This window comes from Paenibacillus sp. SSG-1 (assembly GCF_002224835.1).
Classification (GTDB): Bacteria; Bacillota; Bacilli; order Paenibacillales; family Paenibacillaceae; genus Paenibacillus_AQ; species Paenibacillus_AQ favisporus.
The window spans coordinates 4,239,554-4,297,224 of record NZ_MBRK01000001.1 but is presented as its reverse complement, the minus strand read 5'-3'; the positions used below and the strand labels follow the sequence as shown (position 1 = coordinate 4,297,224).

The window sequence follows — 57,671 nt, the reverse complement described above, 5'->3', positions numbered from 1 at the left end:
TTACAGCAATTCATGACGAAATACGGTGACAGCAGCGAGGAAGTACGTGTGTTTCATGCTCCGGGCCGGGTTAACCTGATCGGGGAGCATATCGATTATAACGGAGGTTACGTCCTTCCCGCAGCGCTGGAGTTTGGCACGACGCTGCTCATTCGGGAGCGCGGGGACGATGTGATTCAGCTGGCCTCCACAAATTTGCCTTATGAATACAAACTAGCCGTCAAGGAAATCGGCAGCCACAAAACGGGCGAGTGGGTGGACTATGCCGTCGGCGTCATGGTCGAGAACGCCAATATCGGCTGTCCGGTTACGAAAGGCTATGACATCCTCTATCACGGCGATATTCCGAACGGCGCCGGATTGTCTTCTTCCGCCTCGATCGAAGTGGTCACTTCGTATGCGCTGCAGTCGATGGAAGGGTGCCGTACGGATACGGTGCAGATTGCGCTCCTGTCGCAAAAGGCCGAAAACCAGTACGTCGGCGTCAACTGCGGCATCATGGACCAGTTTGCCGTCGCGAACGGAAAGAAGGACCACGCGATCCTGCTCATGTGCGACACGCTGGAATACAAGCATGTTCCGTTCCAGACCGGGGTCTACAAGCTGGTGATCAGCAATACGAACAAGCGCAGAGGCCTGGTGGATTCGGCTTACAACGAACGCCGCTCGCAGTGCGAAACCGCCTTGGCCCAGCTTCAGGCAAAGATGCCTTCGCTTCAGTATTTGGCCGGCCTGACGCCCGATCAGTTCGAATCGCTGAAGGATGCTATCGCCGATGAGACGGTCGTAAGACGTGCCCGGCACGTGGTCGAAGAAAACCAGCGCGTGCTGGATTCCGTGGAAGCGTTGAAGCAGAACGATTTGCATACCTTCGGACAGCTGATGAACGCTTCGCACGCATCGCTGCGTGACCTGTACGAGGTCAGCTGCGATGAGCTGGACGTTATGGTCGAAGAAGCGCAGCGGATCGAAGGCACGCTGGGCTCGCGGATGACCGGAGCTGGCTTTGGCGGCTGCACCGTGTCGCTCGTGCATGAAGATGCGGTGGAACGGTTCATTCAGCAGGTCGGCGAAGCGTATCAGGCGAGAACGGGCCTCAAGGCCGATTTCTATGTGTGCAGCGCAGGCGACGGAGTCAAAGAACTGAAGGGGGATCACTAACATGGCTATTCTCGTAACGGGTGGAGCAGGATATATCGGGTCGCATACGGTAGCGGCTCTTCTGGAGCGCGGCGAGGAAGTAGTCGTGCTGGACAATTTGCAAACGGGGCACCGCGGGGCGCTGCTCGGCGGCAAGCTGTACGAAGGAGATTTGCGGGACAAGGAGCTGCTGGCGAAGCTGTTCGCCGAGAACGAGATCGACGCGGTGATCCATTTCGCGGCGAATTCCCTCGTGGGCGAAAGTATGCAGAAGCCGGTGAAGTACTATGATAACAACGTCTACGGCACGCTCTGCCTGCTGGAAGCGATGGACGCGGCGAACGTGCGCCGGATCGTCTTTTCCTCCACAGCAGCGACTTACGGTGAACCTGAACGGGTGCCGATTGTCGAGAGCGACCGTACGCAGCCTACGAACGTGTACGGGGAGACCAAATTGATGATGGAGCGTATGATGTCCTGGTTCGACCAGGTGCTCGGCATCAAATACGTAGCCTTGCGTTATTTCAATGCGGCAGGGGCCCATGACAGCGGCAAAATCGGCGAGGACCACCGTCCCGAAAGCCATCTCATTCCGCTGGTGCTGCAAACCGCGCTGAAGCAGCGCGAGAGCATTGCCGTCTTCGGCGACGACTATCCGACGGCGGACGGATCCTGCGTCAGAGACTACATCCACGTGAGCGACCTGGCGGACGCGCACTTGCGGGCGGTCGATTATTTGCGCAAGGGCGAGGCCAGCAACGTGTTTAACCTGGGGATCGGGGAAGGCTTCTCCGTGAAGGAAGTCATTGAGACGGCCAAGAAAGTCACTGGGCTGGACATTCCGGTCGTCGTGCAGGCCCGCCGAGCCGGCGATCCCGCTGTGCTTGTTGCATCTTCTGAAAAAGCCCGAACCGTGCTCGGATGGAACCCTTCGCGCACCAAGCTGGAGGACATTATCGAGAGCGCCTGGAGCTGGCATCAAAGCCATCCTGACGGATACGGCAAAGAATAAGGGGGAAGCGCATTGAATTCACAAACCGACACCACGAATCCCTTGAAAGAGCAAGCCTTGCAGGCGATCGACCGCCTCGTGCGTTTCGCCTTGGATCACCGGCTCATTCAGGCTGAAGACGCCGACTACAGCCGCAACCTGCTGCTGGATATGTTCGGCGCAAGCGAGCCTTCGCTGAACGAAGCTGAGCAGGAGGCCGGGGACAGCCCGCAGCCGATGATCGACACGCTGCTGGATTACGCGTTTGAGATCGGACTGATGCCGGAAAACACCGACACCTACCGCGACCTGCTCGACGCCAAAATCATGGGCCTGCTCATGGCGCGGCCTTCGGAAGTGATTGCGGAGTTTGAGCGTACGGCACGGGAGCAGGGAATCGAAGCGGCGACCGACCGGTTTTACCGGCTGTCGATCGATTCGAACTACATCCGGATGGACCGGGTCAGCAAAAACGTATACTGGACGTACCCGTCGGAATACGGCGACATCGAAATGACCATCAACTTGTCCAAACCGGAGAAAAGTCCGAAGGAAATCGCCATGGCGAAGCTGCTGCCGCCGCCGATCTACCCCAAATGCCAGCTGTGCCGTGAGAATGTGGGTTATGCCGGCCGGGTCAACCATCCCGCACGCCAAAACCTGCGGATCATTCCGCTTGAGATGAACAACGAAAACTGGTTCTTCCAGTATTCGCCTTATGTGTACTACAACGAGCACTGCATCGTGTTCCACCATGATCACGTGCCGATGAAGCTGACGAAGGACAGCCTGCGTCGCCTGCTCGCTTTTGTAGACGTCTTCCCGCATTATTTTATCGGCTCGAATGCCGATCTGCCGATCGTGGGCGGGTCCATTCTAACCCACGATCACTTCCAGGGCGGGCGCCATACGTTCCCGATCCAGAACGCGCCGAAGGAAGCATCCTTCGCTCACCCGCAGTTCCCGGGCGTGACGGCCAGCATCGTCAAATGGCCGATGTCTGTGCTGCGGCTTGCGTCGGCGGACAGTGCCGTCCTGCTGGAATGCGCCGATTCCATCTACGAAGCCTGGAAGCAGTACAGCGATCCGGAAGCCGAGATTTATGCTTTTACAGAAGAAGGCGGGCAGCGGGTGCCGCATAACACGGTGACCCCGATCGTCCATCGGACGCCGGACGGGGCTTACGAAATGGACTTGGTGCTGCGCAACAACCGGACCAGCGAGGAGCATCCGGCGGGGATTTACCACCCGCATGCCGAAATGCACCATATCAAGAAGGAAAACATCGGCCTCATTGAGGTGATGGGCCTGGCGATTCTGCCGGGACGGCTGAAGGAAGAGCTGGATCAGGTCGCGGATATTCTGTCCGGAAACCGCGGGCTGTATGAAGCGCTGCTCCAGGACGACAACCATCCGCTCCAAGTCCACAAACCGTGGATCACCCGCCTGGTGGAAGAACAGGGCATGGAGCGGGACAAAGCTGCCGCCGAAGAATGGGTCCGCGAGGAGGTTGGACGCATTTTCGTGGAGATTTTGGGCCACGCTGGCGTCTACAAACGGACGGAGGCCGGGCAGCAGGCGTTCCGCCGCTTCCTTACTGCGATGGGTTATACCGAGGCGTAATTTCTTATATCCGGGGGATGCGCCCCCTTCCTTACAAACCGCTTATTCCCTGCACGGGAAGGGCGGTTTGTTTCTTCTGCGGCCGGAGGGTTATAATATTTAGGGCAACTCATTACATCATGGAGGCGAATCCGACAATGAAAGCATTTGAATTTCATAACCCGACCAAGCTTATTTTCGGCCAAGGTCAGCTGGATAAATTAAAAACCGAAGTTCCGAAATACGGGAAAAAGGTGCTGCTGGTATACGGCGGCGGAAGCATCAAGCGCTCCGGCCTGTACGACAACGTGCTTGCGCTGCTCAAGGAAATCGGCGCCGAGGTGACCGAACTGGCAGGCGTAGAGCCGAATCCGCGCTTATCAACTGTACATAAAGGGGTGGACCTGTGCCGGACAAAAGGCATTGAGTTGATTCTTGCGGTAGGCGGCGGCAGCGTCCTGGACTGCTCCAAGGCGATTGCGGTCGGCGCCAAATACGACGGCGATATGTGGGACTTTGTGGAACGCAAAGCCGCTCCGCAGGCTGCCCTTCCGCTCGGCACGGTGCTGACGATGGCGGCGACAGGCTCGGAAATGAACGGAGGCTCGGTCATTACGAACGAGCAAACGAAAGAAAAGATGGGCTGGGGCAGCCCGTTTGCCTTCCCGGCATTTTCCATCCTGGATCCGGTGAACACGTATTCCCTGCCGAAAGACCAAACCGTTTACGGCATGGTAGACATGATGTCACACGTGCTGGAGCATTACTTCCACCAGGAGACCAACACGCCGGTTCAGGATGGATTCTGCGAAACGGTCCTTCGTACCGTCATCGAAACCGCGCCGAAGCTGATTAACGATCTGGAAAACTACGAGTACCGTTCTACGATCATGTACTGCGGCACGATGGCGCTGAACGGTGTACTGAACATGGGCATGTCCGGCGACTGGGCGACCCACAACATCGAACACGCCGTATCGGCCGTGTATGACATTCCGCACGGCGGTGGTTTGGCCATCCTGTTCCCGAACTGGATGAAATATAACCTGAGCGTGGATCCAGGCCGCTTCAAGCGCCTTGCCGTCAACGTGTTTAACGTGGATCCGGCCGGCAAGAGCGACGAGCAGGTCGGGGAAGAGGGCATCCAGGCGCTTCGCGATTTCTGGAGCTCCATCGGTGCACCGGCCCGCCTGGCCGATTACGACATCGACGACAGCCAGATCGAAGTGATGGCCGAGAAGTCGGTCCGCTTCGGGCCGTTTGGCAACTTCCGCAAGTTGAACAAGGAAGACGTCATCGAAATTTACAAAATGTCGCTGTAAGCCGATAAGCGTTCCGTCAGCGACCGGAGAGCTGGAATATTCTTCCTTTCTCCGCCAATATAGCCAAGGGGCTTCCCATAAGGTCGATCCGACCCGGGAAAGCCCCTTTTTTCCGTTCCACATCTTTTCCGTGTCGAGGGTTCGGGTTGATGCTGCCCACCCCTAGGTCGCTGAATTCACGGCTTACTTTATACCTCCTGATCCGGCTTGGATCTCTCGGCCTTCCATAGGGTCGGCCTCATGATGGCCCAGTCTCTTTCGGGAGCGTGCCAGCATCACTAAGCCCAGGAGGGCTGTCAGAACGGCAATCATGACCATAGGGCTGTATCGGTTGACCTGATAGAGAGTAGTGCTTGCAATAGGGGCGATAATGGCGGAAATCCCCTGCATGGCTGCAACCATGCCGGCAACGCCTCCTTGCTGTTCATGACTTACCGACAGAGAAGCGCCTGCCATAAATCCGGTCATCATAAGCCCAGCTCCTAAACCAAACACCAAAAACGCCAAATAAAAAAAGGGAAGCTGAATGGCAAAAAGGAATAGGAGCATGCTTGCGACGAGAATCAAAGATCCGAGTGAGATCATCGCCCATGGTCCCCATTTCAGCCATTTGGACTGAACGACTTGTGAGATGAGCATAGCCAGACCCGTAAACATGAGCCCGAAGGAAACGACCCCTGCCAACCGGTCGGACGGGAGACCGAGCTGATCCTGCAAATAAAAACCACCGACGACCTGAATCGTGACGAGCCCGATCATTGTCACCAACGCTGCAAGTAGATAGAGCCGTAAACCGGGTTGGAACGGGCTGACTTTGACGGCCCCACCCCGCAGCGCTGGTTTCGTTGCAGGCATTAGCAGCAGAGTGACGACACAGGCGACAGCTGCCATCGTGATGCCAAAATATAAAGGCCACAATAAACCAATGATGGTGAAGATGCCGGCAACGGCCGGCCCCAAAACAAGCCCAAGCCCATTCGCAGCGCTGATGATCGCCATACCGCTTCCTCTATTTTTCCCCTCCGTTACATCGCCGATATAAGCCTGTGAGGAGGACAGGATGGCCGGAATGAAGAAACCGACCAGGCTGCGGGCACCAATCATAAGAGACAGCAGCAGCCCGCCGCTAAGCCAGTGTTGGAGACCGGCATAAAACACGGCCGTCAACAATAAAGTACTGATGCACATGCCGATAAACCCGATCAGTATAACCGGTTTCCGTCCTTTCGCGTCACTGATATTCCCCCATACCGGAGCCATGACGGCCATCATGACCGATCCGCTGGAAATCAGGATTCCGGAGTAAATTTCCTTGAGCCCTAATTCCCGTATTAGTGAGGGTGTGATTGGAGCAAGAAGCATAAGCCCTAACATCGCTACAAAAACGCTGAAAAAGACGCTTCCCTTTATTTTATTCATTCGCTGCACTCCTTTTCTCAAATGGATCATTTGAGTAGGAGTATAAGCAAAGCGGGCTGTGTGTTCTCCCTCGTTACGGATGGAACTGCGGTCAAACGGATTAAAATTGTTTTTTTACCTCGGAAGGCTTCATGCCGTATCTCCGAAAAAACTGCTCGGAAAATGCGCTAACGTTGCTGTACCCTACGGTCATCGCAGCCTTGGTCACATTGGCGGCCCGGTTTCGCAAAAGGCTCATCGCATGGTCGAGGCGGATCTGTCTTACATATTCGAACACGGTCAAGCCGAAGCATGCCTTGAATCCCATCTTCAGTTTAAAGTCGTTTAACTCGACCATCTTTGCCAATGCCAACAGCGAAGGAGGGTCTGCCATACACGATTCAAGGATTTGCTTTGCCTGGTGCAATTTTTGGACATCCCCTTTAGACAAACCGCTCGGAATAGGCGTCACAACAAATAGTTGATGCATATGCCGGTTCAGCAGCTCCAGTGCAACTGCTTCCATCATTAGCGGGGATCTGTCGGCATTTTTTAAATCCGAGATTAATTGCTCTATCAATATCATGCTTCTCGCATCGGGTTCAACATCAAAAGACCGGAATGTTTGCCCTTGCAGGAGCCGGTTAAAATCCAAATGGTTGTTTGGCGACGCTGCCGAGGGACTAGCCGCATAATCGAATAGAGCTACCGGGATAGCCAGTGATAATGAAGTATACGGCTCTTCAGCCGATGGATAAAACTGGGCTTGAAAGTCCTGAACGAAGGCAAGCGTACCCCGCCCGACCGGAGTTTCGTGTTCCCGGCCCGATACCACCACCTGCCGTTGACCGGACAGAGTGAACTGAAGTTCAACCATACGCCCTTTTGAGGCAAAACGAAAAGGATACGGCTTGTGATAGTGAACCTCATGGTATACGATTTCGATCCCGCTGTAAGTCGTGACCTTGTATGCTATGCCGGTGCCGACTTCGGGTCGAAGCTTATAAGAGATTCCGTTGTTTTGGCCGAATAAGGTTTCACCGAAATATCGCTGACAAATGGAAGTCAACGGTTCCACAATCATCACCTCTGACGACGATTATACCGGACGTTTGATTGCGTTTCGAGGGGGTCATTCGAATCACGCAATCAGACAGGAATGAACGAGAGCTCTCAATGGTTCACCGGGCGGCTTCGCCGCACCCAATAATGAAGCCGGACCAACCAAATCGTCTTCATCATTCCCTTCAGTGCCAGAAGAACGGCCATCATCTTCAGCCAAAGGATGACGTCCGGCTGATAAATTTCTGCAATATGCCATACCGGCACGACCTGAGTCATGCTCAATATGAGCACAATAAACAACCCTGTGAACTCCAGAATGATGATGTTGGCTATCAATTTGAAAGATTTTGCGGACGAGGCGGAAGGGTCAGGTCTCCATGGCCCAAGGCAGCGCCTGGCGGTTCGAGCGAATGTGTATAATAACCACGCACTGAGTATGATTATAATTCCGTTAACAAGCAGATATTTCTGCGTAATGCTTAGAAATGATCCACCTATCGGCTGCCCATTCAGGATGCTGATGCCCCCGGTTGCGATGTGGGTCGTCGTGTTATTCCCGTCTCATAATCATTGTGCCCGTGCGGCATACTCGTTTTTGTAAATGCCCTGAACAAGTTCCAGCACTGGTCTGCCGGCTTCGGCATACTTCAACTCCGTGGGCTCGTTGTTCGACAGATATACCCCATTCAGCATCTTGTGCTTGCCGAAAGCCGCTTCATATAGAAGCGAAGCGCCCTTTGAAGGAGGACTCATGACCAGCTTCATCGCTATTTTTATATACCAGGGCAGCCCGGAATTTTTTCCTTTCCGCATCGTATTGTTACCCCCGGGGTCGGCGCTGCGGATCGTCAAGCCTTCGGCGGCTGCCAAGGGGGCGATTTCGCGGGTCCACAGCGACAACGCCAGCTTCGTAGAGGCGTAAGGGCCGAACAGCTTCTTGAACGTCGGTGGAGATGCGAGCTCTGCAGGCTCGAAGCGGCGGACCATTTTCATCGTCGAGGACGAGGTGTTAATGATCGTTTTGAAGGAACCTTGCTTTAGCAAATCTTTCAGCTCCATGAAGATGATATAGGGAACTACGGTTTGCAGTTCGAAGTGCATCTCCCGTCCCTGCTTGGAATACGCAAGCTCAGGGAAGCTGCCTCCGGCGTTGTTAAACAGCACGTCGATTTTGTCTTCCTTGCTCTTGATCTCATCCAGCGCCCGTTGTAAGGCGGAGAAATCGGCGAGATCGGCCTTATATTGTCGAAGCTGCCGGTTGGCGAGAGCTTTCTGAATCAAGGCGTCGTCGCTGGGGAAAGCGGAACGGACCAAGGCAAGAACGGTCCAGCCTTCACCCAGCAGTCTGCGGGTCAGCTCCAGGCCGATGCCGTTGTTTGCCCCGGTAATCAGTGCAAGCGAGTTGGTTTTCATATGTGCCTCCTAGCAGATGAATAGGTTTTTGTATTTGCGGTAAAGCCACTCTACAACTTGTAGTCGGCTACAAGTCAATCCCTATTTTCGAAAAACCTACCGGACTTGACCTGGAGTCAGCTCCAAGTTGTATGATGGTATGAACATTTCAGAAACGAAAGGGAAGAAAGCCATGACTGATGCATATACGATCAAAGAAGCCGCGGAGCATACCGGCATCCCCGAAGAAACGATTCGCTATTACGAACGGATCGGGATTCTGCCGCGCGCAGAGCGCAAACCAAACCGCCACCGGGTGTACCGGCCAAAGGATTTGGAGACGATGAAGCTGGTCACCTGCCTGAAGAAGACGGGGATGCCGCTGGAGGAGATGAAGCCGTTTTTGAAACTGTCGGTCGGCGATGACATCAGCGAGTATCCGGAGCTGCACGGTTTGATTTTGGAGCACCGGGCAAAAATCAGGGAACAGATGGACTCTCTTCAGCAGATCCTGGATTTCATTGATTCTCAGGTGATTGGAACAGCGTCTGAAGCGGAGTGTGGTTTGGCTGACCAGCCGAAACGATTCGGCTTCCTGAGCTTGAAACCGTGAGCCAGCCGGAAGGAAAAGGAGGATTTTGACGGAAAATTCCCGGAATCTTAACGAAAAAGGAAAATTTTGAAACAATTTAGGCACTTCTAACGTATACCCTTATATAGACAGTCAGGAATACGCGCAGGGGGGAACGGTGGATGGAAACGCTTTATTGGAGCTGCCTGGCAGGCGGAGTTATTTTTGCGGTGGTCAGCGTGGTGCTCGGCGATATTTTGAGCCATGCGCTGGATGGGTTTCTCGATTTTTTGTCCGTTGACGTGCTGAAGCCGATGGTGATTGCGACGGCGGTGACTGTATTCGGTGGCGCAGGGATTCTGCTGCTGCGTTACACCAATTTGCACCAGGGCTTAAGCGCACTCATTGCTGGAATCGGCGCCGTTGCTATGGCGGGTGTCGTCTATGTGGCGTATGTCAGGCCGATGGAGAACAGCGAAAATTCCACGGGATATTCCATCCGCGAGCTCGAAGGCCGCATTGGTGAAGTGACGATTCCCATTCCGCCGGAAGGGTTCGGTGAGGTGATGGTGAGGCTGGGGGCAGGCAACACGCTGCACATCGCCTCCAGTCTGGAGCGCCTTCCGCTGCCCGCCGGAACCCGCGTCGTCGTCGTGGATGTGCTGGACGGCGTCCTGCGCGTGACCGGACTTGAAGAGAGAAAAGGAGATGTGGTTTGATGACAGTGCCTGAATACCTGGTAATACCGCTGATCGTCATAGGGGTAATCGTCGTGCTAGGCTTGGCTTTCTGGGCCCGTTACAAAACGGTGGGACCGGATGAAGCCATGATCGTGACGGGATCGTTTCTGGGAAGCAAAAACATATCGGAGGATGAATCCGGGCGCAAAATCAAAATCGTTCGGGGCGGAGGGGCTTTTATTCTGCCCGTCTTCCAGCAGTCGGAATTCATATCACTGCTCTCCCACAAGCTGGATGTGTCTACGCCGGAGGTATACACGGAGCAGGGCGTGCCCGTCATCGCTGACGGCGTGGCCATTATCAAAGTAGGCGGCTCGATTGAGGACGTCGCGACCGCAGCCGAGCAGTTCATTGGCAAGCCGATCGAAGCCCTGAAGGGCGAGGCGCAGGAAGTGCTGGAAGGGCATCTGCGGGCCATTCTCGGTTCGATGACCGTGGAAGAGGTGTACCGGAACCGCGACAAGTTTGCTCAGGAGGTTCAGGGTGTAGCGGCGAGAGATTTGAAAAAAATGGGCCTGCAGATCGTCTCCTTTACGATCAAGGACGTACGCGACAAGCAGGGGTACCTCGATGCGCTCGGCAAGCCGCGGATCGCAGCGGTGAAACGGGACGCGGAGATCGCCGAGGCGGAAGCGATGCGCGATGCGCGGATCCAGAAGGCGAACGCCGAGGAGCAGGGGCAGAAGGCCGAGCTGCTGCGCGATACGAATATCGCCGAAGCGACGAAGGCGAAGGAATTGAAGGTAGCTTCCTTTAAGAAGGAACAGGACACTGCCAAGGCGGAAGCCGACCAGGCGTACCACATCCAGGAAGCCCGCGCCAAGCAGACGATGGTAGAGGAGCAGATGAAGGTAGAGCTCGTTCGCAAGGAGCGGGAGATCGACCTGCAGGAGAAGGAAATTCTGGTGCGGCAGAAGCAGTATGATGCCGAAGTGAAGAAAAAAGCGGACGCCGACCGGTATGCAGTCGAAGTCGCGGCCGAAGCAGACAAGGCCAGAAAAATGCTGGAGGCCGAGGCGCTGCAGTACTCCATCGAAACCCAGGCGAAGGCATCGGCCGAGCAAAAGCGGCTGGACGGCCAGGCCATTGCCGATGCAGAACGTGCCAAAGGTACCGCCGAGGCGGAAGTCATCCGCCTGCGTGGTCTTGCGGAAGCCGATGCGAAAGAGAAGCTGGCTGAAGCCTTCCAGAAGTTCGGCGAAGCGGCCATCCTCGATATTATCGTGAAAATGCTGCCGGACCTGGCGGGCAAAATCGCCGAGCCGATCGCTTCCATCGACAAGCTGACGGTGGTGGACACCGGCAAGGGAGAGGGCGCGGCACGCGTGAGCAATTACGTTACGGAGTTGATGTCGACGGCTCCGGAAATGCTCAAAAACGTGTCCGGCATCGACGTGGAGAGCCTTATCCAAGGCTTGACCGGACGGAAAACGCCTCCGGCTGCATCCGCGGCGCCTGCGGCCGCGCAGCAGGATTTGGTTACCCTGGAAGCGGGGGCAACGAAGGAATCATAGAACTCTACGCGGGATAACCGGCGCTTCGCGAGCCGAATGATCGGCATGCGAAGCAGACGACGGGGATCCCGATCCTCGATCAAACAGTAAAAGAAAGATAGTTTAAACGGCGGCTTTGGCTTTGGGTGTTTTTCCAAAGAAAAGCCGCCGTTTTTGTTTGAGGGATTTATCATAAGCATGGATTTACATTACAGCAGCAGTATCGCCGCACCCATCATCGGGGTGATGACCATGCATGTTTTCAGCCAACGGGCGGGAACACGCTTCGTAAATTTCGCCCCGACGTAAGAGCCGACCATCGTTCCGCACACCACCGCAATGAGCAGCCGGAAATCCAGGTACCCGATCGTAAAATAGCCTGCTCCGCCAGCCAGCGCGATCGGAATGATGACCATCATCGTCGTTCCTGCCGCATAGCGCATCGGCATGCCAAGCAGCAGCATGAGCCCCAGCTGGATGAACGGCGTGGAACCGATGCCGAACAGGCCGGACAGCATGCCGGTAACGACGCCGATCAGCAGCGCGAATGACCAATACCGCAGTCCCTTGGCGACAGGCGGAGCCTGGTTAACGGTCGCACCCGGCCGACGCGAAACGACGGCCATCCGCAGCCACAAGGCGAGCCCCGAGGCGAACAGCATGCCGGAAGTCATCCAGCCCAGTTTATCCTCCGGAATGAGCGTTGACCAGCTGGAGCTGACCCACGCCCCCGCCGCTCCGGCCAACCCGACGACCGCGCCCGACTTCAGCAGCATATTTCCTTCGCGGTAATGGCTGACCGAACCGGAAAGGGACGAGAAGAACATCGCCGCCAGCGCGGTCCCCAGCGCGATATGAATCGGATATCCGAACACAACGGTCAAGATCGAGATGATAAAACCCGAGCCGCCCGCGCCCACGAAGCCCAGGAGCAGACCGAGCAGAATCATAACGGCAGAGATATCGATCAGCTTCATCGGTCCACCCTCCACACCTGATGGGGAACGCCGAATCCAGCCGGTTCCGGCAGGTCATCAGCAACGCGGCTGGCTGTGTCCAGCACCATGATGGCTGGTTTTGTCCCATAGACCGGCCATGCAGGCAGCGCATCGACATTGGGATCCCCGCTTCGTATGAACGCGAACCAGGCTTCCCGCATACTTCTTGCGAGCGGGTATTGCTCGGCAGGTACTGCGTACGGGTCGCCGGCTGCAAGGGCAGCTGGAGGCTGCGCTTCCGGATCCCAATGAATTAGGCTGCCCTCATAGCCGTGCGTCGCTCCGAGAGCGCCGCCAGCGCGAAGCCGGTACATCCATACCGGCGTTCCTGAGGAAGCGAGGGCCTGTGCAAACTGCACAGCTCCAATCGTGTACAGATGCTCGGTTAACGTTGTACACCATGCGTCGGCTGGGGACATCCCCTCGGCATAATGCTGATAGGCATCCCATACGGCGGGAGCATGGCTTCCAAAAAATCTGTCGAGCGGTTCCATGCCAGGGGAGTGGAGCATGGAATCGTCCCGGATGAACATCGACGCTTCGTTTTCGTTCGTGCCGATCAGGAGCGGCGGCAGGCCGGAACTTGCGGCAATGCCGGCCAAAGGGTCCAAGGGAATGACCCGGCCGTCTGCCACCGGGCCGAACATGTGCAGGCTGCGCGACGTATCCGATCCGACGGCGGACTGCGCTGCGATGAGCTGCTCGAACGGAAGCTCCAGCAGTTGGCTTGGATCTGCACCGGACAAGCCCAGCTCCTCGAGAATCCGGAGGGTGGTGACGTTGGCGGTGCGCCTATCCCGGATTGCTTGGGTGGCGCCGCTCTGTGCCACGGCCCGGTGGAATAACCCGCGTGCCGCTTCCATGGCATAAAGCGAAGCGGTGCACTTGGCACCGGCGGAATTCCCGATCACAGTCACACGGGCCGGATCGCCCCCAAAAGCGGAAATGTTACGCTGAACCCACTGCAGCGCGGCCGCAATATCGAGCAGACCGTTGTTTCCCGAGGCTGCATATTCCTCGCCCAGCACCTCGCCCAAGTAGAGGAAGCCTAACGCGCCAAGGCGGTAATTGACCGATACGTAGACGATGCCATCCTCCGCCGCATGCCGCAAACCGTCGCAGTCCGCGCCGGTGCCCGATACGAATCCGCCGCCATGAATATACACCAATACGGGCATCGATTCTTTTTCGCATCCCCGGGTCCACACGTTCAAATACAAACAATCTTCGGACTGTATACGCGCAGCCCCTACTGAAGGATCGGTTTGCTGGGGGGCGAGCGGACCGAAGTGATCGCAATTTCTTACGCCGGGCCATGGTTGCGGAGGCGCCGGGGGCTGGAATCTCCGTTTGCCCGTCGGCGGCGCTGCATAGGGAATGCCCCGAAATACATAGGCCCCTTGTAAAGGTACTCCTGAAACTTTGCCTGATGCGGTTTGTACGATCAAGGTGCTCGACTCCTATTCCTGTTGATTTGTGAACTATTATAACTTGTTTATGCCATGAACTATAATATATATTGAATTATATTTATCATAACTTAAAGGTTATTATCGAGATCGAAAGAGGGATATGGAATGGAACTGCTGCAGCTAAAATATTTTCAGGTTGCCGCCCGGATGCAGCATATGACCCAGGCGGCCCGCAGCCTGCATATTTCGCAGCCGGCGCTCAGCAAAATGATCGCCTCGCTGGAAGCCGAGCTGGGGACGAAGCTGTTTGAGCGGGAGCCCAAAAGCATACGGCTGAACGAGCACGGCAAGTTATTTTTGCGCCAGGTGGATATCGCCCTGCAGGCCCTTGAGGACGGCAAGCTGCAGCTGCAGGACCTCGGCGGCACTGCTTCTCCCGCCGTCTCGCTCGACGTCCGTGTTTCCTCGCATCTACTGCCGGATCTGCTGGCCGATTTCCGCAAAGAATGCCCGGCCGCCGAGTTCCATTTGCTGCAGCATTCGACGTTCGAAGGGGCGGCGAGCTTCGATCTTTGCCTTTCCGACGGGGCCGAACTGCCGCCGGGAACAACGTCATTTTCTTTGCTGGAAGAGGAAATTTTCGTTGCGGTTCCCGCGGACCATCCGCTCGCTGACCGTACGCAAATCGGCTTGAAGGAGCTGAGGGAGGAGAGCTTCATATCGCTGCCCCCGGGCAAATCGCTGCGCGAAACGACGGATGCTTTTTGCCGCCTAGCCGGTTTTACTCCGCGTATCCGGTTTGAGAGCGACGACCCGGCCATGGTTCGCGGTTTGATCCGCGCGGGTCAAGGCGTCGCGTTTCTGCCGGCTATTACTTGGGGCGGCTCAACCGGGCCGGACGTCGTTCTGCTGCGGCTCGAAGAAAGCTGGTGCAGACGCTCGATTGCCTTGTCCTGGCCGCAGGAACGGTATTTGACGCATACCGCTGCGCTATTTCGCGATTTTGCCGTGAACTATTTTGCCAGGCTGGCTGCATCGCATCATCAAGATGGTGGCCGAGGCGATTAAAACAGGGAATGCACGGTTTCATGTCCGTCCGGTTTGACGAATCGGCCGATTTCTGATATTTTTTCTGTCTGTCAGAGATGATAAACTTATCAGGCGTCAGCAAACGAGGTGCATAGTGTGAGCAGTCTGCAAGTGAGCAAGGTGTTAAACAACAATGTCATCATTGCCGAGCATCCCCAGCACGGCGAGGTGGTGGTCATCGGCAAAGGGATCGGCTTTAATCGGAAGTCCGAGCAGGCCATTCCGCTGGCTGAGGTCGAGAAGATGTTTATTTTGACCAAGCCGGAGGAGCAGGAGCAGTACAAGCAGCTGCTGCCCCAGGTCGACGAGAAACTGATTGAAGCGGTCAACGAAATATTGCTGCATGCCGACCAGACAAGCTCAGGGGCTTTGAACGAGCATGTCCATATCGCCCTGACGGATCACATCGCATTTGCGATCAAGCGCATGCAGCAGGGCATTCATATCCATAATCCCTTTTTGTACGAGACCAAAGAAATGTACCCCGAGGAGTTTCGAATGGCGGAGTTCGCCGTCCGGCTGATTCATCAGAAGCTTGGCGTGGATCTGGGTGAAGAGGAAGCCGGATTTATCGCGCTGCACATCCACGGCGCGCTGACCAACCAGCATATTTCCGAAGTGCGCAAGCATTCCGAGCTGATCAGCGATCTGGTACACATCGTGGAGACGGAGATGGACTTCCGGGTCCCGCGGGATTCGCTGGACTACTCGCGCCTGATTACGCACCTCCGCTTTGCTTTGGAGCGAATCCGCAGAGGCGAGGCCGTAGAGGAAACAGACACGCTCGACGCCTTGATGCAGCGTGAATATCCGGATACGTACCGGCTCGCTCAAAAGCTGACCGGAGTGATGGAGGAGCGCCTCGGCCGGCCCGTATATCCGGCGGAAGTGGGATATCTGACGATCCATCTCCAGCGTCTGGTTCACAAAAAGCAGGGGCGCGTGGATTGATCGCGTGCGGGTGTGGCGCCTTTGATTGTGTATGGTCCCGCCGCTTTCACTTTGGAAGAAGCGCAGGCGCCTTTTTCGAATATCAAGCGCTTGCAACTTGGCGGGATGGGTGCTACAATACTGACTGTAATGAACCCAATTGAACATGCATACGTGTTACTGATACGATCAGGCATGAGTAAACCTGTAGATCTTGGTTGTTTTGCCCATTACTGGGGCAATCTAACGCTTAGCGGTAGAGACCAGGATCCCGAGCGGATACTCATGCCTTTTTGGTATTTACAAAATCTCAGCAGAAAGCAGGATGATCCTCATGCAGCAAACGTTTAAAATTATCGATGAAGACGGAATTCATGCGCGTCCGGCGACAGCGCTTGTCAATACAGCTACCAAATTCAAGGATACGGAGTGCTTTGCCGAGTCCGGCGGGAAGAAGGTTACTTTAAAATCGATTTTGGGCGTTCTGTCTCTGGATCTGGAGCAGGGCGACATCATTTCGCTGATCGCGGAAGGCGGCGATGAGCGCGCAGCGCTGGAAGCGCTTGAGCAGGTTATGGTTGGCGAGGGGCTGGGCGAGATTCATGAATAAGATCAAGGGAATCGCGGCATCGGCGGGAATTGCGATCGCCCGCGCATTCATCTTGGAGCATCCGGATTACGCGGTAAGCCGCAAGCAGGCGGATGACGTTCAGTCCGAGCTTGCGAAGCTGGATGATGCGCTGGCCAAGTCGCGGGTGGAGCTTGAGGCCATCAAGGCGCGGACGCTGGCGGAATTGGGCGAGAAAAAAGCGGAAATTTTCGAGTCGCATCTGCTTATTTTAAGCGATCCGGAGCTCATTGACCCGGTGAAGGACAAAATCCGGAGCGAAGCGGTCAATGCGGAATATGCCCTGGATGAGACGGCAGCGCAGTTCATCCGGATGTTCGAAAATATGAAAAGCGCTTATCTCCAGGAACGCGCCGCGGATATGCGGGACGTGACCAAGCGCATTCTGAAGCATCTGCTCGGCCTTCAATACGTGAGCCCGTCGGAGATCGATGAGGAAGTGATCGTGATCGCCGAGGACCTGACTCCATCGGACACGGCAGGCTTAAACCGCAAGTTCGTGAAGGGCTTTACGACGAATATCGGCGGTCGAACGTCGCACTCGGCCATCATGGCCCGTTCGCTCGAAATTCCGGCAGTGGTCGGCACGAAAAGCGTTCTAAGCTCCGTGCAGAGCGGGGAGCTGGTGATCGTGGACGGGATGGAAGGTGATGTCATCATCCATCCGACCGAAGAGGTGATCGCCGAGTACACGGCAAAGCAGCAGGCCTATGCGAAGCAGATGGAGGAATGGAAGCAGCTCCGTACGGAACCGACCGTCTCGAAGGACGGGATTCATGTGGAGCTGGCGGCCAACATCGGTACGCCAAACGACGTGGCGGGCGTTCTTGACAACGGCGGCGAAGCGGTCGGATTGTACCGGACCGAATTCCTCTACATGGGCCGCGACAAGCTGCCTTCGGAGAATGTGCAGTACAACGCCTACAAGACCGTGCTGGAGCAGATGGAAGGCAAGCCGGTGGTCGTGCGCACGCTGGACATCGGCGGCGACAAGGAGCTGCCTTACTTGGACCTGCCGAAGGAGATGAATCCGTTTCTCGGATTCCGCGCGATTCGCCTCTGCCTGGACCGGCAGGACATTTTCCGGATCCAGCTGCGGGCTCTGCTGCGGGCCAGCGTGCACGGCAATCTTCGCATCATGTTCCCGATGATCGCCACGCTTGCCGAGTTCCGGGCAGCCAAGGCCGTTCTTCTGGAAGAGAAGGACAAGCTGGCGGCGGAAGGCATCGCCGTCGCAGACGACATCCAGATCGGAATCATGGTTGAAATTCCGTCGACAGCCGTCCTGGCGGACGTATTCGCCAAGGAAGTGGATTTCTTCAGCATCGGCACCAATGACCTGATCCAGTACACGATGGCGGCCGACCGGATGAACGAACAGGTATCGTACCTGTATCAGCCCTATAATCCGGCGATCCTTCGTCTGGTCAAAATGGTCATTGATGCCGCGCACCGTGAGGGCAAATGGGTCGGCATGTGCGGTGAAATGGCAGGGGACGCCGTGGCCATCCCGATTCTGCTCGGCCTCGGGCTTGACGAGTTCAGCATGAGCGCCTCGTCCATTCTTCCGGCGCGCAGTCAGATCTCCAAGCTGTCCCGGGCGGACATGGAGCGGCTCGCCGAACAGGCGCTGCAGCTCGGCACGGCGGAGGAAGTGACGCAGCTGGTGCAGAGCCTTCAGTAGTGGATGGTTCTGATGTTGACCCGCGGGATTTAGAAGAGGCATCACGATTGATAACCCTTAGTTATCAACCTGAGCTTAGCTAAGCTCTGCACGCATAACGCATATCTTTATCCGAGCTTGGCCGGTATTCTTAGGAATGCCGGCCTTTTTTTCATGCGGGTATGTCTCCGGTTTACAGAAAGTATATAAAAAAGAACACCCTCAAAAGGGTGTTCTTAGGTATTCTCTCCAATATTTGAATCCGCATTGAATCCGAATTAAAGCGAATCCGAATCCAAATCCGAAAATCAGCTGCAGGCGCAGTTCAGCACCGGCTTGCGTGCCGCGGTCGTTTCGTCCAGCCGCGTCACTGGCGTATCGTATGGCGCGTTCAGCAGCAGCTCCGGCTGCTCCTCCGCTTCCTTCGCGATGCGGATCATCGTATCGATAAAGGCGTCGAGCGTGTCCTTGCTCTCCGTTTCTGTCGGCTCGATCATAATGCACTCCTCCACGTTCAGCGGGAAGTAAATGGTCGGCGGGTGATAGCCGAAATCGAGCAGACGTTTCGCCACGTCCAGCGTCCGGATGCCGTACTGCTTGAGCGGGGAGCCCGACATGACGAATTCGTGCTTGCAGACGCCCGGATACGGAATGTCGAAGTATGGCGCGAGCCGGCTCATCATATAGTTAGCGTTCAGCACGGCGCACTCCGATACGCGGCGCAGACCTTCCGGGCCGTAGCTGCGGATGTAGGTGTAAGCGCGGACGAGAATGCCGAAGTTGCCGTAGTACGCCTTGACCCGCCCGATGGACTGGTCGCTGCCGCCTTCGAGCGTATATTTACCGTCAGCCGTTTTCGACACGAGCGGGCGGGGCAGGAACGGAATCAGGCGGCTCTTTACGCCGACCGGACCGGCTCCCGGACCGCCGCCGCCGTGCGGCGTGCTCATCGTTTTATGCAAATTCAGGTGCACGACGTCAAAGCCCATGTCTCCCGGGCGGGTGATGCCCATGATCGCGTTGGAGTTGGCTCCGTCGTAGTACAGCAGGCCCCCTGCCTCGTGGACGATGGCGGCAATTTCCTGGATCTGCTCCTCGAACAGGCCGAGCGTGTTCGGATTGGTGAGCATCAGCGCCGCGGTGTCGCTGCCGACGGCGGCACGCAGGGCGTCAAGGTCGACGAGGCCTTTGTCGGTCGACGGGATCGTGATCGTCTTCAGCCCCGCGACGGTGGCGCTGGCCGGATTGGTGCCGTGCGAGGAATCCGGCACGATGACCTTGTCGCGCTGCTCGCCGCGGCTTTCATGGTAGGCGCGGATCATCATGAGACCGGTCCATTCGCCATGCGCGCCGGCGGCCGGCTGCAGGGTCACGGCGTCCATGCCGGTCAGACCGGCCAAATCGTCCTGCAGGCGGTATAGCAGCTCAAGCGCGCCCTGAATGCTGTCCTCCGGCTGATACGGATGGATTTTGGCAAAGCCCGGATAACGGGCGACATCTTCGTTCACTTTCGGATTATATTTCATCGTGCAGGAGCCGAGCGGATAGAAGCCGTTGTCCACCCCGAAATTGCGGCGGGACAGCTCGGTATAGTGACGGATGACGTCCACTTCATACACTTCAGGCAGCGTGGCCGGCTCCGACCGCAGCATCGAGCTTGGGATCAGCTCTTCGGTTTCCTCAACAGGGACGTCAAACTCCGGTAAAGAGTAGGCAATCCGTCCGGGATGGCTCAACTCGAAAATCAACGCTTTTTCCTGAATCATATGCAGTCCTCCAGCGCTTGAGCGAATTGGTCGATCTGTTCTTTGGTGCGGCGTTCCGTGACGGCAATCAGCATATGTCCTTCCAGTTCGGAATAAGCTCTGCCGAGGTCGTAGCCGCCGAGGATGCCTTTCCGCAGCAGCTTCGCATTGACTTCGGCCACGCGGGTTCCTTCCGGCAGCTTAATGACAAACTCGTTAAAATACGGGGACGTGAACGGCATGCTTACCCTTGAAATGCTGCCCAGCCGGCGTGCGGCGTAATGGCTCTTCTGCAGATTCAGCTGGCCGACCTCGATCATGCCTTGCTTGCCCATGACCGACAGGTACACGGATGCGCAGAGGGCGAGCAGCGCCTGGTTGGAGCAGATGTTGGACGTCGCTTTCTCGCGGCGGATATGCTGCTCGCGGGCCTGCAGCGTCAGAACGAAGCCGCGCTTGCCGTTCCGGTCGACCGTCTGGCCTACGATCCGTCCAGGCATGCGGCGCATATGGTCCTGCGACACGGCAAAGAATCCGCAGGTTGGCCCGCCCAAGGAAGATGAGATGCCGAGCGGCTGCGCGTCGCCGACGACGATGTCGGCTCCGAGCTTGCCCGGCGCTTCGAGAATGCCGAGGGAGATCGGGTTGGTGCTGACGACCATCAGCCCTTTGCTGGCATGGATGAGGTCGCCGATGGCGGCCAAATCCTCGATCGCTCCGAAGAAGTTCGGGCTCTGCACGAGTACGGCGGCCGTTTGGTCGGACACGGCTTCAGCCAGCTCGGCCAGGTTGGTGACGCCGTTTGCGGAAGGGACCTCCACGACGTCGAGACCGAGCCCTTTGGCATACGTGCGGACAACCTGACGGGCTTCCGGATGCACCGTGCTGGACACGAGCAGCTGCTTGCGCTTTGTGGCGGCGCTGGCCAGGGAGCCGGCTTCAGCGAGGGCGGTGGCCCCGTCATACATACTCGCATTGGCAACGGCCATGCCGGTCAGCTCGCAAATGTAAGACTGAAACTCGAAGATCGCCTGCAGCTCGCCTTGGCTGATTTCCGGCTGATACGGCGTGTAGGCCGTGTAAAATTCGGAACGGGACACGACATGGTTGATGACCGAAGGGATGTGGTGATCATAAATTCCCGCGCCCAGAAAGCTGGCATATTGGTCCGTATTGGCATTTTTCGCGGCAAGCTCCGACAGGTGCGTCGTCAGCGCGTATTCATTCAGTCCCGGGGATACGGGCAGGTCCCCTTTGAAACGGATTTCTTCAGGAATGTCCTTGAACAGGTCCTCCAGAGAGGAGACGCCGATCGTATCCAGCATTTCCTGCTGGTCCTGTTCGGTCATAGGCAGATAACGGTGTTTCAAGTGGAGTCAGCTCCTTTAGGTTAGGTTGAAAATCGTATCATGCTGTTAGCCTGCTATTTATTTGCGCTCGCGTCTGTAGAAAGGGGTACTTACGACCTTGGCTTTGAGCCGCTTGCCCCGGACGTCGACTTCCACTTCGGTTCCAAGGGCGGAATAGCCGCTTTGCACGAGCGCGAGACCGAGATTACGCTTCAGCGTCGGGGACTGGGTTCCCGTCGTCACTTCGCCGATCTGCTCATCTCCCGCATATACGGGATAATGGGAGCGGGGGATGCCCCGGTCGATCATTTCGATGCCGACCAGTTTGCGCGGCACGCCGGCGTCTTTCTGCTGCTGCAGGGCCGCCTTGCCGATAAAATCGGCCGCTTTGCCCAGCTTGACGAAGAAGCCGATGCCGCCTTCGAGCGGGGAAATGTCCTTGGACAGCTCCTGTCCGTACAGCGGCAGCTTCGCTTCAAAGCGAAGCGTGTCGCGGGCGCCGAGCCCTGCCGGAATCAGGCCTGAGCTTTCGCCTTGCTCGAGCAATCCGCTCCAGACCGCAGGAGCATCCTGTGCGGCAAGGTAGATCTCAAAGCCGTCTTCCCCCGTATAGCCGGTGCGGGAAATCAACGTACTAGCGCCGAACAGCTTCACATTTTGGATAAAATGAAACGGGGAAAGCTGCCCCAGATCGGCATCGACGAGCGGCTGCAGCACCGCTTCAGCTTTCGGCCCCTGAAGAGCCAGCAGTGCAGTTCCATCGGACTCGTTCACCATGTTTACGCCGTCCGGCCGATGCTCCTGAAGCCAGGCCCAATCCTTGTCGATATTGGAGGCGTTCACAACCAGCATGTAGGACTCCACGCCCAGCTTGTAGACGAGCAGGTCGTCGACAACGCCCCCGTCCGGATAGCACAAAGCGCTGTACTGCGCCTGACCCGGTTCGAGAACCGATACGTCATTGACGGTCACGAGCTGGAGAAAATCTTCCGATCCCGGGCCGTCCACCTTGAACTCGCCCATGTGGGAAACGTCGAAGAGCCCGGCGGCCTCGCGGACCGCCTCATGCTCTTTGTGGATGCCGCTGAACTGGACGGGAAGCTCCCAGCCGCCAAAATCGATGCAGCGGACGCCGGGAACCTGTGCATAGAGAGGAAAAAGCGGTGTTCTTTTCAATTCGGACATGAGTCACCTCGGTTTTCACGTGTTACCACGGATTGTTTAGGCTTTTCATCATAAAAGTTCTTCCAAGCAGCACAAAAAGGACAGGGCGAAAGAATAAGCATGCGTGCTCGCATACTTTCTTTCAAGCTCTGTCCTTGGTACCTGAGAGTTACCTTACGGATGCCGGTGAATGGAGCGGCCCGGGACTTCACAGGCGAAATTCGGGCTCCACATCAACCCCGGGCAACAAGCAAGTTTCCCCTTGGGTGATTCTTACGTTCAGAATTCTCTCCAGAGATGCGTCCGGTAATCGTCCTTTTGCCTGAGAGATTCACCCGGGTCCGGGCTTACTCCTTCGGCGTTACTGCTTGCAGTAATCTCTCCCATTACCATCATCCGCTATACGATTGTTTGTTCACGACATCATAAAGCTCGAATCAAATGTTCGAGTTCGTTCTATATATTATTAATACTCAAAGTACAAACCGGTGTCAACAACATTATCATAATGCCTATTTACGAATATTACAATCAATTTATGTTCATAATGTTCGATTTTAGGTAATTTGGTCCAAGCGGCACTCCGGGGGAGACTGTATCGTCCCAGAGCTGTCCGCCGAAGGTGAAGCGAATCAGAAGATTTGGGAGGAGCCGTGATGATGAAGAACGTAGTAGGCGTCGATATGGGATGTACGAAAATGCTGATGGTTGCCGAGGTGGACGGACAGCTTGTCGAGCACAAGGTCCCCACCGGGCTGGATTGTTCGCTGGAATATCTGGCGGGGGAGATTGACCGTTTTATAGCAGGGCTCCCGTATGAGCCGGAAGGGCTGGGAATCGCGCTTCCGGGACTCGTAGAGGGAGACCGCCGCCTGCAGTTTTCCGATATCCGCGCGCTGTGCGGGGTGACGGCTGACGATTTTGCCAAAGGGCGCTTTCGCTGCCGTCTGATCAATGACGTGAAAGCGGCGACAGTTGCCGAGGCGGTCAATTATCCGGAAAAGGATACGGTTGCGGTGATGATGGCCGGCTCGGGGCTGGCGCTCGGGGTCTACTCCAAACAGCGGATGTATACCGGTGCAGGCGGGTTTGCCGGGGAGCTGGGCTACACCGTTATTGCGACTGAAGCCGGGCCGCGCAAGGTGGACGAATTGGCAGGCGGCATCGGAATTCTCGCTAGGGCGGGCTGCGATATCGACGCCTTCCTCGCCAAGATCCGGGATGGAGACGGCGATTCGTTGGCCTTGCTGGAACGTGCCGGCTTTTACTGCGGGCTGGCCATCACCAACGTGCTGCACCTGTTTAACCCGGACGTTCTGGTGATTGGCGGCAGCACCTCCACTTACCCGGGATATATGGACACCGCTTTGCGGACGGCCGAGAAGCATACGCTGCCGGACATGTTCCATGCGTGCTCCTTCGCATCCCCAAAAGACGGCAAGCGGATCGCGGCGCTCGGAGCGATGCAATTTTTGCGCACGGGAATGGAGTTTTAGACGAGGCCGCATATGTTATATTGACACCCGTATTCGGTCTGCTTTATTCTTAGTTCAGAGTTTAGAAAAGTAGAGCGGATGCCTGCAAAGTAATTGAATATTCAGCGGATGAACGCGCGCGGGAGAGACCGCCCATCGTATAAGGGCGGCACCGAAGGAGCAAGCTGCAGGTAGGCACATGCAGGCAGCTAATCTCTCAGGTACAAGGAACCGCCGCGGGACGCGGCTCTGGAGAGAGCTATACGGCCACCCAAGGGGAACGCGGCGCACGATGCCGCACAAACTCTCAGGTACAAGGGACAGAGAAAAGGTGCTGACGCCTTTTTTGCTGTCCTTTTTTTCTGTCTAATTCATCGCAAAGCGCGTCGAAAATAGCTAACGGGGAGCGTAGAACGAAGTGAGATTTAAAAATGTGTTTTCCATCATCGGTCCCTCCATGGTGGGGCCTTCCAGCTCGCACACCGCTGGAGCGGTACGCATCGGCAGAGTGGCGCGTCAGCTGCTGGGCAGCCAGCCGGAGACGGCCAAGATGACGCTGTTCGGTTCTTTTGCAGAGACGTATTGGGGACATGGAACCGATTTGGCGCTGACCGCCGGGCTGATGGATTATGAAACGGATGATCAGCGGATTCCGCAGGCGGACGTGCTGGCTGAAGAAGCAGGCATGACCCTGGAATGGGTTCAGGGCCGGGGCAACGGACCGCATCCGAACTCGGTCAAAATCCAGCTGACCGGGGGCGGCCGTACCGCTGAAATCGTAGCCGCCTCGATTGGCGGCGGGACGATCGCGGTATATTCGCTGAACGGTTTTGACGTCCAGATCACGGGCGAATACCCGACCCTGGCGGTGAAGCATTCCGACAGCCAGGGCGTTCTGGCCAACATGACCGCGCTGCTCAGCCGGGACGGATATAATATCGGATATATGGATGTGGACCGCAAGGGACGCAGCGGGGATGCGATGACCGTGTTCGAACTGGATTCCGCTCCGGAGGAGACCACGATTCAGGCCATCCGCAAGCTTCCCCACATCAAGGAAGTAACGATGATCGATTTGACCAAAAGGAGCTAACCATCATATGAGATTCGAGACCCTCGAACAGCTGGCGGACATTTGCCGCCAGGAGAACAAGACGATTGCCGAGGTTATGCTTGAGGATCAGGCGCGCGAAACGGGCGTCTCCCGCGAGGAAGTATTCCGGCAAATGGCCGAATATTACGGTGTGATGAAGGAAGCGGTGCGTCAGGGCCTCACCGGCAACACCAAGTCGCGGAGCGGGCTCACCGGCGGCGACGCCAAAAAGGTGTCCGATTATATGCAGCAGGGCGAAACATCGCTTGGCGGCCCTGCGGCTGAGGCGATGGCCTACGCGCTGGCGGTGTCGGAAGTGAACGCCTCGATGGGACGTATTATCGCGACGCCGACAGCGGGCTCGTGCGGAATCATCCCCGGCGTATTCGTCAGCGCCCAGGAACGCTTCAGCTGGGAAGACGAACATTTGGTCAAGGGCTTGTTCTGTGCCGGCGCCATAGGTTATGTTATAGCCAACAACGCCTCGATCTCGGGGGCGGAAGGCGGCTGCCAGGCAGAAGTCGGTTCGGCGATCGGCATGGCCGCGGGCGCGATGGTCGAGCTGCGCGGCGGCACGCCCCAGCAGGCCGTTCATGCTGTTGGCCTGGCGCTGAAGAACTGCCTCGGCCTGATCTGCGATCCGGTCGCCGGGCTGGTGGAGATTCCCTGCATCGTCCGGAACGGGCTGGGGGCCGTCACCGCCCTGGCGGCTTCGGACATGGCTCTTGCCGGCGTTGGCAGCGTTATCCCGGCCGATGAGGTGATCGGCGTCATGCTGGAGGTCGGAAGCGCCATGCCGGCCAAGCACCGCGAGACCGGGAAGGGCGGACTCGCCCAGACGCCAACTGGCCGCAAGCTGACCAAGGAACTGGTGGAACAGCGCCGCAGAAAGGCCAAAGAAGCCAAAGCGCCTGCCAAGGAAGATTAACTTATTAACGGCAGCCCCAAAATTGAAATCAAAGGAGACGCGAAATCGATGAGCAATGTGAAGGAGAACCGTTGGTACAGCAAGGATCATGAATGGGTGGAAAAGGCAGGCGGATCTGTGGTCCGCATCGGGATCAGCGACTTCGCCCAGCACCAGCTGGGGGACATCGTGTTTGTGGAGCTGCCGGAAGCCGGCGCCGACGTAGCGGCCGAAGAGAGCATCGGAACGATCGAGTCGGTCAAAACCGTGTCGGATCTGTTCAGTCCGGTGAGCGGCAAAGTGACCAAAATCAACGATGCGCTGGAAAGCGAGCCGGAGCTCGTCAACAGCGAGCCGTACGACGGAGGCTGGATGATCGAGGTAGAGGTTGAAGGAGATTTGGACGAGCAGCTGCAATCGCTGCTGACGGCAGAGCAGTATGAGCAATTTTTGAACGAATAATAACGATATCGAGACAGGGGCTGGGGCACATCGTGCCGCAGCCTCTTTGATTTTATACGACGATTTTATACGATGGCCCGATATCCCGGCGCAGCTTATTCCACCTGCAGCGCGGGTTATTTATGACCAAGGTTCGGTTTGTCGATAACAAGAACAAGAGGAGGGTACATACGCCGCTAAATGGAAGCTGCTCTGCATCTATTATTCTATGATTTGAAAGAACCGTGCAACTATGGGGTAAATGCTAGCGTACAAGCATATAATGATTTAACCATGCAGTCACAGCTGTCCCGTAAATTTGGGCAGGGAAAAGCTTATAGAACCCCTTACAAATGGCAAGAAAGTAACATAGGATGTAGTGAAAGCGATTTTTTGAGGCATTTATTCAGGTAAACCATGGTGGTGAGATGAATGATGATGAATAACGTGGAAATATATGAAGGCGGCGACCTGGGATGTCATTATACGCATCTTAAAAGTATATTCAAAGTTTGGGCGCCGACGGCGGCGAAGGTAACCCTCGCCTTGTATGACGATGCCGGAACTTATGACGGCGGAGCGCTTACCGATCACGCCGGAGGGTTCGAAATCGGCATGAGACGCGGGGAAGGCGGCGTATGGTCACTTCATTTCAGAGGCGATTTGGCCGGAAAATATTATATGTACAAGGTGGAGCACCCGGACGGACGGGAAGTTTATGCGGCCGATCCTTACGCCCGGGCGGTCAGTGCCAACGGGCAGCGGACGGCGATCGTCGACGTGAAGGCCGCAAGCCCGGAGGGCTGGGAAGAGGATGAAACTCCCGGTCTTCTGGGGGTGGAAGACTCGGTACTCTATGAACTGCATGTCAGGGATTTTTCGATCAGCCCGGATTCCGGGCTCCAGTATAAAGGCAAGTTCAAAGCGTTTACGGAGACAGGCGTGCGGGACGCAGCCGGCAGCCGGCTCGGCATTGATCATTTGGCCGAACTCGGCGTGACACATGTCCATCTGCTGCCAATTTTTGATTATGCGACGGTGAACGAGCTGACGGTCGATGATCCGGACTCGGCAGAACCGAAATTCAACTGGGGCTATGATCCCCAGCATTACAACGTGCCGGAAGGCTCCTACGCGACCGACCCGTCAAGCCCCGAAGTCCGGATCCGGGAATGCAAGGAGATGATCATGGCGCTGCACCGCAAAGGAATCCGGGTCGTGATGGATGTGGTGTACAATCATACCTACTCTGCGGGGGACGGCCTGTTTGAGAAGGTTGTGCCGGGTTATTTTTACCGGACCGATGCGTCAGGGCGGTTCAGCAACGGCTCCGGCGTCGGGAATGAGCTGGCAACCGAGCGCCCGATGGTCCGCAAATACATCAAGGATTCCCTGCACTATTGGGCGGAAGAATACCATATCGACGGATTCCGTTTTGACCTGATGGGTCTGATCGACACGGACACGATCGCGCAGATCACCGAGGAGCTCCGCCGCGAGCATCCGGGACTGCTGATTTACGGGGAGCCTTGGACAGGCGGTGAAACGCCGCTGAAGCAGCAAACCTTGAAAGGATCCCAAAGGGGCAAAGGCTTTGCCGTTTTCAACGACAATTTCCGGGGGGCCATCAAGGGAGACAGCGACGGTGCGGGAAAGGGCTTCGCCACGGGGCAGCCCGGCAAGGAAGCGGCGGTATTGGCCGGCGTTCAGGGGGCAATCGACGATTTCACCGGATCACCTACAGAGACGATCAACTATGTGACGGTTCACGACAACCTTAACCTGTGGGATAAAGTACTGATTACGCAGGGACTGGAAGGTGATCTGATCCGGGGTATCGATAACGGCCAACTTGCCGGAGGTGGAAGCCTCGAAGAAGCTGTCGCAGCTACCGATCCTTACCGGAGCATCGACCAGGACCTGCTGCTGGAGAACGAAAGCGTTCGGAGAGCGCTGCTGGCCAACGGCATCGTGCTGACTTCTCAGGGGATTCCGCTCATTCATGCGGGTGACGAGATGCTCCGCAGCAAATTCGGCGACCACAACAGCTACCGGAGCGGGGATGCGATCAACGCCATCCGCTGGGGCAACAAGTCCCGGTTCCTGCCGGTATTCGAGTACTACCAGGGGCTGATCGCGCTGCGCCGCGCCCACCGGGCGTTCCGTATGACGGACAAGGAGCAGATCAAACGGAGCATGGAGGTCATGCGCTGCGACGGCAATGTCGTCGCTTACCGGCTGAAGGATCATGCCAACGGCGATACGTGGAAAAATATCATCGTCATCTACAACGCAAACGTTCGGGAGGCGCAGGTCGACATTCCCTTTTCCATTACCGGCTGGAAGGTAGCCGTCAAAAACCTTCAGGCCCGGAACGGGGCGCTGGAGATGATCGTCGACGAAACGGTGAGCGTCCCAGGCCTGTCGGTCATGGTTCTGTATGAGGAAGAAGGCGGCCGTCCGCGCCCGCTCAAGACGGTGGAGCTGCATTATGAGCGCCAGGACCGCAAATATGACGGCTGGAACTTATGGGTATGGGGCAGCGGCATGCGGGAACGCCGGGTCGATTTTGACCGGATGGAGGACGGACGCGCTGTGGCGACGATATATGTCCCGCTGAACGTGCAGGAAATCGGATATATCGTGCGGCTGAACGAGTGGGAGGCGAAGGACTGCGACCAGGACCGGTTTATCAAGCTCGGATGGCATCACAGCAAGCTGAAGGTGCTTGTCCGGAGCGGATCGGACGACTGGAAGAAGATCAGCTGACGCCCGGGTGCCGGGAGGAGTGCGGCCGGCTGTGTAAGGGGGGCTGGCTGGAGCGTACGGCAACCTGGGAATGGAGCTGCTTAACAGGTTGGAAGGTTTGGCCGCTTTAGAAGCTTGCAAGCTGAGAAGCCTAGAAGCTTGGAGCGACGGTATGACGGAAATATGGAGCTTTCTTTTCTGTATCCGGGGATAGGGATGCATGCATTTTACAAAAACGGGTGATTCCTATAAAGTAAAGTGAGATTCCCTTGGATAGGGTGATATATAACAGAGAAAGAAGGCTTACGATGACCGAGAAACTGCTGTCGCCTCTGGTGAAAACCTTTGACATGCTGCCCCATCCCGAGGGCGGGTGGTACAAGGAGTTATGGAAAGCGTCCTTTGAAATCCCGAAAGACGTGCTGGATCCCAAGTATTCGGGTTCGCGCCCTTCGGCGACTTCGATTTATTTCCTGCTGCATCCGGAGGAATCCTCCGCGTGGCACCGCGTTTATTCCGATGAATTGTGGCTGTGGCATTCCGGCAGTCCGCTCGAGCTGCTGCTCGGAGGCGATGGGGAACAGCCGGGCGGGGAGACCAAAATCATTTTGGGAATGGACGTTGAGAACGGCCAGGTGCCGCAGGCGCTCGTTCCGGCCAATGTCTGGCAGGCGGCCAAGCCGCTGGGCGACGAGCCGGTGTTCGTCTCCTGCGTCGTTTCCCCAGGCTTTCATTTTGACGATTTTACGATGATATCCGGAAAATAAAACCTTCGGCAGCGGCATGTCCCGCTTCGCCGGGCCAGCCTAAATCCCGCACGGTTGCAATGACCGATGCGGGATTTTTTGTGATATTGGAAAGGACCGCTGTTAGACGTTTTTATTTAAATATACTGCTCCTTCCTTCAGTGTACTCCAGGCTAAGCAGCGTACTCCGTTTGCCTCAAAAGCAGCCGGCTGTTTTGCGCTGCAAGGTTTTGATTTCGCCAAAAATGGGTAATACATAGATATGCCTGTGTACTGCAGGGGACAGATTAAATATCAGAGGAGGTTGTAAAAGATGACATCTCATTCTCTTACAGCAGAACGAAGAACCGACACGAAGCATTCGAGCCTGCGCAGCTTGAGACAAAGCGGACGCATTCCGGCGGTGGTCTACGGGACACAGACCGAGAGCATGCCGGTCAGCGTCGATGCGAAGGAGCTGGCGAAAGTTGCCAGAACAGGCCGGTCCGAAGTGTTCAAGCTGAAGGTGGAAGGCTCGTCGGATCTGGACGTGATCATCAAGGATTACCAGCGCAAAGCCGGTGAGTGGATGCATGTGGACTTCATGCACATCTCCGCCAACAAGCCGATCAAGGTTCGCGTTCCGATCGACTTCCAAGGTACGGCTGCCGGCACCAAGGTGGGCGGCGTGCTTCAGCATCAGGAGACCGAGCTTGAAGTCGAGGCGCTTCCTGCAAATCTGCCATCCGCGATCACCGTGGACGTATCGAATATGGAAATCGGCGACAAGCTGGTAGCCGGAGACATCCAGCTGCCATCCGGCGTAACGCTCGTAGCCTCACCGGAAGAGCTGGTTGCTTCCGTAACGGCATCCCGCATGGCGACGGAGGCCCAGGCTGCGGACGAATCCGTGGCAGCGGAGGGCGAAGAAGCGGCGGAAACGGCTGCAGAAGACAACAACGAATAAAACGTCTTATCATATACATGCTTGTACAGGAAAACCCCTGGTCGTTCACGACCAGGGGTTTTCTTTGCATGAGGCATGTGTGAGATGCACTGCCCGTATACCCACTTGGCGAAGTGGGTGTACGTATGCTTGTGCACTGCGAATCGCCTGTGTACGTTTCGCCCGCATAAGCATCACCCGCTTACGCGTCCTGCAGCTCGAGCCACTGCTCATACGCCGCGTCCAGCTGTGCCTGCAGCTGCTCCCGCTCCGCATGAAGCTGCTGCAGGCGCCCCAGATCCGTGGCGGCGCTTTCCTCGAGCATGTCGGCGTCGATCTGCCTCAAACGGGCCTCAAGCTCCTTGATCGACTGCTCGAGTGAAATGGAAGCAGAAGCGTCGCTTTTCCGGGAACGCCGCTCGCCGGTATCGGGGCGCGCAGCAGCCAGCTTGGATACCGGCTCCTTGCCCTGGCTGCCGGCTTCCGCGCCCTTTGAGCCAGCCGCCTCAGCCTTCCGTGCCTGCGCCGCCGTTTCGGCTTCGCTCAGCTTGCGGATTTCCTGTTTGTAATCCTCGAAGTTACCGATGAAGGAACGGACCTGCCCGTGATCCAGGCTCCAAATTCTGGCCGCCAGCCTGTTGATAAAATACCGGTCGTGGGATACGCCGAAGATGGTGCCGGGGAACTCCTCGAGCGCCTCTTCCAGCGCTTCCCTCGCGTCAATGTCCAAATGGTTGGTCGGTTCGTCCAGAATCAGCAGATTCGGCTTCTGCTCCATCAGGATGGCGAAGCGCAGCCGCGTCCATTCCCCGCCGGAGAGGCTGCGGATGTCTTTGAATACATCGGCGCCGTAGAACAGGAATCGCGCCAGCCGGCCGCGGGCTTCACCTTCCTCGATGCCGGCCTGCTCCCGGTAGTACTGAAGCACGTTCTGCTTGACGGATTTCGGCGTTTCCTCCTGCGCGAGGTAACCGATGCTGACGCGCGAGCCGACGGCCACGCTCCCCTCCGTCGGTTCGAGCTCGCCCAGGGCCAGCTTGATCAGCGTACTCTTGCCGCTTCCGTTGCCGCCGAGCAGCATGACGGTTTCCCCGTACCGGAGCGTTTCGTTGACGCCTTTGAACAAGGTGCGCGTGCCGTACGATTTGCCCAGCTCCTCGAACACGAGCACCTGCTTGCCGGAGCGGTCTTCCTGCTGCAGCGACAAATCCATCGTCTTTCGTTCAAGTACCGGCCGCTTCAGCTTGACCATACGGTCAAGCGCCTTCTGCATGGAGGCGGCACGGCGGTGGAAACCAGCGTTCGGCGGGTTGGACCGGTTGCCCCACTCGATCAGCTGTTTGATGCTTTCCTGCATCTTTTTGATTTTTTTCTGCTGCTCCTGGTAATCGGCAAACTGCTGCAGGAGCCGCGCTTCCTTTTCCTTCTGATAACCGCTGTAGTCGGTGTGGTAGGTAAAAGCTTCTCCGTCTTCAATCTCAACCACCTTGGTCACGAGCTTGTCGAGGAAGTAACGGTCATGCGATATCGTAAGCACGGTGCCGCGGTATTCCTTCAGGAACTGCTCCAGCCATTCGATCGCCGCCATGTCCAAGTGGTTGGTCGGTTCGTCCAGCAGCAGCACATCAGGCTGCTCAAGCAGCAGGGAGGCGAGCCCGATTTTGGTCTTCTCTCCCCCGGAGAGGGAGGCGAAGGGGCGGGTGTACTGGCCCGCGGGGATGCCAAGGCCGCCGGCGATGCGGTCAATGGTCGCTTCCATTTCATAACCGCCGGCTGCTTCAAAGCGTTCCTGCAGCCTGCCGTATTCGGCGAGCCACTGCTCCGGCTCTTTGGCGCCGGAAGCGGAGGGGCCGGACATCAGCGCCTCCAGCTCGCGCATCCGCCGCTGCCATTCAAGCGGCGCCGTAAAAGCGCGCAGCAGGATGTCATACACCGTTTCGCCGTCTCCGGCTTGGGGAATTTGGGCGAGGAAGCCAAGCTTGGCGCCCCGCGAAATGGAGATTTCGCCTTGATCCGGCTTGTCTCCGCCGTTCAGCAAGTGGAGCATCGTCGTTTTTCCGCAGCCGTTGCGGCCGATCAGGGCCGCTTTTTCCCCTTCGCGGATTTCAAAGGATACATCGGACAAAACGAGCTGGGCACCATGGTATTTTTGTATGTTTTTGCATTGAATCATCATTGTATTTTCCTCCATAGATGCCGCATCTACAGAAAAAAACCGCAGGGAAATGTCCCTGCGGCTTGAACGTTCAACGCTTATCCGTTGAAGTTAAGGTAGGAGCGGCATTTCGCAATTTTGTAAAACAACCGGATTGTTAAAAATGGACAGACGGATCCCGTTAACGGGAACTCTGTAAAAAATGCCGGACAAAATCATCGGCAGTTGATTGATCCGGTCGTTTCCAAAATTGCGTACCACTTCTACCTCACCTCCCTGTTAAAAAAAGTTAGCTTTATTGTATCCACAACGAGTGCTAAAAGCAAGCAATGGATGAAACATTTTATGAAAATGGCCATATCACCCGGATCAGAACCCTCAACAGGCTTTGGATGTGTGGTCCCAATTCGGCTTCGGGCTGTCGAAGGGGTGTCGGTGTGTACGGCTGATTTGTAATAGCGGGACGGGCATTTATCTCCAGACCGGCATTATAATACAATAAGATGCAGTGGTTGAAACGAGTGGAGGGCCTCATGAAGAAAAAAATAATGTTTACCGGCGGAGGGTCCGCCGGACATGTCACGGTCAACCTGGCGCTGATCCCGCTGTTTCGGCAGGAAGGCTGGGCGGTGGAATACATAGGCTCGGTCAATGGGATCGAGCGGGAGCTGGTGTCGCCGCTGCCGGACGTGGCGTATTTTCCGATATCGACAGGGAAGCTGCGCCGGTATTTGGACTGGCAAAACGCCAAGGATCCGTTCCGGATCGCCAAGGGTGTCTATCAGGCGTACCGTCTCATCCGCCGCCGGAAGCCGGATATTGTATTTTCCAAAGGCGGGTTCGTATCGGTGCCCGTCGTCATCGGCGCCTGGCTGAACCGGGTGCCGGTTATCATTCACGAGTCGGACATCACGCCGGGGCTAGCCAACCGGATTGCCATCCCGATGGCTGAAGCGGTGTGCACGACGTTCCCGGAAGCGGCTGCGCATATCGGCAAGGGCAAGGGTCGCCATGTCGGCGCCGTCATCCGGAATGAGCTGAAACAGGGCAGCGCTGCCGCCGGACGGAAGCTGTGCGGGTTCACCCCGGGGAGGCCCGTTCTGCTGGTGATGGGCGGCAGTCTTGGCGCGCAGAGCATTAACCGGGCGGTGCGCCAGGCGCTGCCTGAGCTGACGGAAGCTTTTCAAGTCGTGCACTTATGCGGGAAAGGGCAGCTCGATCCGGCGCTGACGGTTCCCGGCTATTGTCAATTCGAATACATTCGCGATGAACTGCCGGATGTGCTGGCGATGTCGGACTTGGTGATCACCCGTGCCGGCTCCAATTCGATCTTTGAGTTCCTTTCCTTGCGCAAGCCGATGCTTCTCATCCCATTGACCCGGCAGCAAAGCCGGGGCGATCAAATCCTTAACGCGCATTCGTTCGAAAAAGCGGGTTATGCCGAAGTGCTGGAAGAGGAAGGTCTGTCTCCGCAAACGCTGCTCGAGCGGATCCGGGTTTTGCATGCCCATCGGGATGCCTATGTATCGGCCATGGCGAGCGGCCAAAAGACGGACGCGCTTGTGGAAGTATTCAAGCTGATCAAAGAAACCGCAAAAAGCCGTTAAAGGTCGTCTGCGCCAAGAAAAGGAACCTTATTTTACCTGAACGGATAGAGAACAAGAGTTCCTAATTTTTCGCTTTCCTGAGCCGAACTATGGTATATTGAGTACACGAGATTTTAGGACAGGAGACCGGAAAGGACGGAAGACATGCTGGCTTTTACTTCGCAAAGAATCAGATCATTATGCGGCGCATCCGCCTTTAAACGGGGTGAGGAATACTGCGCCTACGGTCAAGTCATGATCGTGGAACGCGATGACGACAACCGTTACATTGAGGCGGTAGTGCAGGACGAGGATATATACCGGGTGGAGGTCGATATCGACGGAGCGGATTTCAGCGCAACCTGCCACTGTGCGGGCTTCGGCGGATATTATCCTTACTGCAAGCATATCGCCGGCGTCTTGATCTATCTGCTGGAAGAAGAAAAGGGCGGGGCGGACCGGCTGCAGCCGCGGGGGGAGGTCGTCCCGATTCCGACGCCCGCGGTTTCCTCCAGGGACGTGCGGCTCACCAGCGGACTGATCGAGCTGTTTGAGCAGATGGCGGACAGCGAACGGCTGAAGACCGGCCAGAAAGCGGCGAGCGTGCTTAAGGAAACGCTGGCTGTGGAATGGACCTGCAAAGTGACGGACGAGTATCAGCCGGAACCGAAGTTCCAGATCGAGATGAAGGTCGGACCGAACCGGCTGTACGTCGTGCAAAATATCAGGCAGTTTCTGCTTCACATCGAGGAAGGAAGAAGCCTGCCCTTTACCAAGCTGTTCACTTACAGCCCGAAGCAGCACACGTTCCGGCCCGAGGACTGGGCGGTCATCGACATGCTGATCCGGATTTGCGGCAGCGAGTTCGCGTATGATGAAGCAGGACGATCCATTCCTGGCTTCGCTGCCTCGGGCAGCCAGCGGATGCTGACGATCCCGCCGCTGGGCTGGAACGAGCTGCTGCCTTTGCTGGTCAAGGCCGGGGCTGCGATGGAGCGCGAGTATGCTTCACCTCAGCCGATTCAGCTGGGTGAAGGCCAGATCCCGCTGTCTTTCCATGTGGGAAGCATCGATAGCGGCGACGCCTATCATCTGGAAATCAACGGGCTGAAGCGGGTCGTTGTGATGACCGCGTACGGCTGCGCAGCTGTTGACGGCACGATATACCGGCTGCCGGTGCGCGACCTGCTCCTGCTGTCAGAGATGAAAACCTTGATATACCGCTATGACCATAAGCGGATTAACATATCACCGCACCAGATGGACGCACTGATGGAGAAGGTGGTTCCCGGCTTGCGGCGCATCGGGAAGGTCGGCATGGACGCCAGCGTCCGGGATCAGCTGGTGCAGCCGGACCTCGTGGCCAAGCTGTATTTGGACCGGGACGAAACCGAGCTGACCGCAAGGCTGGAATTCGTGTACGACGGGATTGTGATCGACGCATTTGCCGATACGGATGCCCGGAAAGACGGCGACTTTATTCTGGTCCGGGATACGGACAAGGAGCGGCGGATGATCGAGGCGTTGAAAGGAACGGACTTTGTGCAGAACGGACACGAAATGGTGCTGGACCTGTCAGAAGAAGACAGCGTATACGACGTCCTGTTTCATTTGCTGCCCAAGCTGGAGAAATGGGTCCAAGTATACGCCACTCCCGCTGTCAAGCAGCTGATGCACAATCCGAACAAGCCTCCGAAAATCAAGGCGGACACGGACCATACGACCAACTGGCTCGAGATCAACTTTGAGCTGGACCATGTGAGCGACAAAGAAATCCGCAAGCTGCTGCTGAGCGTGATTGAGAAGCGGAAGTATTACCGTCTTCCCGGCGGTGCGTATGTGTCCCTGGAAAAGGAAGCCTTCCAAACCTTCGGCGAGCTGTATGACGAGCTCGGGATGAAAAAAGGCGATATTACCGGCAGCCGTATCCATCTTCCTCTGGTCAAGGGTCTGCAGCTCCGTGACAAGGAAGGCCGGGCTTATGGGGTTCAGATGGGGAAATCGCTGCGGCAGCTGATTGATCATATGACGCATCCCGAGCAGATGGACTTCAATGTGCCCGAGGAGCTTGCCTCCGTGCTCCGGGATTACCAGCGGGACGGCTTCCAGTGGCTGAAGACGCTTGGCCATTACCGGTTCGGCGGGATTCTGGCCGACGACATGGGGCTGGGCAAAACGCTGCAAAGCATTGCCTACATTGTGTCCGAACGCAGGGAGAAGAAAGACGGGCACCTTCCGGTCCTGATCGTATCCCCCGCATCGCTCGTATATAACTGGGAGAGCGAGTTCCAGAAATTCGCTCCGTCCGTTCAGGTTCATGTGGCTCTGGGCGCGCGGAAGGAGCGCAGCGATTCCCTGCTTCGCATAGCGGCTGCGGGCGCAGAAACCGAATCTTCTGACAGCCTTGCTGCGCAGCAGGCGGACGTAATTATCACATCTTATCCGTCCCTGCGCAAGGATATCCGGCTGTACCGGGAGATGGGCTTCAGCACTCTGTTTCTTGACGAAGCCCAGATGATCAAAAATTACGCGACGCAGACCGCTCAAGCGGTGCGGGAAATCCGTGCGGAGCGGCGGTTTGCGCTGACGGGCACGCCGATCGAAAACGCGGTGGATGAGCTGTGGTCGATTTTCGAGGCGGTATTCCCGGGTCTTTTTACGGGTCAGAAAGCTTTCCGCGGCCTGACCCGCGGCCAGATCTCCCGGATTGTGCAGCCGTTCATTTTACGCCGGTTAAGGGCTGATGTGCTGGACGAGCTGCCGGAACGGATCGAGACGGTTCAGCGCTCGGAGCTCAGCCTTGAGCAGAAGAAGCTGTACGCCACTTATCTCGAGGAATTCAAGGAGGAGACGATCCGTGACCTGGAGATGGAGGGGTTCCAGAAGAGCCGGATGAAAATATTGGCCGGCATCACAAGGCTCCGTCAGCTGTGCTGCCATCCCTCGCTGTTTGTGGACGGGTACGAAGGCCCGGCCGGCAAGCTCTCCCAGCTGCTGGACGTGGTCGACGAATGCCTCAGCAGCGGGCGGCGGATCCTGATCTTTTCCCAGTTTACGAGCATGCTCCGGATCATCCGCAGCGAGCTGGGTCAGCGGGGGATTCCGGTCTTTTATCTGGACGGGCAGACTCCGGCCAAGGAGAGGGTAGACACGTGCTCGCGGTTTAACCAGGGAGAGAACGACGTATTCCTGATCTCGCTCAAAGCGGGCGGGACAGGGCTGAACTTGACCGGAGCGGACACGGTCATCCTGTACGATTTGTGGTGGAATCCGGCGGTGGAAGAGCAGGCCGCGGGACGCGCCCACCGGATGGGGCAGAAAAACGTGGTCCAGGTGATTCGCCTGGTGACGAAGGGCACCGTGGAGGAAAAGATGCTGGAGCTGCAGCAGCGGAAGAAGGATTTGATCCGCGAAGTGATGGAGTCGGCGGATGACGCGGTCACGACCTTGACTGAGCAGGAAATCCGCGAGCTGCTTGCCTTATAGAGAGTCATTTTTATTCATGGAAGTACCATGAACCGGACCTGGGAGGGGCCGGTTTTTTTCTTGTCCAGCTGTGAGAACCGGCTGAGCTCCTTTTGATCCCGATAAATTTTCATGAAAAAGATGCAGGAATATGAACGGCAATGGCGAAATTTACCTCTATACTTTAGTATAAATGACCTATTACTTGTGATCCATTCACGGACTTGGGAATGAGGAGAAGAATGTATGCGAAATCGATACAATTACGGTATCCTAACCAATTCAGGGCCTCATCTGTACAGCATGGATACAGGGGGAAGCCGCGAACAGGGCGCAGATTCGCCGCCTGTCAGCGGATATATGCCTCGTGACGAACATGCGGCTGCGTCAGCGGCAGCTGGCTCTATAGCCTCTCTTTTTTCGACCACACCGACATACAGCAGCGCTTATCTTAAGCGCCGTGAACTTATAAACCGGCAGCAGGGGCAGACCGCCTGGAACGAGGCGGAAAAATTAGCGTTTGAGGCCGATTGGTACGACAATCAGCTGGAGTGGATCGCGACGATCGATCAAACTTACGGGGAGCCGGTATTCTGGGATGTTCTTGCCGCCATGGCTCCTCCGTTCCCGAGAGGGGAACAGGGACCGAAAGAGAAGCTGGCTGAGGGGAATTTGGCTGCGTTCCAGCCGACCCGTATCCAGAAGCTCCTCAAGCAGGACGCCATGATCCGGGAGGAGCTCGAAAGGCAGGTTCAGCTGGCCCGGGAAGAGGATCGTAAAGACTATCTGGCATGGAAAGCAGCCAACGATTTTGCACACGACATCCTGGACGGCAACCGTACCGCCTATTTGCGGGTTCTGGAAGAGATGGCCCCGCTGCAGGAATTGACGATGCTTGGGAGCGGCCTCGAGTTCAGCGTCCGAAGCAGCTCCGAGGTGGAAGTGGAACTGGATGTCAATTCCCAGCAGGTGATCCCGCGCGAGGCGAAAGTCCGCACCGAAGCAGGGGTAGCTTCGCCTGAACTGACCGTTCCCGAACGCAATGAACTGGAGCTGAAATACATCTGCGGCTCCGTCCTCCGGATTGCAGGCGAGCTGTTTGCCCTGCTCCCGCTGGAGTCGGTCGTCGTGCAGGCGAGGGACACCAAACTGAACGGAAAGACCGGGCAGGAGGAATACATTACGGTGCTGTCGATCCGCATCGAGCGGAAATTTTTTGCCGGCTATCATGCAGGACGTGAACGCTGCCTGGAAGCACTGATGCACTGCGCTCACCGGATGGAGTACGATCCCGGTACCGGTTTTGAAGCGGTTGACGACCTTCTGTAATCAGCATGTTCATTTACTGTAGGCTGCCTTTGGGTGACTGACCTTTTGTGTCGGTTGATCATCCGGGGCAGTTTTTTTAGGTTATAACGCATAAAATGAGCAATCTGTCCTCCAATGAACACATACCGAAAGACGCTGACAGTATGCGACGGAAGACGTATATTCCAACAATAAATGGCGAAAAAACTCATATTTTGGTACCATATGCACTTGTTTTCCACTAGGGGGCATTTGTTAATATAATAGCAAACGTCTATGGCAGCCGCTGTAACCCGGAGAATACAGCTCTTTGAATGACAGGGAAGCGGCATTTTGAATCTGTGCATAGTCAGTAGAGAGAGCAAGAAGTATGGAGATGGGAGTGAGCGCATGAGGAGATGGTGGCTACTGCTGGGCAGCCTAGTCCTGGTCCTTGGGATAACCGGCTGCGGAGACAAGAAGAGCTACTCAATGGACCGCGTGGAATCCAGGGCTTACCTCGGGCCGGATGGAGACTTGTATGTCGAAGAACTGTTTACGTATACCTTTAAGGGCAGTTTTAACGGAATGACGCGTGCGATTGATCGGGCGGATCAGAAGGGGGTTGAATTTTTTGAAGCCTATGTACCCCCGGAACATCCGAAGCTAGGCAGTTTCTCCTACGAAAACTTGCAGCGGCTGGATGTCCAATGGGACGACGACGATGATACGTATTACATATACGATGCCGCGCAGAACGAAACGAAACAGGTTTATTACCGCTACCGGATTGACCATGCGGCGGTCAGGTATGGCGAAACGGGCAAGCTGGAATGGAGCTTCTTCAAAAATAACCAAGAGGATCTTCACCAGGTGTCCGTCGACTTGTTTATGCCCGGCGATTATAAGGACGGAGACGTTCATGCTTTTTTGCATGACCGTTCGGGCGGGAAGATTACAAGCGAAGGGCCGCCGGCGGTTCACTATGAAACCGATGATTTGAAGAGTGACGGCACGGCGCATATGGTGGTCTATTTTCCACCGGATCAGCTATCCCAAATGACGGCTTCCGAGGAACAGGTTTCTTTGCAAAAGCAGCTGTCTGCCGAGCAGAAATACCAGGAACGGCTTGCCGCCCGTGACGATCGAATGAACGCCATCCGTCCGGTTGTGCAAGCCGGCATGGCTGTTTTCATTGTAGGTGCGCTGCTGTACGCTTTGTCGTGGAGAAAAATTTCGGCCTGGCTGCGGCGCGGGGATGTCACCCGGCAGGACATCGATGAAGCGGATCCGCTGCTTCTCATGTATATGCTGCGCAAAGGCCGGTTAAAAAGGGAAGACTTCATGGCCGGATTGTTATCGCTGCGCCAGAAGGGTTACGTGACCGTGAAGCAGGTCCCGGCTTCCAAACGCTTCCAGGAAGAGCCGACGGCTCCCGAATTCACGCTGCAGTTCACCTTTACGGGCAGGATGGACCAGCTCAACCCGGCGGAGAAGCATCTTGTCGGCTGGCTGTTCGAAGAAATCAACGGCAGTCTGATCTTCAAGCTGGATTCCTTGGCGGGACCAACGTTTAAGGAGCGGCAGAGCGCAAGGATCGTCAAGCAGTACCGGGCAAAGTCGGTTAAGCATGCCGACCGGCTGATGAAGTGGATCAGGCTGCTGTCGCGTACCCAGCCTTATTCGGGGCAGGTCCGGCCTAATCCGCTGCTGAAGCTGTTCATTCCGCTGACGGCTGCGGTGAATTACGGCCTGCTGCTGTATCTGCTGTTCACCGACGCGGCGTCCACGCTCATGATCGTGCTAACCGCCGTGCTGCTTGGTGCCGGAGGGGTATGGGCGTCCATCCGTTTCCGGAATAAGCTGTGGATCTTCCTGTTTCTGCTCGCATGCTTTATTATGGGCTCCCAAATCGTGCATGATATTTCGGGCGACTACCTGATCCTGACGGTATGTTCCGCTCTGTTTGTATGGAGCATTCCCGTTCATGTGCTGTCCTGGGAGACGCATCGCTATCGTTATGCACTCAAGGCACTTCGGAGTACGCTCGGAAAAGGAGAGATGTCCTACGCAGGCGAACCGCTGGAAACAGAACAGGCCGCGGAATATGCCGCCCTGCTTGGGACCGTTCCGCGGTATATTAAACACCGTAAGCAGACCGGAATGTCAGGCGCCGCCTTGGCCGCAGCCGTGCCCGCACTATTCAGCGTGGAAATTATGGAATCCTTGAATTATACGCAAAATCACCTGCTCCTGAAGCCGATGGGCGTCGGAGGAAGCAGCAGCAGTTCCTCGTCCAGCTTCAGTGACGGCGGGGGAGGAGGCGGAGGCGGGGGAACCGGCGCGTTCTAGCATACGCCAAATCGTCAACTGCACCGCCCAAGGAATAACGATAACGAATGAGATGACCACGTAAATCCGCAGCAGCCCGTTCCCTGGCATTCGAGGGACGGGCTGTTTTTATGCCTGGAGGATGGAAGAAAGCGGCTTTCCGCCCGCCACGTATTAACAAAAAAACGGCAAGCTCCTCTCAGAGAGAGGAACTGCCGTTTATTTGGATAGGTGGACCCGATCAGTTGGTCTTGGCCGCCATGATGACGTCCCGGCACTCGTCGGAGCAGAAGGACTGATGGATCTCTTCGCACTCTTCGCAGCAAACATGCTGTTTGTTGCAGGTCGGGTTGGCGCAGTTGATATAGCGGTCATGCGTTTTGCCGCAGTGGATGCACTTGGCGATCACGACGTCCTCTTCCGTACGGTTGATCGGCACCGAAATGCGCTCGTCAAAGACGTAGCATTTGCCGTCCCACAAATGTCCTTTGACTTTAGGGTCCTTGCCGTATGTTACGATGCCGCCCTCAAGCTGGGCAACATCCTGAAAGCCTTCTTTGATCATGAAGCCGGTCAGCTTCTCGCAGCGGATGCCGCCAGTGCAGTAGGTCAGAATTTTCTTGTCCTTGAACTGGCTCATATTGTTGCGAATCCACTCCGGAAATTCGCGGAACGACTCGACATCCGGACGGATGGCGCCGCGGAAATGTCCGATTTCGTATTCATAGCTGTTGCGGCCGTCCAGGACGATGACGTCATCCTGCTGAAGCAGCTCATGGAACTCTTCCGGAGACAGACGCTTCCCGCCGATGACGTTGGGATCAAGCGGCTCCTCGTAACGGAACGTGACGAGCTCTTTCTTGTGACGGACAAACATTTTCTTGAACGCATGGCCTTCCGACTCATCGATCTTGAAGACGATATCAGAGAACAGCGGATTCGCTTTCAGGTCGTTCATATACTTCTCGGTCTGTTCCACGGTGCCGGACAGCGTGCCGTTGATGCCTTCAGAGGCGATCAGAATGCGGCCTTTGACGCCCAGATCTTTGCAATACTGCAGATGCTCCGCAGTGAACTGCTCAGGATCAGGGATGTTGACGAATTTATAATATAACAAAATACGGTATTCTTGCTTCGTTGTCATTGCTTCTTCACCTGTTCTTGTAAATTTACCTTATATATTGTAGATGAACAGGGCATACATAGTCAACTTGAAAGTATAGTAAGTAACCGGAGGATTCCTAATAGCTTAGCTGAAAGACGCCATTTCGACGCGGCCTATAGATGAGAATGAATCCGAGAAATACTGGAAAATGCTCCGTCTGCCTGCGCAAATTTAGGGGGCGGCTATCCTTCTCGTTGGAGGAATAAAAAACCAAATATTATATTGCGTATCGTAACGGTATATGATATTATGGGTTCACGGATCCGAATCAGCCGAAGATGGAAGGTGCCTCCCCTTAAAGAACGACGCGGCAGCGTCGGATATCCGGAAGTCCGATGCAGCTGTCCATGGAGTAAGCTTTCCTTCGGCATGATAAGCCATCTTGAGTCTAACCGTATTCAGCAGCGCCGCGTAATACGACAAATCAAGCATGCAAAGGAGATGTTCTCTTATGAAAAAAGTGCTTTATGTGCCGCTGGACGACCGTCCTGCCAATTTGGATGATGTAATCGTGCAGGGGAGATCCGCAGGGATCCAGCTGATAGTCCCCGACCGGGAGGATATTGCCAATCGCCTCGATTCCAAGGCCGTGGCCGAAGGCGGCCAGCTGGTGAGCACCTCATCGCCGACGTACGGAAAGACGCGGAATATCCGCCGTTTTATCAGGGAACATGCCGCTCAGGCAGACGGATTTATCATTTCGACGGATATGCTGGCCTACGGAGGGTTAATCGGCAGCAGACGGCTTCGTTCAAGCGCGGGTGGCGCCTACCCTGATTACGACCCCGAGACTACCAAACTGCTGGACGTCGTTCGGGAAGTGAAGCGGGCCTACCCGCGTAAGCCGGTCTATGTGCTGGATACGATTATGCGGCTGGCGACCACGGTGTTTGTGGAAGGCCTGACCCAGGCTGCATACGATGAAGCCAGAGCCTTTGCCCAGCAGCCGCGGGCGGTCGCAACCACGTTCGAGGGCATTTTGGGAGGGTATGACACAAAGCCCGACGGCACTTCGTTTGGAGAGCCAACCCTTTTTGACAAAGAGCAGTACTATAATGCCAGAAGGCATAAATTCAAGACCAACCGATATATCATTGAAAGGCTCGTCCGTGAGGGATACGTGGATTTTCTCGCAGTGGGGGTGGATGACTCCTACACCCAAGGGGTACAGGCTAACGAGATTGCTTACCTGGAAGCCTTTGTGAATGAGCATTTGGGCGGCACCGGCGGCCAGAATCCGGACAAAGCGATTATACTCCCCGATGCCGATGCGCTGGGATACTCGCTGCTGGGCCGGATGGCGAAGGAGCTTCACCAGTACAGCTCCCGTCCGAAATACGGCGTCAAATATTTTGGGCCGGACGGGTCGACCATTGTCAATCCTTACGAGTATATGAGCGTGCACGAAAATATCCGGCATCATGTGGACATCGTCGGCGGGGAGTTCGTTGACACGGCAGCCTATAATATCGAAATCGTGGCGGTGACCAGCGCCAGCGAGATCGGCGCCGCCGTGAGCCGGATGGAAGCGAACAGCGCCGGCCGGATCCCGACGCTGGTGATTGATTTTGTCGGGGGAGGCGCCGCTGATGCGACCGTAACCGAAGCGCTGCTCGACAGCGTGTCCACCGGACAGCTTCTGGGATACAGCGCGTGGAACACGGCCGGCAACAAAATCGGTATGGCCCTCGGCATGGCCCAGGCCCGATTCGTATACCTTGGCACGGAGAAGCGGCCGCCGGCGCTGCAAGAGGCAGTGAATGCACACGGATCGCTGCTGTTCAAGCGATTCCTCAAGGACTACTACTATAAGAAGATCACGATTGCCGAAATTCGGACGTACTCGCGGGCACACACTCTATACTCCAACGTACCGTATGCGGATCAAAACATTCGCCTGTTTAACTCGCCGGAAGACTATAAGGTTCTGGTCGAGATGCTTCGCGAACGCATGCAGGCGAACACGGAGGCGCTGGCTGCCAGAAAGGCATTCGAGCTCGGCGTGTCGCAGAACGTGTGGCGGATCAAACCGTCCGGATGGTCATATGCGACGTATGCTTGCGCGACTCTGGACTACGACAATCCGGCATTCATTTGGGAGCGGGCGTTTGAGATTACGCTGGGGCCGGAAGTGACGCTGAAAGAGTGCTAGGGCGGGAAACGACTGGCGGCTCGTGGGGGCTGCAGGCATCCGGTGCCAGAGCGAGCACGGATACAACCGCATAGCTTGCTGACGTGCAGAACAAAAACAAAGCCCGGGGATTCCGGGCTTTTTTCTGTACGGCTGTGAGCGATGTCACCCGGCAACCCGGGATCACTTGATGGCCCCGGCCGTTATTCCGCTGGCGATCTGCCGCTGGAAGAACATGTACATCATCAGGACGGGGACGATGGTGATGAGCAGACCGGCGAAAAGGGGGCCCCATTCGGTACGGTACTGCATCTGGGCCTGCATCATTGCGATGCCGACAGGGAGGGTGTAGTGCTTCGGATCGTTGACCAGAATCGTGCCGATAATGTATTCGTTCCAGATGTTCAGGACGTTGACGATGCCCACGGTAATAAGCCCCGGCTGCGAGAGCGGCAGCATCACCCGGAAGAAGATGCCGAAGTAGGAAGCTCCGTCCATGGCGGCGGCTTCTTCCAGCTCTTTGGGCAGGCTTTTGAAAAATCCGACGAGCACGAAAATGCCAAACGCAATCAGCGTAGAGGCATACACCAGGATCAGCCCTAAAGACGAATTCGTCAGATGCATGGAGTTCATCAGGAAAAAGAGCGGGATGAGCGCCAGGCTGAACGGGATCATCATGGAGGCAATGTAAAGCAGGAACAGCGCCGTGCTTCCCCGGAACGGGTAGCGGGCCAGAACGTAGGCGGTAGTGGCCGACAGCAGCAGCCCGAGCAGCGTGGAACCGATCGTCACCACGACGGAGTTCAGGAAGTAATCACCGAAGCTGAACTCCCGCCACACGTAGCTGAAGTTGCTCCACAGCAGCGGAAAGTCCGGCAGGGACCAGGGCATTTTGCGGAAAAATTGGTCGTTGTTTTTCAGCGAGTCCAGCAGGGTCCACAGCAGCGGATAAATCACCGATATGCCCCACAGGATCAGGATGGCGTAAAACACGATTTTGACCATCGGATTGGAAAGGCCTGATTTCATTATTTGTTCCTCCTGTGCCTAGAAAAATCAGCTGATTTCGATCGTTTCCTGGCGCAAGAGCCGCTGCAGGATGATCGTCGTGATCATCGATAAGACCAGAATCAGCACGCCAATGGCCGCACCATAGCCAAAGTGGTACTGCGTGAAGGCCATTTGATACAAGTAGGACCCCATGACCTGGGTGGTGTTGTCCGGCCCGCCGTTCGTCATAATCATCACGATGACAAAAGAGCCGTTGAGCGTGGTCATCATAATGTTGAGGATGGACACCTTCATCTGTTCCCAGATCAGCGGCAGCGTGATATGGCGGAATTGGTGCCACTGGCCAGCGCCTTCAAGGCTTGAGGCCTCGTAGTAGGATTCCGGTATCCCCTGGATCGCGGCGATCAGGAGAATCATATAAAAGCCGATGCCGGCCCAGATGGCGGGCGGAAGCAGCATCCAGATCGTGTGGCTGGTGAAGCCGAGCCACGTAATGTCCACTTTGTCTTTGGTGAACAAGGACAGGAAGGAGTTCAGAAAGCCGATTTGCGGATTATAGATAAAATTCCAGAGGACGCCGATGACGACGACGGAAATGACGTTCGGAATGAAAAAAATCGAGCGAAAAAAATTGGCGAGCCGAAATTTGAAGCGGGTCAGAGCGACCGCAAAAAACGTCGCCAGAATCATGATGCCGATAATTTTGCCCGCGACGAGAAAATAGTCGTTGCCCATCCCGATCCAGATGATGGGGTCGTGAAGCATCTCCTTGAAATTGTCCAGGCCGATAAACGTTTTATTGTCCGAGGAGCCGGACCAGTCATACAGCGAGTAATACATCGCCTGCAGTACGGGGTATACCGTAAACACGCAGAAGAACAGGAACGTGGGAATGATGAAGGTTGCGATAAACAGGTTGCGCTGCCAGGCGTTCGTCCCCAATTTCATCTTCGTTCTCCCTGCCTTTCACCTAAAATGTACGGAGGATAACAGAGAGCGTTCATCCCCGTCATCCTCCGCGTTTCCTGCCGGTCTATCGCATTATTTCTTCACTTTCTTGGCGACGTCCACGACGCGCTGTACCCACTCTTCCGGCGTGATTTTGCCGATGGTCAGGGCATCCGTGGCATCCTGCATCGCCTTATCCACGTCCGCGTTAAAGGTAATGGACGGAACGACGACGGTGTTGGAATCGGTTAAATACCGCGCTGCATCTTTAACATGGCTTGGCGCGCTGGAGCTGCTGATGTCGCCCTTGATGTTGGACGGAGCGCCGCTCAGCTCGGCCCACTGCGAAGCCTGGGCTTCGGAGAAGATGAACTGCAGGAATGCTTTGGCTGCTTCCTTGTTTTTGGCGTTCTTGGCGATCGCCACGTTGGCGGTGGAAGTGTTGGCGACGACTTTGCCGCCTGAATCCTGCGTCACCGATGGAATGAAGCCGAAGGAGAATCCGCCCGGGACGTCCTTGGCCATTTCGTTCGGCAGCCAGAGGCCGTTCGGGATGAAGGCGTCTTTGTGCTGCAGGAACAGCATTTGCGAATCCGTGTGGTTGATCTGGATGGAGGCTTTGTCGATAAAACCTTTGTCGCGAAGCTCGACGATTTTGTTCAGTGCGGTCAGCACGGCGGGCTGCTGGAAGGCTTCCACTTTGGAATCAGCCATGTCCTGCAGAATGGAAATATCGTTGTTGTTGGCAGATACGATCGCCGGGTACAAAATCGCACCGTTGATGTAGTACGGATATTTGCCGGTATGGATAAACGGAGTCACACCCGCCGCTTTGATTTTGTCGCTGACGGCCAAGAAGGACTGCCAGTCTTTGGGCTCTTCCCAGCCTTTTTCCTGGAAGAGGGCTTTGTCCCAGAACACGCCCCAGGAGTTCAAAACGAGCGGGATGTCGTAGACCTTGCCGTCAAACAGCTGCGGCGGCTGCGCCAGAATGTCGCTGATTTTGGTGCCGTCGATGTTCGTGGCGTCCTTCATCCAATCCGTCAGGTCCTCCAGCTGGCCGTCCTCCACCATTTGGCGGTCGTTCAGGTTCGGTCCGTCAATATACACGAAGTCCGGCGGATTGCCGCCGACCCAGCGGGGCTTCATCTGGTCGTTGATTTTAGGCCCGCCGCTTTCTTTAACGTTCAAATCGGGGTTGGCCGCTTTAAAGTCGGCGATGACCTTTTTCCACCACTTGTCGCCGTAGCCGCCGACGAAGTACTGGATTTCAAAGTCTCCGGTCAGTTTTTTGGTGCTGTCATCGGTCGTCGTGTTCGAGCTGGAATCGGTGTTGGTCGTTGTGGCGGTTGTTGAGGAGGACGCGTCTTCGGTTTTCGTCGAAGTGGACGAGTCCTTGGAGCCGCATCCGGCCAGCGGGGCGACGATCATCAAAGCCGCAAGGCTGAGTGCCGCCAAATGTCTCTTGAACATCATAAAAGCTAACCCTCCTTAAGTGATTGTGCAACGCCATAGTGGTTGTCTATCTTGGATTACAGCGCCTAAAACCATCATAAGGATTCGGGGGGAGAGGCTCTATTGAATATCTTCCATGAATTCTTTGTTATTTTCTGTTCGTGCGGAAAAAAAGGAGGATAATCTTCTACTTGGGATGAGGAGGGAAAATGTGAGGTTGTGGAGCGGCCCCGTCGCAGTGCTGCTGGGCCGCTGCCGCTTTCCCCTTACTCCGTTCCATGGACCTCCTTCTGTACCTTCTCGGCGTAACGCTGCAGCTCGTCCAGAGCCTCCTTCGGCGAGACGTGGTCGTGCAGGACCGCGTCGCCCATTTTCCGTGCGGTATCCATGATCGACTGCCATTCCGGCTGCTGGATCGGATAAAAGCTGGATTTCCGCAGCTCCGCCAGGCGCTGCTTCACCATAGGATCCGCTGCTGACAGCTTGGCTCCGGCCTCCTCCATCACGGGCAGGAAGCCTTCCTGCGCGATGATTTCCTCATACACCGGGCTGGAATACAGATAATCCAGGAACGCGGAGAGCGCCTCCTTGTTGGTATGGTCTGTTTTGAACGAGACCAGGTTATCATGCACGCCGAACAGGAGCGGCTTGCGGCCGTCCTTGACGGGAATAGGGCCGGTGCCCCACTTCAGATTCGGGAACTCTCTCGGCATGACGGTGCCGAAATAATTGCCCGAAATCATCATCCCCAGTTTCCCGTCCCCGACGATGCGCTGCTTCTCGTCCCGGGTGGTGACGGTCGGCTCGGGATCGGTTAATCCTTCGTCGTACAGGTCCTTCAGAAAGGCCAGGCCCTCGACGTTTTCCGGCGAATTGATCGTCCATTTCCCGTCACGGAACCACCCGCCGCCTGCCCCCAGGAAGAAATAAGAGAGATAGGCCTGGATTTCGTTATCGCTCAAATCGACGCCGAAGCCGTGGGCCTTGCCGGTGTTTTTGATTTTGAGGGCATCCTTTTTCAGCTCCGACCAGGTGGCCGGTGCTTCGGATATGCCAGCCGCCTCGAAAAGGTCCCGATTGTAATACATATTCCGGGTGGACGAAACGTACGGAATGGCATACTGCTTGCCGTCCCATTGGTCGAGCTTCATCAGGTCCGGATAAAATTTCCGCTTCAGCTCCGGCGAAATGATCTCGTCCATGTCGTTCAGGAGGCCGTCCTTCGCAAAATGTGTGTACACGTTCGTGTTCAGCAGGTCCGGCGGCTGATTTTTACTGATCATCGTAGTATAGATGCCGTCGAGGATGTCCCAGTTGGCCACCTGCAAATTGATGACGATCGACGGGTTCTTCAGCATGAAGTCCTGCACCAGGCTTTCGAGCAGGGGCCGTGTCTCCGAGCTGTACTCGGAGGCGACAAAATTGATGAGCGCAGTCTGCTCCTCCGGCGGCTTCATCACCGGGTTGGCATCTTGCGGGCCGGAGCAGGAGAGAAGGAGCGCCGGAATGCCCAGCAGGCAGAGGGAGATCCCGGCAAGCCGGGTCAGAAAACGGGAAGTCATCGGCTCTCGCACCTTTCGTTGGTTATTGTTTATTTATCGATAAATGGAAAGAGGAGTTTCTGGTTTTCCGGGGAATACATGTTGGCCTTGGTGACGACGATCGAATTGGTGTAGGTTTCCGGCTTGACCTTTTTTCCGTTGATGAGGTCGAGCACGGTTTGTACGCCCAAATATCCGATGTTAAAAGGCTGCTGCACGACGGTCGCGTTCAGGGTGCCTTCCTCGAGCAGCCGGATTTCGCTGGCGGACGTGTCGAAGCCGATCAGCTGGACAAGCCCGGTCCGATGGGCTTCCTTGACCGCTTTGGCGGCGCCGAGGGCTGCGGATTCGTTCAGCGTGATGATGGCGTTCATGTCGCGGTGGTCCCGGATCAGCGTCTTGGCGATCAGGTACGAACGCTCCTCGGAATCGGAGCAGTAAAACGTGCCATAGATCGCCGAGGACGAGGCCTCAAGCGCTTGGCGGATGCCCTTTTCCCGCTCGGCCGATACGCCGGACGTCACGAAATCGCTGATGATCACTGCCCTTAGCGAACTGCCGGTCTGCTCCAGCGCCACTTTGCCGGCCTGGACGCCGGCAGTGACATGATCGTTCGACACGAAGGCCGGCGGCGATTTCAGGCTGAGGGGCGTATCGATAATGACGAGCGGGATGTCCTCATCCTGGATGTTCTTGAGCTCGTCCATAATGCGGTCGTCGTTGATCGGGGCGACGACGACGGCCTGCGGCTTCTGCTTGAGGACGCCCTTCAACAGCTGGAGCTGCGACTCGGCGTCCGTCTCCTGCAGCGGGCCGGTGATGCTGATGCTGGCCCCGGCCTCCTTGGCGGCCGCTTCGGCCCCGGCGCTCACCGTCTGCCAGAATTCGGAGCGGATGTTGTGCTCCTTGAGAATCACCGTCACGCTTCGCTCCTGAGGGGGCGTCGGAATAAACAGCTTGAAGTACAGGATGATGTAGACGCAGGATATGACAAAAATGATGGCCAACAGCAGCGTGGCACGTTGTATGCGCATGGGTGTTACTCCTTCATTTTGGGGATGGTGATGGTGACGCAGGTCCCTTCTTCCAGCTCGCTGCGGATTTGGATGCCGTACGTATCGCCGAAGTACAGCTTCACGCGCTCGTTGACGTTGGCAATCCCGATGCCGCCGGATTTCGTCCGGCCGGACGTCCTGTCCTCCGGCGGGTTCCAGATGCGCCCGATTTGCTCCTCCGTCATGCCCAGCCCGTCGTCCTCCACTTCAAATTGGATCATCTGGCCCAGGTCGCGGGCCCGGATGACGATTTTCCCCGGTTCGGGCTTGTTGCGGATGCCGTGATAAATGGCGTTTTCCACAAAGGGCTGCAGCAAAATTTTGAGCGTCATGAAACCTCTGATTTCCTCCGGCACGTCGATGTCGTATTCCAGCTGCTCGTTGTACCTCATCTTCTGTATAAGCAGATAATTGGTGATATGCTCGACTTCCACCTTGATCGGCACTAGCTCCTTGTCCTTTGTAATGCTGGCGCGGAACAGTTTGGCCAAAGCCGAGGTCATCAGGACGACTTCCTCGTGCTTCTTTTGCTCGCCCATCCATACGATCGAATCGAGCGTGTTGTACAGGAAGTGCGGATTGATCTGCGATTGGAGCAGCATCAGCTCGCTTTTTCGTTTGTTCTCCTGGTTGTGGATGATTTCCTGCATCAGGTTCTTGATCTGGGCAAGCATCAAATTAAACGACCGTCCGAGCTGGCCGATTTCGTTCGGCTGGTCGATCTTCGTGCGGATATTGAAGTTGCCGCGCTCGACCTTTTTCATATCCCGCTGCAGTATGCGTATCGGCTTGGACATGCGGTATGACAGCACGAGCGACAGCAGCAGGGAGAAGAGGATGCCCATGATGGCGTACAGCAGGATGGACCTGCGGATCGTGCCTTCGTTCGCGATCAGGTCGTCCGCATAGGCCACCCCGACGATTTTCCAGCCGAAGTTCGTGTCATGCACCGAGTAGATGCGCTTGCCCTTGTCGTCGTTGATCGTGAAGGAGGTACCGCTCTTGGCAGCGGTGACCTTGGCGATCTGCTCCGTGCGCAGGTTGCTGTAGATCAGCTGCTGCTGCGGGTGGTAAATGATGTTCCCGTTCTGGTCGACGATGAATACGTAGCCCTTTTTGCCCAGGTTAATTTTGCTGCAAATATCGTTGATGATGCTCAGGTTCAGGTCCACGAGAAAAATACCCTCGCCCCGGATCCCGTCCGTGCTCTTCAATTCGCGGCTGAGGGAGACGACCCACCGGTATTCGTTCTGGATGACGTTCTGCACGTGAGGCGGCGAAATGACGGATTGTCCGCCCTTGCTCTTCGCTTCCTTGTACCAGGACTGGTCCTCCAGCTTGGTGTTCGGGTTGAGCAGGGTAATCCGGCGGTCGGACACGTAATGGCCGTTGTATCCGAACACCATGATGGCTGAGATATCTTTGCGCGAGTACAGGATGGCCTGGAACAGGTCGGAGATGCGCTTTTCGTACGGCCGCCGGTCGCTTGTGCTGATAAACGTGTTGTTGGAGATGTAATACTTGACGTCTTTGTTGGTCATGGCCAAGAGGCTGATATTTTCCATGTTGTCGATGTAAGACTGGATGTTGGAGTTGACCTGCGTGATGATTTCCTGGACGTAGCTCTCCGAATTGGTCTCCATCGCGGCGACCGACAGGTTGTAGCTGTTCAGGCTGATGACCAGGACGGTAATCAGGATCAGGCAGGAGAAGGTGAAAAAAATGCTCGACTGAATGCTTTTAAACGGCAAAAAAGGAAGGAGGGAGGCGCGCTGTCTGGTCATGGCTGCGAACTCTCCTTGGCCTGCCTGTCGCGGAATTCCCGCGGCGTCATGCCCGCATGCTTCTTGAACAGGATGCTGAAATAGTTCGGGTCGTTGTAGCCGACCTGACCGGCGATTTCGTAAAATTTGAGTCCGGTGTGTGCCAGCAGCTCCTTGGCTTTGTCCATTCGGGTCCGGGTCAGGTACTCGACGAAGGTTTCGCCTGTATGCTGCTTGAAGACGAGGCTGAAGTAGCTGGTGCTCATCAGGACGTGGCGGCACAGGTGCTGCAGCGAGATATCTTCATCGGCATAATGCGTCTCGATGTAGTCGACGGCCTTGCGGATCTGCATGCGGGTCAAATGATGGCGGTTTTCGGCAACGGCGTTCATGACGGAGGTGACCGTCTCCGTGAGCCAAGCTTCGATCTCGTCGAGCGTTTTGTATTTGTAGACGTCGGTCAGCAGGATCGAGCGCGATTCGTGCAAGCCCAGCTCCTGAATGGTGTTCATGAGGGAAAGGATGACCTTTTGGATGTGAAAAATGCATGAATCCATCGGTTCCATGCCCTGTTTCAGGTCGCAGACGAATTCCCGGATCAGCTGGCGGATTTCCTCCAGGGAGCCGGTCTTGACGGCGGAAGCCAATTGGCGGTCCCAATCCGCACGGAGCGTCCCGGCGAGGGCGGGCCGGCCCTCCATGTCCAGCAGGCTGATCACCCGGTTTTTGCCGAGCAGAAAGCGGTAATCCAGCGCGGAAAGGGCGCTTGTGTACGATGCGGGAAGCTGCTGCGCTGCCTGTACTGCTTGTCCGACGCCGATGGTAACGGTGAATTTTAAATATTTATGAATGTAGAAGCGTGCTTCTTCGGCCACCCGGAACGCCTTTTCGTACACATCGGTATCCTCGGCGCCGTCCGAGACGATCAGCGCGATGCGCTCCTCGCGTGTGCGGAACAGCAGCAGGTCCTCGCGGAGGGCGATTTCCTCGAACACATTGTAAGCGGCATAGCGTAGAATTTCCGTGTCCTGGCCGCTCTCGCTCTGCAGGGAACGGGAGCCGAAATCGTCGATATCAGCCACCATGGCCAGGCACGGCGAAGCCAGCGGTGTCAGGCCGAAATAGCGGAAGCGCTCCTGTGCTTCCTCGGCTTTCATCCCGGTAACGACGAGACGCTCCAGGAAGCGCTCCTTTAGAAGCGGCAGGCTCTGCTTTAGCTGGCTGTAGAGCCGGCTGAAATCCTCGCGCCTGCGCGTCTCTTCGTCCATCTCGGTCTTGACCTTCAGAAGCAGCTCGCGGATTTCCTGGGCAGTAATCGGTTTCAAAATAAAATCGGAAACCTTGAGGCGAATGGCCTGCTGCGCGTATTCGAACTCGTCGTAACCGGTCAGGATGATCATTTTGATATGCGGATATTTGGAGCCAGCGGCGGCCGTCAGCGCAAGACCGTCCATAAACGGCATGGAGATGTCCGAAATGATGAGATCCGGCATGTTCAGATCGATCGCCTCCAGCGCCTCGCGGCCGTTGGCGTAATCGCCGATCAGCTCGAAGCCGAGCTCCTGCCAGCCGATCGTTCGCTTCAGCCCGTCGCGGACAACCGCTTCATCGTCGACGATGAATACTTTGTACATGGTATGCCCCCTGTCTTTTGTTCGATGCCGTAAGGCTTCCGGACCCAGGGCCCTTGTTCACAAAAGCGTAATAATGCTGGAATAATTATACTGTAAAAGCGGATTTGTGGATATGGGGAATGTGCGAGTCAAAGATGGAACGTCCGAATTGCCGTATTTTGACATGATGCCAGCTCTATGCTTTAATATGAAAATATTAAGCCGGGACGGGAGGTGAGAGAAACATGGCAACGATCAAGGATGTGGCCAAGCATGCCAACGTATCGACGACGGTCGTCTCCAAGGCGCTGAACGGGTATTCGGACGTGAGCGAGGAGACGCGGAAAAAGGTGCTGAAAGCGGTCGAGGAGCTGAACTACTCCCCCAACATGCTGGCCAAAAATCTGAAGCAAAAAGTCACGAAATCGATCGCGCTGATCTTCTCCAATTTTGAGGGTTCAAGCGGCAAGGACGGCGTGCTGTTTCAGATGATGACGGGGATTTTCGAGGCGGCGTCGCATTACAATTACGAGGTTTTGCTGTACACACGGAACCTGTCGGAGCAGCAGGACAAGTCCTATTGGCAGTTCTGCAAGGAGCACAAGGTATCGGGCGCGGTTATAACGGGACTGAAGACGACCGATCCGTATTTTCAGGAAATCGTGGACAGTGATTTTCCGTGCGTCGTGATCGACGCTGACATTACGGGAAGCCACACCAGTTCGGTGATGACGGATAACGTCGGGGCGGCTCAGGCGGCCATCCAGCATCTGGTCGATCTCGGACACCGCCGGATCGGCATGGTCAACGGCCATAATTTTGCCGTGGTCAGCAACGAGCGTTTGAAGGGTTACCGACAGGCATTGCAAGCAAACGGCATCGAATTCGATCCAGCGCTGATCGTTAACGGCGATTATACAGAGGAGTATGCCTATGGTTCTGCAGAGTCCTATTTGCAGGATCATCCGGACGTGACGGCCGTTTTCTTCGCAAGCGATCTGATGGCGATCGGCTTCATGAACCGCTGCCGCGAGCTGAACGTCCGCATACCGGAGCAGCTGTCCGTGATCGGGTTTGACGATATCGTGCTGTCCAGCTACACGTCACCCAAGCTGACGACAGTAAGGCAGGATTTTAAGCGGATGGCTATGACGGCATTCGAGCAGGTCATTCATCTGCTGGAGCACAATGGCACAGGAAAACATTTGAAAATTCCATTTCAAGTGGTTGACAGGGAAACGACGGCGATGCTATAATTTGCACGGAAGCGCTTTCAAATCTTCATATTTTTTTGTGGTGATCGAAATCGATTTCGGATCAAGGGTACCAATGCATTTCACCTTCATGCCAACAAGGAGCCGACAGGCCAACCTGCAGGGAGGGTGAATATTTTTTTCAAGGTTCCGAAATCGATTTGGGACCGCATCAGTACTCATTTTTTAGGTGATTGGGTTGCACGGCTTTCATATCGTTTCCAGTGAAAAAACAGGGAGGTCTATCCAATGAAAAAATGGTCTGCAAGTGTTGCGTTTGTTCTGCTGTTCAGCGTCATCCTGAGCGCCTGCTCATCCGGCTCGGGTTCCAAGGGAAACGACAGCGCCCAGGGGAGCGGTTCCTCTGATGGCGGCGGGTCCGGCAAGGTGGTTGAGCTTAAATTTACGACCTGGGGAGAGCTGTCGGCCGATTCGGTAGAGAAAAAGCTGGCCGACGAGTTCAATGCATCCCACCCGGGCATCAAGGTCACGTTTGAGCCGGTTCCGGGAGACGGCTATGCCACGAAGCTGACGACTTCGCTGGCGGCGGGGCAGGCACCGGACGTCTTTTTGATCGGTGAAGGGGATTATTTCAAATACGTCGACAAGGGCGTGGTGGAGCCTCTGGATGAGTACATCAGCCAGGACAGCTCCTTCAAGACGGATATGTTCCAGCCGGATCTGCTGAACATGGGCAAAATCGGCGGCAAGCTGTACTACCTTCCGAAAGACTTCAATCCGCTCGCTTTATGGTACAACAAGCGCATGTTCGACGCCGCCAAGATCCCTTATCCGACCGACGACTGGACCTGGGACGACATGATCAGCGCAGCCAAGAAGCTGACTCAGAAGGACGGCAGCGGCAAAATCAAGGAATTCGGCTTTAACGCAACCAAATGGGAATATCCGATTTACATATACCTGTGGCTGAACGGAACCGACATCGGCAATGAAGACGGAACGAAAGCGGAAGGCTTCATGAACAGCGAGAAGACGGTGGCAGCCATGGAAAAATACGTGGCGCTGGCGCAAGGCGACGACCGCGTATCCCCGACGCCGCAGGACACCGAGACGCTGGGTGGGGACTCGTCAATGTTCATGACCGACAAGCTGGCCATGATGATTACCGGACGTTGGGTCAAGGGGGATCTCGACAAATCCGACGTGAAGTACGGTTCGGCATTGATCCCGAAAGGGGCAAACGGAGAACGCGCAAGCATTATTGCCGCCGCCGGCTGGGCGATGAACGCAAACGGCAAACACAAGAAGGAAGCGTATGAGCTGATGAAATGGCTGTCCGGCACCGAGGCGCAAAAGGCCCGCTCCGAAAAGGGTCAGGTGCTTCCGGCTACCGTTGCGGAGCTGGATCAGGTCAAGAGCACGGAAGTGGTCGACAAACCGGTCATCGAAATGATGGATTATGCCAAAAAGCCGATATCCATGCGTTCGGCGAATGCGCCGACCTTTACGGAGGAATTCAATAAGGCGGTTGAAAAGGTGCTGCTGAATAAATCCACGGTGAAGGACGCCCTGGATGAGGCGGCCAAAAATGTGGACAGCAAGATCGCGAAGTAAGGATGACACAGGAAGCCATGAGTCTGAGTCCCTGATTCATGGCTTCCTCCTTCGTCGAACATCCGGATGCAACAGCCCGTGCCGCATCAGCCGGGCGCCATCCGTACCATCAAGGAGGTTACTTTATGCGGAATTCACGATCGGAAAGGGCGGGATACCTGTTTATTCTTCCTTGGTTTCTGGGCCTGCTGCTGTTTACGCTGGGTCCGATGCTTTTCTCGTTTGTTCTGTCCTTCAGCAAGTGGGACATCATTACCGGCATCGGATCGATCGAATTCGTCGGCCTGGACAACTTCAAGGCGATTTTTCA

General features: G+C 56.1%; 46 protein-coding genes and 2 riboswitches (2 of these 48 running past the window's edge). Of the genes, 27 read left to right on the top strand and 19 right to left on the bottom strand.

Annotation, left to right across the window (positions count from 1 at the left end; translation table 11 throughout):
* From BCV73_RS19915 to BCV73_RS19900, 4 genes are all read left to right on the top strand, one after another.
* Nucleotides 1-1,161: the 3' portion of a galactokinase gene (locus tag BCV73_RS19915; protein WP_089548311.1), read on the top strand. 18 nt of this gene lie to the left of the window's left edge; only the last 1,161 of its 1,179 coding nucleotides appear in the window; its start codon lies beyond the left edge, outside the window; it ends in the stop codon at nucleotides 1,159-1,161.
* A 1-nt stretch (nucleotide 1,162) separates the two neighbouring features.
* Nucleotides 1,163-2,152, top strand: a complete 990-nt coding sequence (gene galE / locus BCV73_RS19910) for a UDP-glucose 4-epimerase GalE (RefSeq protein WP_089548310.1) — start codon at nucleotides 1,163-1,165, stop codon at nucleotides 2,150-2,152.
* 12 nt (nucleotides 2,153-2,164) lie between these two features.
* Nucleotides 2,165-3,754, top strand: a complete 1,590-nt coding sequence (locus tag BCV73_RS19905) for a UDP-glucose--hexose-1-phosphate uridylyltransferase (protein ID WP_089548309.1) — start codon at nucleotides 2,165-2,167, stop codon at nucleotides 3,752-3,754.
* A 137-nt stretch (nucleotides 3,755-3,891) separates the two neighbouring features.
* On the top strand, nucleotides 3,892-5,055 hold the full coding sequence (locus BCV73_RS19900) for an iron-containing alcohol dehydrogenase (RefSeq protein WP_076169663.1): 1,164 nt from the start codon (nucleotides 3,892-3,894) through the stop codon (nucleotides 5,053-5,055).
* 183 nt (nucleotides 5,056-5,238) lie between these two features.
* On the opposite strand, the gene BCV73_RS19895 is transcribed toward BCV73_RS19900, so the two are convergent.
* From BCV73_RS19895 to BCV73_RS19880, 4 genes are all read right to left on the bottom strand, one after another.
* Nucleotides 5,239-6,474, bottom strand: a complete 1,236-nt coding sequence (locus BCV73_RS19895) for an MFS transporter (protein WP_089548308.1) — start codon at nucleotides 6,472-6,474, stop codon at nucleotides 5,239-5,241.
* 100 nt (nucleotides 6,475-6,574) lie between these two features.
* Complete coding sequence (locus BCV73_RS19890) at nucleotides 6,575-7,330, bottom strand: helix-turn-helix transcriptional regulator (RefSeq protein ID WP_244879334.1); 756 nt, start codon at nucleotides 7,328-7,330, stop codon at nucleotides 6,575-6,577.
* Nucleotides 7,331-7,626: 296 nt separating this feature from the next.
* A complete protein-coding gene (locus BCV73_RS19885) occupies nucleotides 7,627-7,818 on the bottom strand; it encodes a hypothetical protein (protein WP_089548306.1) in 192 nt (63 codons plus the stop codon).
* A gap of 267 nt (nucleotides 7,819-8,085) precedes the next feature.
* On the bottom strand, nucleotides 8,086-8,931 hold the full coding sequence (locus tag BCV73_RS19880; RefSeq protein ID WP_089548305.1) for an SDR family NAD(P)-dependent oxidoreductase: 846 nt from the start codon (nucleotides 8,929-8,931) through the stop codon (nucleotides 8,086-8,088).
* A gap of 172 nt (nucleotides 8,932-9,103) precedes the next feature.
* On the opposite strand from BCV73_RS19880, the gene BCV73_RS19875 reads away from it, so the two are divergent.
* From BCV73_RS19875 to BCV73_RS19865, 3 genes are all read left to right on the top strand, one after another.
* Nucleotides 9,104-9,523 carry a MerR family transcriptional regulator gene (locus BCV73_RS19875; protein WP_089550330.1) on the top strand — a complete coding sequence of 140 codons (420 nt, stop codon included), beginning with the start codon at nucleotides 9,104-9,106 and terminating at the stop codon, nucleotides 9,521-9,523.
* A 140-nt stretch (nucleotides 9,524-9,663) separates the two neighbouring features.
* The gene (locus BCV73_RS19870) at nucleotides 9,664-10,200 is read left to right on the top strand and encodes an NfeD family membrane protein (protein ID WP_089548304.1); all 537 of its coding nucleotides are present in this window, start codon (nucleotides 9,664-9,666) and stop codon (nucleotides 10,198-10,200) included.
* Complete coding sequence (locus BCV73_RS19865) at nucleotides 10,200-11,735, top strand: flotillin family protein (protein WP_244867173.1); 1,536 nt, start codon at nucleotides 10,200-10,202, stop codon at nucleotides 11,733-11,735. The genes BCV73_RS19870 and BCV73_RS19865 overlap by 1 nt, the downstream gene beginning before the upstream one ends.
* A gap of 188 nt (nucleotides 11,736-11,923) precedes the next feature.
* On the opposite strand, the gene BCV73_RS19860 is transcribed toward BCV73_RS19865, so the two are convergent.
* Together BCV73_RS19860 and BCV73_RS19855 are read right to left on the bottom strand one after the other, a co-directional pair.
* Complete coding sequence (locus BCV73_RS19860) at nucleotides 11,924-12,691, bottom strand: sulfite exporter TauE/SafE family protein (protein ID WP_089548303.1); 768 nt, start codon at nucleotides 12,689-12,691, stop codon at nucleotides 11,924-11,926.
* Nucleotides 12,688-14,160 carry a carboxylesterase/lipase family protein gene (locus BCV73_RS19855; protein ID WP_089548302.1) on the bottom strand — a complete coding sequence of 491 codons (1,473 nt, stop codon included), beginning with the start codon at nucleotides 14,158-14,160 and terminating at the stop codon, nucleotides 12,688-12,690. Before BCV73_RS19855 ends, BCV73_RS19860 begins: the two co-directional genes overlap by 4 nt.
* Before the next feature lie 129 nt (nucleotides 14,161-14,289).
* On the opposite strand from BCV73_RS19855, the gene BCV73_RS19850 reads away from it, so the two are divergent.
* The 5 genes from BCV73_RS19850 (at nucleotide 14,290) to ptsP (ending at nucleotide 18,455) form a co-directional block, all read left to right on the top strand.
* A complete protein-coding gene (locus tag BCV73_RS19850) occupies nucleotides 14,290-15,192 on the top strand; it encodes a LysR family transcriptional regulator (RefSeq protein WP_089548301.1) in 903 nt (300 codons plus the stop codon).
* A 117-nt stretch (nucleotides 15,193-15,309) separates the two neighbouring features.
* Nucleotides 15,310-16,164 carry a glucose PTS transporter transcription antiterminator GlcT gene (glcT, locus tag BCV73_RS19845; protein ID WP_089548300.1) on the top strand — a complete coding sequence of 285 codons (855 nt, stop codon included), beginning with the start codon at nucleotides 15,310-15,312 and terminating at the stop codon, nucleotides 16,162-16,164.
* 12 nt (nucleotides 16,165-16,176) lie between these two features.
* On the top strand, nucleotides 16,177-16,494 hold the full coding sequence (locus BCV73_RS19840; protein ID WP_218828161.1) for a hypothetical protein: 318 nt from the start codon (nucleotides 16,177-16,179) through the stop codon (nucleotides 16,492-16,494).
* The gene (locus BCV73_RS19835) at nucleotides 16,478-16,753 is read left to right on the top strand and encodes an HPr family phosphocarrier protein (protein WP_076169674.1); all 276 of its coding nucleotides are present in this window, start codon (nucleotides 16,478-16,480) and stop codon (nucleotides 16,751-16,753) included. The genes BCV73_RS19840 and BCV73_RS19835 overlap by 17 nt, the downstream gene beginning before the upstream one ends.
* Complete coding sequence (gene ptsP / locus BCV73_RS19830; protein WP_089548298.1) at nucleotides 16,746-18,455, top strand: phosphoenolpyruvate--protein phosphotransferase; 1,710 nt, start codon at nucleotides 16,746-16,748, stop codon at nucleotides 18,453-18,455. The genes BCV73_RS19835 and ptsP overlap by 8 nt, the downstream gene beginning before the upstream one ends.
* A gap of 287 nt (nucleotides 18,456-18,742) precedes the next feature.
* Here ptsP and gcvPB read toward each other — a convergent pair whose 3' ends face one another.
* Genes gcvPB through gcvT form a run of 3 tightly spaced genes read right to left on the bottom strand, consistent with a single transcriptional unit; the run spans nucleotide 18,743 to nucleotide 22,713 of the window.
* On the bottom strand, nucleotides 18,743-20,200 hold the full coding sequence (gcvPB, locus tag BCV73_RS19825) for an aminomethyl-transferring glycine dehydrogenase subunit GcvPB (protein WP_089548297.1): 1,458 nt from the start codon (nucleotides 20,198-20,200) through the stop codon (nucleotides 18,743-18,745).
* A complete protein-coding gene (gene gcvPA, locus BCV73_RS19820; protein WP_179232033.1) occupies nucleotides 20,197-21,549 on the bottom strand; it encodes an aminomethyl-transferring glycine dehydrogenase subunit GcvPA in 1,353 nt (450 codons plus the stop codon). Before gcvPA ends, gcvPB begins: the two co-directional genes overlap by 4 nt.
* A gap of 57 nt (nucleotides 21,550-21,606) precedes the next feature.
* Complete coding sequence (gcvT, locus tag BCV73_RS19815; RefSeq protein WP_089548296.1) at nucleotides 21,607-22,713, bottom strand: glycine cleavage system aminomethyltransferase GcvT; 1,107 nt, start codon at nucleotides 22,711-22,713, stop codon at nucleotides 21,607-21,609.
* Nucleotides 22,714-22,992: 279 nt separating this feature from the next.
* A riboswitch (glycine riboswitch) is annotated at nucleotides 22,993-23,088 on the bottom strand.
* Between the two features lie 263 nt (nucleotides 23,089-23,351).
* Between gcvT and BCV73_RS19810 the strand changes: the two genes are divergently transcribed.
* From BCV73_RS19810 to BCV73_RS19780, 7 genes are all read left to right on the top strand, one after another.
* A complete protein-coding gene (locus tag BCV73_RS19810; RefSeq protein ID WP_218828160.1) occupies nucleotides 23,352-24,188 on the top strand; it encodes an ROK family protein in 837 nt (278 codons plus the stop codon).
* Between the two features lie 110 nt (nucleotides 24,189-24,298).
* Nucleotides 24,299-24,411: riboswitch (glycine riboswitch) on the top strand.
* Between the two features lie 174 nt (nucleotides 24,412-24,585).
* Complete coding sequence (gene sdaAB, locus BCV73_RS19805; RefSeq protein WP_076169679.1) at nucleotides 24,586-25,260, top strand: L-serine ammonia-lyase, iron-sulfur-dependent subunit beta; 675 nt, start codon at nucleotides 24,586-24,588, stop codon at nucleotides 25,258-25,260.
* A gap of 7 nt (nucleotides 25,261-25,267) precedes the next feature.
* Nucleotides 25,268-26,188, top strand: a complete 921-nt coding sequence (gene sdaAA / locus BCV73_RS19800; protein ID WP_089548294.1) for an L-serine ammonia-lyase, iron-sulfur-dependent, subunit alpha — start codon at nucleotides 25,268-25,270, stop codon at nucleotides 26,186-26,188.
* A gap of 48 nt (nucleotides 26,189-26,236) precedes the next feature.
* The gene (gene gcvH / locus BCV73_RS19795) at nucleotides 26,237-26,629 is read left to right on the top strand and encodes a glycine cleavage system protein GcvH (protein ID WP_076169681.1); all 393 of its coding nucleotides are present in this window, start codon (nucleotides 26,237-26,239) and stop codon (nucleotides 26,627-26,629) included.
* Nucleotides 26,630-27,040: 411 nt separating this feature from the next.
* Nucleotides 27,041-29,377, top strand: a complete 2,337-nt coding sequence (gene pulA, locus BCV73_RS19790) for a type I pullulanase (protein WP_089548293.1) — start codon at nucleotides 27,041-27,043, stop codon at nucleotides 29,375-29,377.
* A gap of 287 nt (nucleotides 29,378-29,664) precedes the next feature.
* Nucleotides 29,665-30,123 (top strand): cupin domain-containing protein, encoded by a 459-nt coding sequence (locus BCV73_RS19785; protein ID WP_076169683.1) that lies wholly within the window; start codon nucleotides 29,665-29,667, stop codon nucleotides 30,121-30,123.
* A 292-nt stretch (nucleotides 30,124-30,415) separates the two neighbouring features.
* Nucleotides 30,416-31,048: a 50S ribosomal protein L25 gene (locus BCV73_RS19780; protein WP_089548292.1), complete on the top strand. Its 633-nt coding sequence runs from the start codon at nucleotides 30,416-30,418 to the stop codon at nucleotides 31,046-31,048.
* A gap of 181 nt (nucleotides 31,049-31,229) precedes the next feature.
* Here BCV73_RS19780 and abc-f read toward each other — a convergent pair whose 3' ends face one another.
* Together abc-f and BCV73_RS36145 are read right to left on the bottom strand one after the other, a co-directional pair.
* The gene (gene abc-f / locus BCV73_RS19775) at nucleotides 31,230-33,203 is read right to left on the bottom strand and encodes a ribosomal protection-like ABC-F family protein (RefSeq protein ID WP_089548291.1); all 1,974 of its coding nucleotides are present in this window, start codon (nucleotides 33,201-33,203) and stop codon (nucleotides 31,230-31,232) included.
* A gap of 90 nt (nucleotides 33,204-33,293) precedes the next feature.
* Nucleotides 33,294-33,443 carry an RAxF-45 family protein gene (locus BCV73_RS36145; RefSeq protein ID WP_279628456.1) on the bottom strand — a complete coding sequence of 50 codons (150 nt, stop codon included), beginning with the start codon at nucleotides 33,441-33,443 and terminating at the stop codon, nucleotides 33,294-33,296.
* Between the two features lie 272 nt (nucleotides 33,444-33,715).
* Between BCV73_RS36145 and BCV73_RS19770 the strand changes: the two genes are divergently transcribed.
* The 4 genes from BCV73_RS19770 (at nucleotide 33,716) to BCV73_RS19755 (ending at nucleotide 41,872) form a co-directional block, all read left to right on the top strand.
* Nucleotides 33,716-34,789 carry an undecaprenyldiphospho-muramoylpentapeptide beta-N-acetylglucosaminyltransferase gene (locus BCV73_RS19770; RefSeq protein ID WP_089548290.1) on the top strand — a complete coding sequence of 358 codons (1,074 nt, stop codon included), beginning with the start codon at nucleotides 33,716-33,718 and terminating at the stop codon, nucleotides 34,787-34,789.
* A 144-nt stretch (nucleotides 34,790-34,933) separates the two neighbouring features.
* Complete coding sequence (locus BCV73_RS19765; RefSeq protein ID WP_089548289.1) at nucleotides 34,934-38,254, top strand: DEAD/DEAH box helicase; 3,321 nt, start codon at nucleotides 34,934-34,936, stop codon at nucleotides 38,252-38,254.
* Between the two features lie 225 nt (nucleotides 38,255-38,479).
* Entirely contained in the window at nucleotides 38,480-39,562 is a 1,083-nt protein-coding gene (locus tag BCV73_RS19760) for a hypothetical protein (protein WP_089548288.1), read from the top strand.
* Between the two features lie 369 nt (nucleotides 39,563-39,931).
* Nucleotides 39,932-41,872, top strand: coding sequence for a DUF2207 domain-containing protein (locus tag BCV73_RS19755; protein WP_089548287.1), 1,941 nt, complete (start codon nucleotides 39,932-39,934; stop codon nucleotides 41,870-41,872).
* A 220-nt stretch (nucleotides 41,873-42,092) separates the two neighbouring features.
* Here the strand turns inward: BCV73_RS19755 and trhO are convergent, their stop codons facing one another.
* Nucleotides 42,093-42,995, bottom strand: coding sequence for an oxygen-dependent tRNA uridine(34) hydroxylase TrhO (gene trhO, locus BCV73_RS19750; protein WP_076169690.1), 903 nt, complete (start codon nucleotides 42,993-42,995; stop codon nucleotides 42,093-42,095).
* Nucleotides 42,996-43,467: 472 nt separating this feature from the next.
* Here trhO and BCV73_RS19745 point away from each other — a divergent pair, with 472 nt between their 5' ends.
* Nucleotides 43,468-45,168 carry a DUF4127 family protein gene (locus BCV73_RS19745; protein WP_089548286.1) on the top strand — a complete coding sequence of 567 codons (1,701 nt, stop codon included), beginning with the start codon at nucleotides 43,468-43,470 and terminating at the stop codon, nucleotides 45,166-45,168.
* A gap of 162 nt (nucleotides 45,169-45,330) precedes the next feature.
* Here the strand turns inward: BCV73_RS19745 and BCV73_RS19740 are convergent, their stop codons facing one another.
* The 7 genes from BCV73_RS19740 to BCV73_RS19710 all read right to left on the bottom strand — a co-directional run bounded on the left by BCV73_RS19740 (nucleotide 45,331) and on the right by BCV73_RS19710 (nucleotide 54,554).
* Nucleotides 45,331-46,176: a carbohydrate ABC transporter permease gene (locus BCV73_RS19740; RefSeq protein ID WP_089548285.1), complete on the bottom strand. Its 846-nt coding sequence runs from the start codon at nucleotides 46,174-46,176 to the stop codon at nucleotides 45,331-45,333.
* A gap of 27 nt (nucleotides 46,177-46,203) precedes the next feature.
* On the bottom strand, nucleotides 46,204-47,106 hold the full coding sequence (locus tag BCV73_RS19735; RefSeq protein WP_089548284.1) for a carbohydrate ABC transporter permease: 903 nt from the start codon (nucleotides 47,104-47,106) through the stop codon (nucleotides 46,204-46,206).
* 93 nt (nucleotides 47,107-47,199) lie between these two features.
* Nucleotides 47,200-48,582, bottom strand: a complete 1,383-nt coding sequence (locus BCV73_RS19730) for an ABC transporter substrate-binding protein (RefSeq protein WP_089548283.1) — start codon at nucleotides 48,580-48,582, stop codon at nucleotides 47,200-47,202.
* 245 nt (nucleotides 48,583-48,827) lie between these two features.
* Nucleotides 48,828-50,123, bottom strand: coding sequence for an ABC transporter substrate-binding protein (locus tag BCV73_RS19725; protein ID WP_089548282.1), 1,296 nt, complete (start codon nucleotides 50,121-50,123; stop codon nucleotides 48,828-48,830).
* 29 nt (nucleotides 50,124-50,152) lie between these two features.
* On the bottom strand, nucleotides 50,153-51,136 hold the full coding sequence (locus tag BCV73_RS19720; protein WP_089548281.1) for a substrate-binding domain-containing protein: 984 nt from the start codon (nucleotides 51,134-51,136) through the stop codon (nucleotides 50,153-50,155).
* A 5-nt stretch (nucleotides 51,137-51,141) separates the two neighbouring features.
* Nucleotides 51,142-52,941 carry a cache domain-containing sensor histidine kinase gene (locus BCV73_RS19715; protein ID WP_089548280.1) on the bottom strand — a complete coding sequence of 600 codons (1,800 nt, stop codon included), beginning with the start codon at nucleotides 52,939-52,941 and terminating at the stop codon, nucleotides 51,142-51,144.
* Nucleotides 52,938-54,554: a helix-turn-helix domain-containing protein gene (locus tag BCV73_RS19710; protein ID WP_089548279.1), complete on the bottom strand. Its 1,617-nt coding sequence runs from the start codon at nucleotides 54,552-54,554 to the stop codon at nucleotides 52,938-52,940. The genes BCV73_RS19715 and BCV73_RS19710 overlap by 4 nt, the downstream gene beginning before the upstream one ends.
* A 224-nt stretch (nucleotides 54,555-54,778) precedes the next feature.
* On the opposite strand from BCV73_RS19710, the gene BCV73_RS19705 reads away from it, so the two are divergent.
* From BCV73_RS19705 to BCV73_RS19695, 3 genes are all read left to right on the top strand, one after another.
* Nucleotides 54,779-55,789 carry a LacI family DNA-binding transcriptional regulator gene (locus tag BCV73_RS19705; protein WP_089548278.1) on the top strand — a complete coding sequence of 337 codons (1,011 nt, stop codon included), beginning with the start codon at nucleotides 54,779-54,781 and terminating at the stop codon, nucleotides 55,787-55,789.
* A gap of 246 nt (nucleotides 55,790-56,035) precedes the next feature.
* A complete protein-coding gene (locus tag BCV73_RS19700) occupies nucleotides 56,036-57,361 on the top strand; it encodes an ABC transporter substrate-binding protein (RefSeq protein ID WP_089548277.1) in 1,326 nt (441 codons plus the stop codon).
* 125 nt (nucleotides 57,362-57,486) lie between these two features.
* Nucleotides 57,487-57,671 carry the 5' portion of a carbohydrate ABC transporter permease gene (locus BCV73_RS19695; RefSeq protein ID WP_076169700.1) on the top strand. 712 nt of this gene lie beyond the right edge of the window, so 185 of the gene's 897 nt are visible here — the first part of the coding sequence; it begins with the start codon at nucleotides 57,487-57,489; its stop codon lies beyond the right edge, outside the window.

Excerpts from the sequence above, each read along its gene's own strand:
- BCV73_RS19710 (WP_089548279.1), bottom strand. The coding sequence starts at position 54,554 with ATGTACAAAGTATTCATCGTCGACGATGAAGCGGTTGTCCGCGACGGG.
- pulA (WP_089548293.1), top strand. The coding sequence starts at position 27,041 with ATGATGATGAATAACGTGGAAATATATGAAGGCGGCGACCTGGGATGT.
- BCV73_RS19770 (WP_089548290.1), top strand. The coding sequence starts at position 33,716 with ATGAAGAAAAAAATAATGTTTACCGGCGGAGGGTCCGCCGGACATGTC.
- BCV73_RS19735 (WP_089548284.1), bottom strand. The coding sequence starts at position 47,106 with ATGAAATTGGGGACGAACGCCTGGCAGCGCAACCTGTTTATCGCAACC.
- BCV73_RS19810 (WP_218828160.1), top strand. The coding sequence starts at position 23,352 with ATGAAGAACGTAGTAGGCGTCGATATGGGATGTACGAAAATGCTGATG.
- galE (WP_089548310.1), top strand. The coding sequence starts at position 1,163 with ATGGCTATTCTCGTAACGGGTGGAGCAGGATATATCGGGTCGCATACG.
- BCV73_RS19730 (WP_089548283.1), bottom strand. The coding sequence starts at position 48,582 with ATGATGTTCAAGAGACATTTGGCGGCACTCAGCCTTGCGGCTTTGATG.
- gcvT (WP_089548296.1), bottom strand. The coding sequence starts at position 22,713 with ATGTCCGAATTGAAAAGAACACCGCTTTTTCCTCTCTATGCACAGGTT.
- BCV73_RS19880 (WP_089548305.1), bottom strand. The coding sequence starts at position 8,931 with ATGAAAACCAACTCGCTTGCACTGATTACCGGGGCAAACAACGGCATC.
- BCV73_RS19875 (WP_089550330.1), top strand. The coding sequence starts at position 9,104 with ATGACTGATGCATATACGATCAAAGAAGCCGCGGAGCATACCGGCATC.
- BCV73_RS19725 (WP_089548282.1), bottom strand. The coding sequence starts at position 50,123 with ATGACTTCCCGTTTTCTGACCCGGCTTGCCGGGATCTCCCTCTGCCTG.
- gcvPB (WP_089548297.1), bottom strand. The coding sequence starts at position 20,200 with ATGATTCAGGAAAAAGCGTTGATTTTCGAGTTGAGCCATCCCGGACGG.
- BCV73_RS19745 (WP_089548286.1), top strand. The coding sequence starts at position 43,468 with ATGAAAAAAGTGCTTTATGTGCCGCTGGACGACCGTCCTGCCAATTTG.
- BCV73_RS19850 (WP_089548301.1), top strand. The coding sequence starts at position 14,290 with ATGGAACTGCTGCAGCTAAAATATTTTCAGGTTGCCGCCCGGATGCAG.
- BCV73_RS19720 (WP_089548281.1), bottom strand. The coding sequence starts at position 51,136 with ATGCGCATACAACGTGCCACGCTGCTGTTGGCCATCATTTTTGTCATA.
- abc-f (WP_089548291.1), bottom strand. The coding sequence starts at position 33,203 with ATGATGATTCAATGCAAAAACATACAAAAATACCATGGTGCCCAGCTC.
- BCV73_RS19860 (WP_089548303.1), bottom strand. The coding sequence starts at position 12,691 with ATGAAGCTGATCGATATCTCTGCCGTTATGATTCTGCTCGGTCTGCTC.
- BCV73_RS19715 (WP_089548280.1), bottom strand. The coding sequence starts at position 52,941 with ATGACCAGACAGCGCGCCTCCCTCCTTCCTTTTTTGCCGTTTAAAAGC.
- BCV73_RS19760 (WP_089548288.1), top strand. The coding sequence starts at position 38,480 with ATGCGAAATCGATACAATTACGGTATCCTAACCAATTCAGGGCCTCAT.
- BCV73_RS19780 (WP_089548292.1), top strand. The coding sequence starts at position 30,416 with ATGACATCTCATTCTCTTACAGCAGAACGAAGAACCGACACGAAGCAT.
- gcvH (WP_076169681.1), top strand. The coding sequence starts at position 26,237 with ATGAGCAATGTGAAGGAGAACCGTTGGTACAGCAAGGATCATGAATGG.
- BCV73_RS19700 (WP_089548277.1), top strand. The coding sequence starts at position 56,036 with ATGAAAAAATGGTCTGCAAGTGTTGCGTTTGTTCTGCTGTTCAGCGTC.
- BCV73_RS19890 (WP_244879334.1), bottom strand. The coding sequence starts at position 7,330 with ATGGTTGAACTTCAGTTCACTCTGTCCGGTCAACGGCAGGTGGTGGTA.
- BCV73_RS19870 (WP_089548304.1), top strand. The coding sequence starts at position 9,664 with ATGGAAACGCTTTATTGGAGCTGCCTGGCAGGCGGAGTTATTTTTGCG.
- ptsP (WP_089548298.1), top strand. The coding sequence starts at position 16,746 with ATGAATAAGATCAAGGGAATCGCGGCATCGGCGGGAATTGCGATCGCC.
- trhO (WP_076169690.1), bottom strand. The coding sequence starts at position 42,995 with ATGACAACGAAGCAAGAATACCGTATTTTGTTATATTATAAATTCGTC.
- sdaAA (WP_089548294.1), top strand. The coding sequence starts at position 25,268 with ATGAGATTCGAGACCCTCGAACAGCTGGCGGACATTTGCCGCCAGGAG.
- BCV73_RS19900 (WP_076169663.1), top strand. The coding sequence starts at position 3,892 with ATGAAAGCATTTGAATTTCATAACCCGACCAAGCTTATTTTCGGCCAA.
- BCV73_RS19755 (WP_089548287.1), top strand. The coding sequence starts at position 39,932 with ATGAGGAGATGGTGGCTACTGCTGGGCAGCCTAGTCCTGGTCCTTGGG.
- BCV73_RS19895 (WP_089548308.1), bottom strand. The coding sequence starts at position 6,474 with ATGAATAAAATAAAGGGAAGCGTCTTTTTCAGCGTTTTTGTAGCGATG.
- BCV73_RS19705 (WP_089548278.1), top strand. The coding sequence starts at position 54,779 with ATGGCAACGATCAAGGATGTGGCCAAGCATGCCAACGTATCGACGACG.
- BCV73_RS19765 (WP_089548289.1), top strand. The coding sequence starts at position 34,934 with ATGCTGGCTTTTACTTCGCAAAGAATCAGATCATTATGCGGCGCATCC.
- BCV73_RS19835 (WP_076169674.1), top strand. The coding sequence starts at position 16,478 with ATGCAGCAAACGTTTAAAATTATCGATGAAGACGGAATTCATGCGCGT.
- BCV73_RS19785 (WP_076169683.1), top strand. The coding sequence starts at position 29,665 with ATGACCGAGAAACTGCTGTCGCCTCTGGTGAAAACCTTTGACATGCTG.
- BCV73_RS19865 (WP_244867173.1), top strand. The coding sequence starts at position 10,200 with ATGACAGTGCCTGAATACCTGGTAATACCGCTGATCGTCATAGGGGTA.
- BCV73_RS19740 (WP_089548285.1), bottom strand. The coding sequence starts at position 46,176 with ATGAAATCAGGCCTTTCCAATCCGATGGTCAAAATCGTGTTTTACGCC.